Origin of the sequence: Sphingomonas larreae (assembly GCF_051400595.1) — a bacterium.
In the GTDB taxonomy this organism is placed as follows: Bacteria; Pseudomonadota; Alphaproteobacteria; order Sphingomonadales; family Sphingomonadaceae; genus Sphingomonas.
The window spans coordinates 226,624-284,007 of the sequence record NZ_JBLFFI010000004.1 but is presented as its reverse complement, the minus strand read 5'-3'; the positions used below and the strand labels follow the sequence as shown (position 1 = coordinate 284,007).

At 68.8% G+C, this 57,384-nt stretch carries 46 protein-coding genes, 2 tRNA genes and 1 pseudogene (1 of these 49 only partly in view); 37 read left to right on the top strand and 12 right to left on the bottom strand.

What is annotated here, in order from left to right; translation table 11 throughout:
- The 3 genes from ACMGDM_RS15850 to ACMGDM_RS15840 form a co-directional block, all read left to right on the top strand.
- Positions 1-166 carry the end of a hypothetical protein gene (locus ACMGDM_RS15850; RefSeq protein ID WP_436805075.1) on the top strand. It extends 1,172 nt beyond the left edge of the window, so the window shows 166 of its 1,338 coding nt (coding positions 1,173-1,338); the start codon falls outside the window, past its left edge; its stop codon occupies positions 164-166.
- 393 nt (positions 167-559) lie between these two features.
- Complete coding sequence (locus ACMGDM_RS15845) at positions 560-1,621, top strand: alpha/beta hydrolase family protein (protein WP_436805074.1); 1,062 nt, start codon at positions 560-562, stop codon at positions 1,619-1,621.
- A gap of 406 nt (positions 1,622-2,027) precedes the next feature.
- Positions 2,028-2,101: transfer RNA gene (locus ACMGDM_RS15840), tRNA-Gly, on the top strand.
- A gap of 142 nt (positions 2,102-2,243) precedes the next feature.
- On the opposite strand, the gene ACMGDM_RS15835 is transcribed toward ACMGDM_RS15840, so the two are convergent.
- Together ACMGDM_RS15835 and ACMGDM_RS15830 are read right to left on the bottom strand one after the other, a co-directional pair.
- On the bottom strand, positions 2,244-2,777 hold the full coding sequence (locus tag ACMGDM_RS15835) for a hypothetical protein (protein ID WP_436805073.1): 534 nt from the start codon (positions 2,775-2,777) through the stop codon (positions 2,244-2,246).
- Between the two features lie 17 nt (positions 2,778-2,794).
- Entirely contained in the window at positions 2,795-3,064 is a 270-nt protein-coding gene (locus ACMGDM_RS15830; RefSeq protein WP_436805072.1) for a GlsB/YeaQ/YmgE family stress response membrane protein, read from the bottom strand.
- Positions 3,065-3,227: 163 nt separating this feature from the next.
- Between ACMGDM_RS15830 and ACMGDM_RS15825 the strand changes: the two genes are divergently transcribed.
- The 21 genes from ACMGDM_RS15825 to ACMGDM_RS15725 all read left to right on the top strand — a co-directional run bounded on the left by ACMGDM_RS15825 (position 3,228) and on the right by ACMGDM_RS15725 (position 23,083).
- On the top strand, positions 3,228-4,739 hold the full coding sequence (locus ACMGDM_RS15825; protein WP_436805071.1) for a PAS domain S-box protein: 1,512 nt from the start codon (positions 3,228-3,230) through the stop codon (positions 4,737-4,739).
- 144 nt (positions 4,740-4,883) lie between these two features.
- Positions 4,884-6,440 carry a hypothetical protein gene (locus ACMGDM_RS15820; RefSeq protein WP_436805070.1) on the top strand — a complete coding sequence of 519 codons (1,557 nt, stop codon included), beginning with the start codon at positions 4,884-4,886 and terminating at the stop codon, positions 6,438-6,440.
- Complete coding sequence (locus tag ACMGDM_RS15815; protein ID WP_436805069.1) at positions 6,437-7,756, top strand: DNA-packaging protein; 1,320 nt, start codon at positions 6,437-6,439, stop codon at positions 7,754-7,756. The genes ACMGDM_RS15820 and ACMGDM_RS15815 overlap by 4 nt, the downstream gene beginning before the upstream one ends.
- 85 nt (positions 7,757-7,841) lie before the next feature.
- Positions 7,842-8,252: a low affinity iron permease family protein gene (locus tag ACMGDM_RS15810; RefSeq protein ID WP_436805178.1), complete on the top strand. Its 411-nt coding sequence runs from the start codon at positions 7,842-7,844 to the stop codon at positions 8,250-8,252.
- 218 nt (positions 8,253-8,470) lie between these two features.
- Positions 8,471-9,559, top strand: coding sequence for a phage portal protein (locus ACMGDM_RS15805; protein WP_436805068.1), 1,089 nt, complete (start codon positions 8,471-8,473; stop codon positions 9,557-9,559).
- Positions 9,556-9,888 carry a DUF6127 family protein gene (locus ACMGDM_RS15800; RefSeq protein WP_436805067.1) on the top strand — a complete coding sequence of 111 codons (333 nt, stop codon included), beginning with the start codon at positions 9,556-9,558 and terminating at the stop codon, positions 9,886-9,888. The genes ACMGDM_RS15805 and ACMGDM_RS15800 overlap by 4 nt, the downstream gene beginning before the upstream one ends.
- Entirely contained in the window at positions 9,885-10,253 is a 369-nt protein-coding gene (locus ACMGDM_RS15795) for an HK97 family phage prohead protease (RefSeq protein WP_436805066.1), read from the top strand. The genes ACMGDM_RS15800 and ACMGDM_RS15795 overlap by 4 nt, the downstream gene beginning before the upstream one ends.
- A gap of 417 nt (positions 10,254-10,670) precedes the next feature.
- Positions 10,671-11,675, top strand: a complete 1,005-nt coding sequence (locus ACMGDM_RS15790) for a phage major capsid protein (protein ID WP_436805065.1) — start codon at positions 10,671-10,673, stop codon at positions 11,673-11,675.
- A gap of 313 nt (positions 11,676-11,988) precedes the next feature.
- Complete coding sequence (locus ACMGDM_RS15785) at positions 11,989-12,504, top strand: head-tail connector protein (protein ID WP_436805064.1); 516 nt, start codon at positions 11,989-11,991, stop codon at positions 12,502-12,504.
- Positions 12,501-12,689, top strand: a complete 189-nt coding sequence (locus ACMGDM_RS15780; protein ID WP_436805063.1) for a hypothetical protein — start codon at positions 12,501-12,503, stop codon at positions 12,687-12,689. The genes ACMGDM_RS15785 and ACMGDM_RS15780 overlap by 4 nt, the downstream gene beginning before the upstream one ends.
- Positions 12,686-13,102 (top strand): tail completion protein gp17, encoded by a 417-nt coding sequence (gene gp17 / locus ACMGDM_RS15775; RefSeq protein ID WP_436805062.1) that lies wholly within the window; start codon positions 12,686-12,688, stop codon positions 13,100-13,102. Before ACMGDM_RS15780 ends, gp17 begins: the two co-directional genes overlap by 4 nt.
- Before the next feature lie 328 nt (positions 13,103-13,430).
- Positions 13,431-13,832, top strand: coding sequence for a phage tail tube protein (locus tag ACMGDM_RS15770; protein WP_436805061.1), 402 nt, complete (start codon positions 13,431-13,433; stop codon positions 13,830-13,832).
- Positions 13,829-14,158 (top strand): gene transfer agent family protein, encoded by a 330-nt coding sequence (locus ACMGDM_RS15765; RefSeq protein ID WP_436805060.1) that lies wholly within the window; start codon positions 13,829-13,831, stop codon positions 14,156-14,158. The genes ACMGDM_RS15770 and ACMGDM_RS15765 overlap by 4 nt, the downstream gene beginning before the upstream one ends.
- Complete coding sequence (locus ACMGDM_RS15760) at positions 14,155-14,355, top strand: phage tail assembly chaperone (protein WP_436805059.1); 201 nt, start codon at positions 14,155-14,157, stop codon at positions 14,353-14,355. The genes ACMGDM_RS15765 and ACMGDM_RS15760 overlap by 4 nt, the downstream gene beginning before the upstream one ends.
- Positions 14,348-14,902, top strand: a complete 555-nt coding sequence (locus tag ACMGDM_RS15755) for a tail tape measure protein (RefSeq protein ID WP_436805058.1) — start codon at positions 14,348-14,350, stop codon at positions 14,900-14,902. The genes ACMGDM_RS15760 and ACMGDM_RS15755 overlap by 8 nt, the downstream gene beginning before the upstream one ends.
- Positions 14,902-17,169 (top strand): phage distal tail protein, Rcc01695 family, encoded by a 2,268-nt coding sequence (locus tag ACMGDM_RS15750; protein WP_436805057.1) that lies wholly within the window; start codon positions 14,902-14,904, stop codon positions 17,167-17,169. Before ACMGDM_RS15755 ends, ACMGDM_RS15750 begins: the two co-directional genes overlap by 1 nt.
- Positions 17,166-17,969 (top strand): phage/gene transfer agent baseplate hub protein, encoded by an 804-nt coding sequence (locus ACMGDM_RS15745; RefSeq protein ID WP_436805056.1) that lies wholly within the window; start codon positions 17,166-17,168, stop codon positions 17,967-17,969. Before ACMGDM_RS15750 ends, ACMGDM_RS15745 begins: the two co-directional genes overlap by 4 nt.
- A gap of 347 nt (positions 17,970-18,316) precedes the next feature.
- A complete protein-coding gene (locus ACMGDM_RS15740) occupies positions 18,317-18,769 on the top strand; it encodes a peptidoglycan endopeptidase (RefSeq protein WP_436805055.1) in 453 nt (150 codons plus the stop codon).
- A gap of 348 nt (positions 18,770-19,117) precedes the next feature.
- Positions 19,118-21,208, top strand: coding sequence for a GTA baseplate fiber-binding domain-containing protein (locus ACMGDM_RS15735; RefSeq protein WP_436805054.1), 2,091 nt, complete (start codon positions 19,118-19,120; stop codon positions 21,206-21,208).
- Between the two features lie 118 nt (positions 21,209-21,326).
- Positions 21,327-21,830: a DUF2793 domain-containing protein gene (locus tag ACMGDM_RS15730; RefSeq protein WP_436805053.1), complete on the top strand. Its 504-nt coding sequence runs from the start codon at positions 21,327-21,329 to the stop codon at positions 21,828-21,830.
- A 131-nt stretch (positions 21,831-21,961) separates the two neighbouring features.
- A complete protein-coding gene (locus ACMGDM_RS15725) occupies positions 21,962-23,083 on the top strand; it encodes an OmpA family protein (protein WP_436805052.1) in 1,122 nt (373 codons plus the stop codon).
- Positions 23,084-23,668: 585 nt separating this feature from the next.
- Here ACMGDM_RS15725 and ACMGDM_RS15720 read toward each other — a convergent pair.
- Complete coding sequence (locus tag ACMGDM_RS15720; RefSeq protein WP_436805051.1) at positions 23,669-25,816, bottom strand: TonB-dependent siderophore receptor; 2,148 nt, start codon at positions 25,814-25,816, stop codon at positions 23,669-23,671.
- Between the two features lie 112 nt (positions 25,817-25,928).
- Positions 25,929-26,675: a CAF17-like 4Fe-4S cluster assembly/insertion protein YgfZ gene (ygfZ, locus tag ACMGDM_RS15715; RefSeq protein WP_436805050.1), complete on the bottom strand. Its 747-nt coding sequence runs from the start codon at positions 26,673-26,675 to the stop codon at positions 25,929-25,931.
- A gap of 55 nt (positions 26,676-26,730) precedes the next feature.
- On the opposite strand from ygfZ, the gene ACMGDM_RS15710 reads away from it, so the two are divergent.
- The 3 genes from ACMGDM_RS15710 to ACMGDM_RS15700 all read left to right on the top strand — a co-directional run bounded on the left by ACMGDM_RS15710 (position 26,731) and on the right by ACMGDM_RS15700 (position 29,641).
- Entirely contained in the window at positions 26,731-28,065 is a 1,335-nt protein-coding gene (locus ACMGDM_RS15710; RefSeq protein ID WP_436805049.1) for a dihydroorotase, read from the top strand.
- A gap of 254 nt (positions 28,066-28,319) precedes the next feature.
- Positions 28,320-28,784: a MarR family winged helix-turn-helix transcriptional regulator gene (locus ACMGDM_RS15705; protein ID WP_436805048.1), complete on the top strand. Its 465-nt coding sequence runs from the start codon at positions 28,320-28,322 to the stop codon at positions 28,782-28,784.
- Positions 28,781-29,641, top strand: a complete 861-nt coding sequence (locus ACMGDM_RS15700) for an SDR family oxidoreductase (RefSeq protein WP_436805047.1) — start codon at positions 28,781-28,783, stop codon at positions 29,639-29,641. Before ACMGDM_RS15705 ends, ACMGDM_RS15700 begins: the two co-directional genes overlap by 4 nt.
- 147 nt (positions 29,642-29,788) lie before the next feature.
- Here the strand turns inward: ACMGDM_RS15700 and ACMGDM_RS15695 are convergent, their stop codons facing one another.
- Positions 29,789-30,547, bottom strand: coding sequence for a DUF1134 domain-containing protein (locus tag ACMGDM_RS15695; RefSeq protein ID WP_436805177.1), 759 nt, complete (start codon positions 30,545-30,547; stop codon positions 29,789-29,791).
- Positions 30,548-30,715: 168 nt separating this feature from the next.
- Between ACMGDM_RS15695 and ACMGDM_RS15690 the strand changes: the two genes are divergently transcribed.
- Positions 30,716-30,805, top strand: a tRNA-Ser gene (locus tag ACMGDM_RS15690).
- 311 nt (positions 30,806-31,116) lie between these two features.
- Positions 31,117-31,413: pseudogene (locus tag ACMGDM_RS15685) on the top strand (DDE-type integrase/transposase/recombinase); the annotation flags it as partial.
- A gap of 256 nt (positions 31,414-31,669) precedes the next feature.
- Here ACMGDM_RS15685 and ACMGDM_RS15680 read toward each other — a convergent pair.
- A complete protein-coding gene (locus ACMGDM_RS15680; RefSeq protein ID WP_436805046.1) occupies positions 31,670-33,931 on the bottom strand; it encodes a TonB-dependent receptor in 2,262 nt (753 codons plus the stop codon).
- Positions 33,932-34,136: 205 nt separating this feature from the next.
- On the opposite strand from ACMGDM_RS15680, the gene ACMGDM_RS15675 reads away from it, so the two are divergent.
- On the top strand, positions 34,137-35,660 hold the full coding sequence (locus ACMGDM_RS15675) for an alkaline phosphatase D family protein (RefSeq protein WP_436805045.1): 1,524 nt from the start codon (positions 34,137-34,139) through the stop codon (positions 35,658-35,660).
- A 476-nt stretch (positions 35,661-36,136) separates the two neighbouring features.
- Here the strand turns inward: ACMGDM_RS15675 and ACMGDM_RS15670 are convergent, their stop codons facing one another.
- Positions 36,137-37,258, bottom strand: coding sequence for a carbohydrate porin (locus ACMGDM_RS15670; RefSeq protein WP_436805044.1), 1,122 nt, complete (start codon positions 37,256-37,258; stop codon positions 36,137-36,139).
- Between the two features lie 175 nt (positions 37,259-37,433).
- On the opposite strand from ACMGDM_RS15670, the gene ACMGDM_RS15665 reads away from it, so the two are divergent.
- From ACMGDM_RS15665 to ACMGDM_RS15650, 4 genes are all read left to right on the top strand, one after another.
- Positions 37,434-39,314 carry a methyl-accepting chemotaxis protein gene (locus ACMGDM_RS15665; RefSeq protein WP_436805043.1) on the top strand — a complete coding sequence of 627 codons (1,881 nt, stop codon included), beginning with the start codon at positions 37,434-37,436 and terminating at the stop codon, positions 39,312-39,314.
- Between the two features lie 52 nt (positions 39,315-39,366).
- Entirely contained in the window at positions 39,367-39,591 is a 225-nt protein-coding gene (locus ACMGDM_RS15660; RefSeq protein WP_436805042.1) for a hypothetical protein, read from the top strand.
- Between the two features lie 1,254 nt (positions 39,592-40,845).
- Positions 40,846-43,143: a TonB-dependent receptor gene (locus ACMGDM_RS15655; RefSeq protein WP_436805041.1), complete on the top strand. Its 2,298-nt coding sequence runs from the start codon at positions 40,846-40,848 to the stop codon at positions 43,141-43,143.
- Positions 43,143-45,035, top strand: coding sequence for a methyl-accepting chemotaxis protein (locus ACMGDM_RS15650; RefSeq protein ID WP_436805040.1), 1,893 nt, complete (start codon positions 43,143-43,145; stop codon positions 45,033-45,035). The genes ACMGDM_RS15655 and ACMGDM_RS15650 overlap by 1 nt, the downstream gene beginning before the upstream one ends.
- A gap of 447 nt (positions 45,036-45,482) precedes the next feature.
- Here ACMGDM_RS15650 and ACMGDM_RS15645 read toward each other — a convergent pair whose 3' ends face one another.
- The 4 genes from ACMGDM_RS15645 to ACMGDM_RS15630 form a co-directional block, all read right to left on the bottom strand.
- A complete protein-coding gene (locus ACMGDM_RS15645; protein ID WP_436805039.1) occupies positions 45,483-45,680 on the bottom strand; it encodes a hypothetical protein in 198 nt (65 codons plus the stop codon).
- 25 nt (positions 45,681-45,705) lie between these two features.
- A complete protein-coding gene (locus ACMGDM_RS15640) occupies positions 45,706-45,864 on the bottom strand; it encodes a hypothetical protein (protein ID WP_183946334.1) in 159 nt (52 codons plus the stop codon).
- A gap of 733 nt (positions 45,865-46,597) precedes the next feature.
- Positions 46,598-47,125 carry a DUF937 domain-containing protein gene (locus ACMGDM_RS15635; protein WP_436805038.1) on the bottom strand — a complete coding sequence of 176 codons (528 nt, stop codon included), beginning with the start codon at positions 47,123-47,125 and terminating at the stop codon, positions 46,598-46,600.
- Positions 47,126-47,189: 64 nt separating this feature from the next.
- Positions 47,190-48,479, bottom strand: coding sequence for an esterase-like activity of phytase family protein (locus ACMGDM_RS15630; protein ID WP_436805037.1), 1,290 nt, complete (start codon positions 48,477-48,479; stop codon positions 47,190-47,192).
- Positions 48,480-48,860: 381 nt separating this feature from the next.
- Between ACMGDM_RS15630 and ACMGDM_RS15625 the strand changes: the two genes are divergently transcribed.
- Together ACMGDM_RS15625 and ACMGDM_RS15620 are read left to right on the top strand one after the other, a co-directional pair.
- Entirely contained in the window at positions 48,861-51,731 is a 2,871-nt protein-coding gene (locus tag ACMGDM_RS15625) for a TonB-dependent receptor (RefSeq protein WP_436805036.1), read from the top strand.
- Positions 51,732-51,751: 20 nt separating this feature from the next.
- A complete protein-coding gene (locus ACMGDM_RS15620; protein ID WP_436805035.1) occupies positions 51,752-53,614 on the top strand; it encodes a glycoside hydrolase family 36 protein in 1,863 nt (620 codons plus the stop codon).
- Between the two features lie 213 nt (positions 53,615-53,827).
- Here the strand turns inward: ACMGDM_RS15620 and ACMGDM_RS15615 are convergent, their stop codons facing one another.
- The gene (locus tag ACMGDM_RS15615) at positions 53,828-56,065 is read right to left on the bottom strand and encodes a TonB-dependent siderophore receptor (protein WP_436805034.1); all 2,238 of its coding nucleotides are present in this window, start codon (positions 56,063-56,065) and stop codon (positions 53,828-53,830) included.
- 89 nt (positions 56,066-56,154) lie between these two features.
- Between ACMGDM_RS15615 and ACMGDM_RS15610 the strand changes: the two genes are divergently transcribed.
- Positions 56,155-56,784, top strand: coding sequence for a DUF4198 domain-containing protein (locus ACMGDM_RS15610; RefSeq protein WP_436805033.1), 630 nt, complete (start codon positions 56,155-56,157; stop codon positions 56,782-56,784).
- The last annotated feature ends 600 nt before the right edge of the window (positions 56,785-57,384 follow it).

The following is a 57,384-nucleotide window of genomic DNA, read 5'->3' as shown; positions in this document are numbered from 1 at the left end:
GAGCGGTCGTCGCGACTTTGCGATGATCATCGCGATGCTGGGCATCGGGATGGCGTCGAACGTCATCGAGAGCGTGTTCCCGATGATGGTGCTCGGGCTCGCCATGGCGCGGAAGCCGTCGCGGGTAGCGCGACCGGTCAAGCGCCGACGGTCGCGCGCCGAGTGACGCCGCCGCCGCCCGCGGGGCGGCGCACCGCCGCGGCGCGACGGGCCGGCGTATCCGACGCGGCGCTGCCGCCGCAGCCCCGATGAGCGCGCGCGCCGCCATGGCCGGCGCGCGCGGTCGCGTCGGCGGGAGGCCGGGTCACCGTTCGCCGGCGATGCGCCGACGGGAGAGGCGGACAGGGCCTGCTCTACGCTGCTGAGCGGAACGGTCCGACCGCCCGCGTCACCGACCATCTCGGGCAAGTGGGCGATGGCGAGGCCGGGAGGCGGCGGCCGCGCCGCTCACGTCTTGTGAAGCGGCACTGGAGCGGGCCGTCGTTGACGATCGGGCAACCTGTTGTCGCCTAAGTAGACGCGCTTGGCGCTCATCGGGGGATGAGACAGGGGGGTCTCGATGGCTAGTGGGTTTGCGGCGGCGGTCGCAGCTTCGGGCGTGCGTCAGCGCGCGCGGGCGACGTCTCGGCGGGGGGCGGGTCTGGCGCTCGGCGCCCTGGTCGCGGGCGGCGTGATCGGCGCGGTGGTCGAGGAGCGGCTGCCCGGATACCGCAAGCGGCTGGAACTCGCCTGGATCGACGCCACGGGGCCGGGAACGATCGAGATCGCCGCTCATGGCGCGGCGCGGGCGCAGAAGGCGCGCTTCGCCGGCGCCATCCGGCCGGCCCCGCTCGTGATCGATCTTCACCAGTGGAGCGAGGATCAGCGCGGCACGCTTGGCGACGACACGCGGCTCGACAAGCTGGTGACCGGGCGCGGCTGGAACTACATCCGCCCCGCGCTGGCCGGGCCCAACAACACGCCCTCGGCCTGCTGCTCGCCCGCGGTGATCGACGGGATCAAGGCGGCGATCGCCTATGCCGTCCGCCATGGCAGGGTGGACCAGCGCGCGATCTATATCGTCGGCGAGTCCGGGGGCGCCTATACCGCGCTGTGCGGCGCGATGAGCGGCGCGCTGCCGATCCGCGCTTATTACGCCTGGGTGCCGATCACCGACTTGACCGGGTGGCACAGCGTCCACCGCGACGATCATTATGGCGACGACGTGATGAGGTGCACCGCGTCACGCGGCGCGCTGGACGTGGCCGCGGCGCGAAAGCGCTCGCCGCTGTTCATGCCGCTGCCGCGGACGCTGCCCGCGCTGCATATCTTCCATGGCATTCGCGACGGCATGACCACCTCGGTCTCGCCCGAGCATTCGATCCGCTACTTCAACCGGGTCGCCGCCGAGCGCAGGTTCCCGTCCGCCGTGGTCGAGCCGGACGTCGAGCGGCAGGTCGTCTATGCGCGGACCGGTCCGGACGAGGGCACCGGCGGCACGATCGGCGGCCGCGCGATCCACCTCTTCCGCAAGGCGGGCAACACCAGCCTGACGATCTTCGAGGGCAAGCACGAGGGGCTGATGAAGCCGACTGTCAAGGCCATTGAGGCTGATTGGGCCACCGTGAGAGCGGGCCGCTGAATCAACTGCTCGATTGTCCGTCGGTGCTGGATCGAGGGCACCGCTGGATCCGAGCTGCGATCAAAAGCCTGGCGGGGGTGATGAAGGGGAAGCCGCATCACCGACGACTGGAATTCCGCCACGCGCGGCTGGCCAGGCCGCAACGTCCCGCGCCTATGGTCGAGGCGGTGTATCATTACAATGGCAACGTTCTCAATGGAAGAACCTAGGTTAAGAGCGCGCCGAGGTTTGGAGCGGGGTCGTGCCAGTATCGGACTCGTTGAGGCCGGCTTGAAAACCGGAGTCGCCGTTGCCAAAGGCGCCCGATTGACCGCCCTTTGGAGCTGCGCTATCGCCTGTAGCTGCGAAACAGGATTGCAAGACATTCCTGCGCTGCCTTGAGAAAAGTACGCTTTTCTGCAGGTTTGCGGGTATAGCACAATGGTAGTGCAGCAGCCTTCCAAGCTGAATACACGGGTTCGATTCCCGTTACCCGCTCCACCGCTTTCCATCGACCAACCGCATGGCCGCGACGGCACTCGCCAGGCCGGCGCACCCCTCGCCTGACGTCGAAAATGCCGCGCGGCCGGAGCAGCGCGAACGCCCCTCCGACCGCGCGGGCCGTACCGCCGCGGCGCTGCGCCTACAGCGTCGCGGTGCGGGCGCGGCCGGCGTTGTGGCCGCCGTTGCGGTACAGGATGTCCGTCACCTCGGCGGACGACACCGCCCCGCTGTCGCCATAGACCGAGACCAGCACGCCCCCGTCGCCCAGCCGGCTGCCGTAATAATCGGCGTCGTCGCGATCGATGCCGTGCTTCATCAACGTCTCGTTGAGCGTGCCCGCAGCCGCGCCCGCCACGGCGCCGATCGCCATCGCGCCCGGCACCGCGGAGGCCGCGATCGCCCCCGCCGCCACCAGCGGGCCGACGCCGGGGATCGCCAGCGCCGCAACGCCGAGCCCGGCGCCGAGCGCGCCGCCGCCGAGGATGCCCCGCGCCACGCTGCCATGGTCCTCGTCGGTCACCTCACCGGCGACGTCGCGCGTGGTGGTCACGCTGCCGCGCTGCGTCACCACCGAGAGCGCGCCGTCGTGCACGCCCGCGGCGCGGAGCTCGGCGACGGCGCGCTGCGCCTCCGCCTGCGTATCGAACAGGGCCGAAGCCGTCTGGGTCGTCATGTCGTTCACTCCCGGGTTCAGCGGACCGCACCGCGGCGAAACAGGTTGATGATCGCGAGCAGTACGATCGCGCCGATCAGCGACACCACCACCGACTGCACGCTGATCTCGCCGCTGGTGATCGGCGCGCCGCCGATCAGCGGGGAGATGAGGAAGCCGGCGAGCAGCGCGCCGACGATGCCGACGACGACGTTGAGGAAGATGCCCTGCTGGCCGTCGGTGCGCATGATCAGGCTGGCGACCCAGCCGATCACGCCGCCGACGATGAGGAGTATGATGAGGCCCATGACCGATCCTTCCGCTTGATTGACGATGGCCGGTGAAACGGGGGACGGCGGCGCTATGTTCAATTCCGCGCGACGGTGGCGCGATGCCGCGCTAGTGCATCCCTACCAGTCCGCCTGGTAGTCCGCAGCGGAACGGCGCGCGCCCGTGCCGGGTTGAGCGCTGATGTCCGACACGCCCTCCCGCCCTCCGGCCGCCGCCCCGCCGCAACCGACGCTGCGCCACCTCGAGCAGCTGATGGCGCAGCTGCTCGACGGCGTGATCCTGCTCGACGCCACCGGGGTGATCGTCAGCGCCAACGCCGCCGCGCTGGGGATGCATGGCGTCTCCAGCGTCGCCGAGCTGGGCGACACCGCGGAGGAGTATGCGCGGCGCTTCACGCTGTGGGACGCGGACCATCGCGCGCTGCCGCGGCGCGCCTATCCGATCTTCCGCATGCTCGCCGGAGAGAGCCTGCCCGACCTCGTCGTCGAGGTCGCGCCCGCGGGCGAGGCGGAGGCGCGCTGGGTCCATCAGACGCGCGACGCCATCATGGACGTCGACGGCGGCGAGCCCGATTATCTCGCGCTCGTGCTCAGCGACGTCTCCGCCCGGCACGACGCCGAGGAGCGCTTCGCCGCGATGTTCCGCGCCAATCCCGCGCCCGCGCTGATCGTGCGTCAGCGCGACCTGCGCGTGCTGCGCGCCAACCGCGGCTTCCGCGCGCTGACCGGGTTCGACGACGCGGCGCTGGACGGGCGCTCCCTGTTCGCGCTCGACCTGCTCGACGGGCTGGCCGATCCCGCGCGGGTGCGCCAGCAGATGGAGGCGGGGGTGGCGATCGCGCAGACCGAGGCGGAGCTGCGCGTCGCCGACGGTGCGCGCCGGCTGGTGCTGTTCGCCGGCCAGCCGATCGACGTGACGCAGGAGGACGCGATGCTGCTCACCTTCGCCGACCTCGAGCCGCGCCGCGCCGCCGAGCGCGCGCTGGCCGCGAGCGAGCGCGAGCTTCACGCGGTGTTCGAGATGGCGCCGGTGGCGATGGCGATCACCGCGGGCGCGGACCACCGCCTCGTCGCGGTGAACGCCGCCGCGCGCGCGCTCACCGGCAGCGCGGTCGACGGCGAGCTCGACGCGAACGGGGACGCTGCGGCAGGCGCGGGTGAGGACGTGGCGGCGTTGGGGGCATGGGCGGCGGCGGACGAGCGCGCCGCGATCGAGCGCGACCTTGCGCGCGACGGCGCGGTGCGCGCGCGGGCGGCGCGGCTGGTCGCGCACGACGGCCGCGTGATCGACGCGCTGGTCGCGGCGGAGACGATCCACGTTCGCGGCGAGAAACGCGTGCTGTGGGTCTATGAGGACGTGACCGAGCGGCGCCGCAGCGAGGCGGAGCTGGGCGACGCGATCGACGCGGTGCTCAAGGACGCGAGCTGGCTGAGCCGCTCGATCCTCGACCGGCTCGCGACGCTGCGCCGCCCCGCGCCGCACGCCGAGCCGAGCGCGCTCAGCCCGCGCGAGCGCGAGATCCTCGACCTGATCTGCGACGATCTCGACGATGCCGCGATCGCGGCCCGCCTGTCGATCGCGCGCAACACGGTGCGCAACCATGTCGCCAGCATCTACGCCAAGATCGGCACCAACCGCCGCAGCGGCGCGGTGGTGTGGGGGCGTGAGCGCGGCATGGGGTCGCGGGATTGAGGAGGCGCGCACCGATCGCACTTGACAGCGCGACGCTGTTTGCGTACAAAACAGGAACATCGAGATGGTGTGAGTCGGGCCGGGCGGGTCGGGAGTGTTGCTCCTGCCGCGCCGGCCCGTTCGCGTTTCAGCGGGAGATCGGCGATGCGGGACCAGCGCTCGGGCGGGGCGGGAACGCGTGCGCGCGCGGCGCGCGGCGGCGATGCTGCGTCTCTGGCCGCGCCTTCGGCCACTGCCGCGGGCGTGGGTGGCGGCGACATCGCGGGCGCCGGGGCGCGCGCCGGTGAGGTCGCGGCGGATGGCGCCCCCTCCGGTCGCGGCGCCACCCTTTCCCCTGCCGCCGACGACATCGCGCCGCCGATCTCCGCCACCGTCATCGCGGGCCCACGCGCCGCGGCGCGGCTCGACGCCGCCGCCCGCGCGCGCTTCCTCGACCAGCTCGCGATGCTGGGCTGCCCGGCGCGCGCCGCTGCGGCGATCGGGGTCGCGCCGGTGGCGGCCTATGCGCTGCGGCGGCGCAGCGCGCGCTTCGCCGTGGCATGGCGCGAGGCGCTGGCGATCGGTTATGAGCGGCTCGAGGCGGAGACGCTGCGGCGGCTGCTCGACGGCGCCGTGCTCGATCTCGCCGGCGCGCTCGCGCTGCTCGACCGGCACCGTGCTGCGCCTGCCACGCCTGCGGCGTCCGCGACGGCATCACCCGCGCCGCGCCGCGCGACGCGTGGCCGCGCCGCGCTCAGCCCCGCGGGCGCCGAGCTGGTGCGGCGGTTGCAGCTCCACGCCGGCGTGGCGACCGGGGTGCGGCGGACGCCGGTGTCCGCCGCCGCGGCCCGCGAGGTCGACGCGCTGGAGCAGGCCGCCGCCCGCGCGTGGGACGGGGAAAGCGCCGATGCGCCCGCCGTACCGACGCCGCTGGCGCATCCGGTCGAGCACGCGGGCGCGCGATGTCGAGCCGATAGCCCGCGCGACCATGCGCTCGCCGCGGGGGACGACGCGCGCGACCTCACGCCCGCCGCGCGCGGGCAGGGGAGCGTCGGCGATGGCGCCGACGGCACGCGCGCATGGCTCGACGAGACGGACCCCGCGGCGGTCACCGCGCTGCCGCCGAACGTCGTCGCAGACGGGAACACTGACGGCGGGACGGACGGCCTGCCCACCCAAGAACACGGGCGCGCGTGTCGCGCGGACGACCCCGACACCGCACGCATCGCTCACGCGTCCGCGGGCATCGCCGCCAGCTTGAGTGTTGGCGGCTCGCCGGCCGGCACGCTCGCTGATCCAGCCTGGCCCGCTCCCGCTCCCGCACCGGCGGCGGCACGGTGTGCGGATGGCGTCGCCCCCGGCTCGGCTGACGCCGTGTCATTCGACGAACGCGGCGCCGACCGGGACGCGCGCGCCGGCGCCGCAGCGGGACGCGCGAGCACCCAGGCGCTCGGCGATGGTGGCGCTCCGGTCGCCACGCCAGGCCATGCTGCGCGGCGCGAGGCGGCACGGGCCGGCGCGATGCCGAGCGAGGAGGATCTGCGCGACCCCGTCGATCACTTCGCCGCATCGGTGTGGGGCGCCGGGGCCGGTCGCGCCGCGCCTGATCGCCCGCGCGACCTTCCCCTCACCGACGCGCCGCGCGCCGATCGCTGCGACCCGCCGCCCGGCCTTCCACCGCTCCGCCCGGCGATTGCGCGCCAGCCGCGGGTGTGGGCATGACGCGCGCGCGCATCCCGCCGCTCACCTGCTCGCTGCGTGTGCTGCGGGACCATGTTCCGGCGCAGGCGGCGCCGGTCGCCGCCGCGCTCGACGAGGCGACGCTGCGCCGCTTGCTCGACGACTGGGCGAGCTGGGCGCATCCCGGCCAGCTCGCGCCGCATGGCGACTGGCGCGTGTGGCTGATCCAGGCCGGGCGCGGCTTCGGCAAGACCCGCGCCGGCGCCGAATGGGTCTGCGCGATGGCGCGGGCGCAGCCGCGCGCGCGGATCGCGCTGGTCGGCGCGACTCTGGATGACGCGCACCAGGTGATGGTGGAGGGGCCGAGCGGCGTGCTCGCGGTGGCGCGCGCCGGCGAGCCGGTGGTGTGGCGCGCCACCGCGGGCGAACTGCGCTTCGCCGGGGGTGCGGTGGCGCACGTCTATTCCGCCGCCGCGCCCGAAACGCTGCGCGGCCCCGAGCATCAGTTCGCCTGGGCCGATGAGCTCGGCAAGTGGCGCGGCGCGGCGGCGTGGGACAATCTGATGCTGGGGCTGCGGCTCGGCGCCGCGCCGCGCGCGCTGGTGACGACCACGCCGCGCCCCACCGCGCTGCTGCGCCGCGTCGCCGCCGCGCCCGACACGCGCGTGGCGCGCGGGCGCACCAGCGACAACCCGCATCTGCCCGCCGCCTTCGTCGCGGCGGTGGAGCAGGCCTATGGCGGCACCCGTCTCGGCCGGCAGGAGCTCGACGGCGAGCTGGTCGAGGAGGTCGCGGGCGCCTTGTGGCCGCGCGCGCTGATCGAGCGCCAGCGCGCCGCGACGCTGCCCGCGCTGGTGCGCGTGGTGGTCGGGGTCGATCCGCCCGCGGGGAGCGACGGCGACGCGTGCGGCATCGTCGCTGCCGCGCTGGGGCGCGACGGCCATGGCTATGTGCTCGAGGACGCCAGCGTCACGCAGGCGAGCCCGGAGCGCTGGGCGCGTGCGGTGGCGGCCTGTGCCGCGCGCCACGCCGCCGAGCGCGTGGTGGCGGAGGCCAACCAGGGCGGCGCGATGGTGGCGCAGGTGCTGCGTGCGGCGGAGGCGGCGTTGCCGCTGCGGCTGGTCCACGCCACCCGCGGCAAGGCGGCGCGCGCCGAGCCGGTGGCGGCGCTCTACGAGGCCGGGCGGGTGTGGCACGCGCGTGCCTTTCCCGCGCTGGAGGATGAGCTCGCCGGGCTGGTCGCGGGCGGCGGCTATGAGGGGCCGGGCCGCTCGCCCGACCGCGCCGACGCCTGCGTCTGGGCGCTCACCGCGCTGTTGCTGGAGGGCGCGGGTGCGGTGCGCGTGCGCGTGGTGTGAGCGGCGCCGCCAGGCGGGCATCGGCGGCGCGCGGTTGATGCACGCTGTAGCCGCGCCGCGCGCGCGGTGGCAGGATGCGCGCATGATGGAGCGTTTCTTCGCCGCGCTTGCGAACCGGATCGCGTCCGCCTCGGGCCAGCCGGCGACCTTCGCGCTCGCGCTGGTGATGATCCTGTGCTGGGCGGTGACCGGGCCGATCTTCGGCTGGTCCGACACGTGGCAGCTGATCATCAACACCGGCACGTCGCTGATCACCTTCCTGATGGTGTTCGTGATCCAGAACTCGCAGAACCGCGACGCCGCCGCGGTGCAGGCCAAGCTGGACGAGATCATCCGCGCGCTCGACCAGGCGCGCGGCGAGTTCATCGGCATCGAGCATATGACCGACCGCCAGATCGAGGCGATCCGCGCCGCGCTGGAGAAAGAGGCGGGGCACGAGCCGGGCAAGGTCGGCACGGTGGACGACAGCGTGGAGACCTTGCTCGAGCGGCGGTGAGGCCGCTTCCTGCTGAGGTTTGGGGTGATCTGCCGACACGGCGTCGCCGACGACGGACCCGGCCCTGACCCCACGCTGCAACCGAGGTGACGGGGGGCTTCATTCACCCTCGCTTGCAGGGAGGGGAATGATCTCCCCGCGACGGGAGGAGCAAGCCCGAAAGGCCGCCCCGATCGCTGCGCGACAGATCCACATTCCTTCACCGGAGGACACGATTCATGGCCTGGTTCCGCAAGACTGCGCCCGCCCCCGCGGCGGCGCGGCCACCGCTCGCGCGCGCGTCGGGCATCGCCGCACCGTTGCCGCCCGCGACCTGGCCGCAGGGCTACGAGGCGCAGGTGCGCGCCGGCTATTGCGGCAATGCGATCGCGCAGCGCGCGGTGCGGCTGGTGGCGGAGAGTGTCGCTTCGGCGCCGCTCGACTGCGCCGACGATGCGTTGCGCGCGCTGGTCGCCGCGCCCGGGCTGCTCGAGGCGGTGGCGGCGCAGCTGCTGCTCCACGGCAATGCCTTCGTCCAGCTGCTGCGTGACGGCGACGGCGCCCCCGCCGAGCTGTTCGCGCTGCGCCCCGAGCGGGTCAGCGTCGAGCTCGGCGCGGACGGCTGGCCCGCCGCCTATCTGTACCGCGTCGCCGCGCGCGCCACCCGGCTCGCGCCCGAGGCGGTGATCCACCTGCGCCGCTTCCATCCGCTCGACGACCATTACGGGCTGGGCTGCCTCGCCGCCGCGGCGCCCGCGGTGGCGATCCACAATGCCGCCGCGGCGTGGAGCAAGGCGTTGCTCGACAATGCGGCGCGGCCTTCGGGCGCGCTGGTGTATGACGCGCGCGACGGCAGCGTGCTTTCGCCTGACCAGTTCCGCCGGCTGCGCGACGAGATGGACGCGGGTTTCGCCGGCGCCGCCAATGCCGGGCGGCCGCTGCTGCTGGAGGGCGGGCTGACCTGGCAGCCGCTCAGCCTCTCTCCCGCGGACATGGACTTCGCCGGCACCAAGGCGGCGGCGGCGCGCGAGATCGCGCTGGCGTTCGGCGTGCCGCCGATGCTGCTCGGGCTGCCCGGTGACTCGACCCATGCCAATTACGCCGAGGCCAATCGCGCCTTGTGGCGGCTGACCGTGCTGCCGCTCGCCGAGGCGATCCTCGCTGGCCTGCGCGCCGGGCTGGCGCGCTGGTGCGGCGAGGCAGTGCTGCGCGTCGACCTCGATCGCGTCCCCGCGCTGGCGGAGGACCGCGAGCGGCTGTGGCGGATGGCGGCGGCGGCGGATTTTCTCTCGCCCGAGGAGAAGCGCGCCATGGTGGACTGGCAATGACCGCGCCCGCGGACACGGGCGAGGCCGCGCTGCTGGCGCGGCTGCTCGCGCAGCTCGCCGCCGAGGGTGCCGACCCGGCGACCTCGCGCGCGGTGGCGGAGCAGGCGGTGGAGCTCGGCGCGGCGCGCGCGCTCACCCGGCTCGGGCTGGCGGACGCGGGCGCGGCGGGAGACGTCGCCGCGCTGCGCGAGCTGCTGCAGACGTGGCGCGCGGCGAAGCGCTCGGCGTGGCGCGCGCTGTTCGGCTGGGTGACGCGGATGCTCGGCACGCTGCTGCTGCTCGGGCTGGCGCTGCGGCTCGGGATCGATCTGGGCGGCGACGCGCGATGAGGTGCGGGGGCTATGCCGCTGTGTGGGACCGCGTCGACGGCGCGGGCGACGTGCTGCGCGCGGGCGTGTTCGGCGCGGTGCCCGCGGTGCCGCTGCTGTGCCAGCATCGGGGCGCGCCGGTGGGCGCGCTGCTGCGCGTCGCGGACGACGCGCGCGGACTATGCGTGGAGGCGCGGGTCGACGACGCCGCGGTGGCGCGTGCGGTGCGCAGCGGCGCGCTGCCGGGCTTTTCGGTGGCCTATCGGGCGCGATGCGTGCGCCAGGGCGTCCACCGCGCGATCCACGCCGCCGAGCTGGTGGAGGTGAGCCTGGTGGCGGTGCCGATGCAGCGCGCGGCGTTGGTCGACTGGTGGACCGACGGCTGAGGCGGCGCGCCTGGATTGGTGGGCGCGCGACGGCATCGGGGCGCCGCCACGTCGCGGCGCGTGGGAGTGCCGATCCTTTCAGGCGCATCCGTGCTCTCGCGAACGCGGAAGCCCAGAGCGGCAGGCGGCGCCGTTGGTGGCTCTGGGCTCCCGCGTTCGCCGGAGCACGCCGACAATTTCAGATGAGGTGAACCAGCCTTCAGGTCGATGATCACCCGGAGGCGCGGAAACGCGGAGACGCGGAGCGGGTGAGTCCCGCACGGCTGCGGTGCTCCTCCGGTGGCGTGCGGTGCGGGAGCGTTGCCGCGCGCGCCGCCGCTCCGCGCGCTCATCTTCTTTCTTCGATCCTCCCCGTGCCGAGGACGATCGCGCGGCCCGCGCCTCACCTCACAGACTTCAACCAAGAAGGAGACCGACATGACCGACACGATCGAGGCGCGTCCGCTGCTCGAGGGCGCGCGCGGCGACGGCGACGCCGCTTTCGCGCGCTACGTGCGCAGCGGCGCGACGCTGGAGACCAAGGCGTTCACCGGCACCACCGGCGAGAGCGGCGGGGTGGCGATCCCGAGCGAGCTCGACGCGACGATCGACGCGCAGCTGGTCAGCCTCAGCCCGATCCGCGCGATCGCCAACGTGGTCCAGGTCGGCAGCGCGGGCTATCGCAAGCTGATCACCAGCGGCGGCACGCCCTCGGGCTGGGCGGGCGAGACCGACCCGCGCCCGGTCACCGCCACGCCGACCTTCCACGAGCTGGTCCCGCCCGGCGGCGAGCTCTACGCCAACCCCAGCGCGAGCCAGGCGATGCTCGACGACGCGCTGTTCGACGCCGAGGCATGGCTCGCCGGCGAGATCGCGACCGAGTTCGCCAAGGCGGAGGGCGCGGCGTTCGTCAACGGCAGCGGCGCGGGGCGGCCGCGCGGCTTCCTCCAGGCGCCGCTCGCCGCCGCCGAGGACGGCAAGCGCGCGTTCGGCACGCTGCAATATGTCGCGGCGGGCGCGGCCGGCGACTTCGCGGGCGATCCGGCGGACCGGCTGATCGATCTCGTCAGCGCGCTGCGCCCGCCCTATCGCCAGGGCGCCTGCTTCGTGATGAACGCGGGCACCGCGGCGCGCGTGCGCAAGGTGAAGACGCGCGACGGCCAGTTCCTGTGGCAGCCCGGGCTGGTCGCGGGGCAGCCGACCACGCTGCTGGGCTATCCCGTGGTGGAGGCGGCCGACATGCCCGACGTGGCCGCCGACGCGCTGGCGCTGGCGTTCGGCAACTTCCGGCTCGGCTATCTGATCGCGGATCGCGGCGAGACCGCGGTGCTGCGCGACCCGTACAGCAACAAGCCGTTCGTCACCTTCTACGCGACCCGCCGCGTGGCCGGCTGCGTGGCCGACAGCGACGCGATCAAGCTGCTGAAGTTCGCGGAGAAGTAAGGCGGGGTAAGAGACGCCGGCGACTTGAGGTTCGGGGGGGGGGGGCACGGACCCGCCCCCGACCTCTCCCTTCCAGCGACCGTTGCCTTATCGACGCGGCGCCACCCCGGATCTTCATCCCGGCCTTGAGCGAAAATCCATGGTTCCGCAAAAACGACGGCGAGAGTGCGCGCGGCGCGATGGATTTCGGGTCGAGCCCGGGATGACGAGAGTTCCGCGACGATCGCTTCCGGGGCGGGGAGTGGCGGCCTTGCTCCCCGCCTGAGAACGGCGACGCACGGCCGCCTTTTCCGCCAGCAACAGGAGACACATCATGCCGATCCTCAGCGGCGCGCCCGGTACGGTCGTGCTGGGCGCGGCCGATTGCGCCGCCGCGCTCGCCGCGCTGCGCGCCGAACTGCGCGCCGCCGCCACCGACGATGACGCGCTCGCGGTCGCGCTGATCGAAACCGCGCTGGCCGCCGCCGAGCTGTTCCTCGGCGAGGTGCTGATCGCGCGCCAGCTCGTCGCGGCGTTGCCCGCGGCCGAGCGCTGGCAGCCGCTCCCCGCGCGCCCGGTGCGCCATCTCGACGCGCCCGCCGCGGCGCAGGTCGACCTCGACGCCGATGGCACCGGCTGGGTCCGCACCGACGTGCCCGCGCTGGTGAGCTTCACCGCGGGCGTGGCGAGCGACTGGGGCGCGCTGCCGCCCGGGCTGCGCCACGGCGTCGTGCTGCTCGCTGCCTATCTCTTCGCGGACCGCGGCGGCGCCACCCCGCTGCCCGCCGCGGTCTCCGCTCTGTGGCGCCCGCACCGTCGCGTGCGGCTGGCGCAGGAGGCGCGCGCGTGAGCGGCGCGGTGGAGCGGATCGCGGCGCGGCGGGTCGATCGCGTCACGGCGCGGGTGGCGGCGCGGCTGCGCATGCTGCTGCCGGGTGCGCGCGTCACGATCCGCGATGCGCGGGTCATGGTGAGCGGGCGCGGCGTCGTGCGGCGCTGGCTCGCCGACCCGCGGCTCGGCTGGTGGCGCGCATGACGGCGGCGCGGGAGGGCGCGCCGGTCGACGCGAGCGCGAGCGAAACGCTACGCGCCGCGGTGCTGGCGGCGCTGCGCGACATCGGCGTGACGCGCGTGTTCGACGGCGCGGCGCCGCGCGCGGCGGTGCCGTTCGCGCTGCTGCGCGAGCTCGTCGCGACCGACTGGGGCAGCAAGACCCATGCCGGGCGCGAGCTGCGCGTCGGCGTGACGATCCGCGACGAGGGTCTGAGCGGTGCGCGCGCCGAGCGGCTCGGCGCGGCGGCGGAGGCGGCGCTGCTCGCGCTGCCCGCGGCGCTCGGCGCGTGGCAGGTGGTGAGCGCCGCACCGGCGCGGTTCGCGCTGGTGGCGGAGCCGCCCGCGCGCTGGGCCGCGCTGATCGACGTGCGCGTGCGGATGCTGGCGCTGGGGTGAGGGAGTGTCTCTCCTTCGCGGGGATGGGTCGAAAGCCCTCTCCCTCGCTGGGGATCGTTGCAGAATTCCTTTGCGTGCTCCTGCGCAGGCAGGAGCCCAGGGGCCGCATATACCGCACGATGTTGTTCTGCTTGGCCCTGGCTTCCGGCGTTCGCCGGGACACGGTCACCCAACCCGCGGGTTGAGCAAGTTCGCCACGAATCCTCTTCGGGGGGAGGCTTGCGCGACCACGCTGCCGCCCTGCCTCTCTGTCGCAACCCGACGCTCGGTGTCGTCCATCCCGCGTCTGACGACACCAACCCCATCACAACCCCGAAGGAGAACCGACATGGCAGCGGAGAGAGGCAGCGCGTTCCTGCTCAAGGTGGCGGACGGCGCCGGCGGCTATCGCACGGTCGCGGGACTGCGCACGACGCAGCTCAGCGTGAACGGCGAAGCGGTGGCGATCACCAACAAGGATTCGGGCGGCTGGCGCGAACTGCTGTCGGGCGCGGGGGTGCGCTCGGTCAGCGTCGCCGCGGCGGGGATCTTCACCGGCTCGGCCGCGGAGACGCGCGTGCGCGCCTGCGCGCTCGCCGGCACGCTCGACGATTACCGGCTCACCTTCGAAAGCGGCGAGGCGCTGGGCGGGCGCTTCCTCGTCACCAAGCTGGACTATGCCGGCGACTATAACGGCGAGCGCAGCTACACGCTGGCGCTGGAGAGCTCCGGCACGGTGGTGGCGGCATGAGCGCGCCCGCCGATCCGGCGCGCGCCAATCCCGCGAGGGGCGAGGCGGCGTTGCGCGTCGCCGGCGAGACGCTGGTGCTGCGCCCAAGCTTCGCGGCGCTGGTCGCGGCCGAGCAGGAGCTGGGGCCGCTGTTCGCGCTGGTCGAGCGCGCCGCGGCGGGGCAGCTCACGCTCGCCGAGCTGGTCGCCTTGTTCTGGCACTGCCGCCGCGACGCGCCGCCCGCGCTCACGCGCGACGCACTCGGCGAGGCGCTGGTGGCGGGCGGTGTCGCCGCCGCCACGCCCGCGCTCCACGCGCTGCTGCGCCAGGTGCTCGCCGGCCGATGAGTGACGCCACCTTCGCGGCCGCGGCGACGCGGCTGGCGGGGCTGGCCGCGCTCGCGCTCGGCTGGCGCCCCGACGATTTCTGGCGCGCCACCCCGGCCGAGCTCGTCGCGCTGGGCGACGCGCTCGCGCCCGATGCGGTCGCGCCGCCCGACGCGGTGCTGCGCCACCGCCTGCAGGAGATGTTCCCCGATGGATGAGGAGATCGAGCAACTGGTGATCGGTGTGCGCGCCGACACCGCCGCGTTCGCGCGCGACCTGGACGCGATGCGCGCGCAGATCGAGGGGCCGTTCGCCGCGGGCGCGGCGCGCGCCGGACGCGGCGTCGAGGCGGCGCTGCTCCAGGCGGTGCGCCACGGCAAGCTCGGCTTCGACGAGCTGCGCGGCGTTGCGCTCAAGGCGATGGACGAGATCGCGCGCGCGGCGCTGCGTGACGGCGTTGCGAGCGTCACCGGCGGTGGCGGCACGACCGGGCTGATCGCGGGGTTGCTCGGCGGGCTGCTCGGATTGCCGTCACGCGGCGCCGGGCGAATGACGCGCACCGCGCTGCCGGACGGCGGCGGGATGGGCTGGCCCGCGCCGGCGTGGCCCTCCATCGATACCGCCACGCGGTCCGCCGCGCCGGCGCGCGCGGTGCATGTCGCGATCTCGCTTAATGGCGCGGGGGGCGACGCGCCGCGCGCGCTCGAGCGCTCGGCGCGGCAGGTGGCGCGCGCGGTGCGGGCCGCGCTGGAGGAGGCCGAGTAATGCCGTTCTGGCTGGCGCGTGCTCGCGAGGAACAGGCGGCGGATGTGCTCACGCGCTTCGACCCGCGCTTCTGGACGGTCAATTTCCCGCGCCCGATGATGGCGGCGGCGACCAACCCCGCGGCGGACGTGCTGCGCGTCGACGCGGTATTCTACCGCCGCGACGATCTTGCCGGGATCATCTGGGAGAGCGTCGACCGCCACGACCATCCGCTGCTCGGCTATGACACCGACCGCGATTATCGCGCCTGCACGCTGCGCTTCCGCTGGCGCTCGGCGGGGGTGCGCGCGCTCGACCGGATCGACGGGCCGACGCTCACGATTGAGGGACGTGACGCCGCCGGTCTGCCGCGCGCCTGGTACGTGCGGCTGTGGAACTATGCGCAGGGCACGCCCGAGGACGCCGTGGTGACGCTGGACTTCGCCACGCTCGACGCCGGCTTCGCGCTGCCGGCGGACCGCGATCCCGTCTGGGCGGGCGACATCGACCGGCTGTTCGTCTCGCTGGTCGCGCCCGGTTACGACCGCAGCGCGGCTGCGCTCGACGCACCCGCCGAGGGCTGGGTCGAGCTCAGCGAGATTCGCGTCGACGGCGCGGGCGCGGTGCTGGCGATCGGCGACGTGGTGCTGCCCGCGCACGACCTGCGTGTCGCCAGCGGCTATGACGATCATTACCATCTCACCCCGGCGCGGCTGCTGCGCAACGCGCTCCAGCTCGGCTATCGCGGTGCGATCGACCATTATGTCGGGATGAGCCATTATTTCCGGCTCGAGCGGGCCGGCGAGCGCTGGCTCGTCAGCCGGCGTGGCGGCACGCTCAACGGCGCTTGCGCGGCGTGGCACGCCGATGCTGCGCGTCGCGCCGCGCAGCTCGGCTATGAATGGATCTGGTCGCTGTCGTACGAGCTGCTCGACCAGCATTGCTGGGACGATTGGAAGCAGCGCGCTGCGGACGGCACCCCGGCGCTGACCGGCTGGGACCCGCCCTCCACCTTGCTGTCGCCGACCCATGCGGGGGCGATGGAGTATCTTCACGCGGTGGCGCGCGCGTTCGTCGCGATCGGCGCGACGGCGGGGCTGGCGCCGCGTTTCCAGGTGGGCGAGCCGTGGTGGTGGATCACCGCGGACGCGCGCCCGTGCCTGTACGACGACAGCGCGCGCGCCGCGCTCCAGCCGGTCGCGGTGCCGTCGCTGCGCGTGCCGCCTGACGCCGCCCAGGGCGAGACGCTCGACCGCGCCGCCGCCGCGCTGGCGCGCTCCACCGCGGCGCTGGTGGCGGCGGTGCGTCGCGACTGGCCGGGCTGCGTGACCTATCTGCTGATCTATCTGCCGACGCTGCTCGACGCCGCCATGCCGGGCGCGCGCCGGCTCAACCTGCCGCGCGACTGGGCCGCGCCCGCGTTCGACGTGCTCCAGCTCGAGGATTACGACTGGGTCACCGCCGGCGACACGTCGGCGAGCGCGCGCGGCGCCGCGCTGGCGACCGCGCTGCTCGGCTATCCCGCGGAGCGGCAGGAATATCTCGCCGGCTTCGTGCTGCGCGCGGCGGATCGGGCGCAATGGACGCCGATCCTCGCCGCGGCGGGAGCGGCGCGGGGGCGCGGGGTGGCGGCGCGCTATCTTTGGGCGCTGCCGCAGGTGCTGCGCGACGGGCTGGTCTATTGGCAGGGGGAGGATGAGATGGACGCGTTCGACGACGTGCTGTTTCCGCTCGCGCTCGGGCGCGAGGCGGAGGTGGCGCCGGGCTTCTCCACCGCAGTGACGGTGAGCGCGGGCGGCTATGAGACGCGCTGCGTCGACTGGGCCGAGGCGCGGACGCGCTACGACGTCGGCCCTGGCGTGCGCAGCGAGGCGGACATTGCGACGCTGCTCGCGTTCTTCCGCGCGCGGCAGGGGCCGGCGCGCGGCTTCCGGCTGCGCGATCCGTTCGACGCGGCGGCACGCGACGAGGCGCTCGGCAGCGGCGACGGCCGCACGCGGCGCTTCGCGCTGGTGAAACATTATGGCGCGGCGACGCGGCGGATCACGCGCCCGGTGGCGGGGAGCGTGCGCGTCGCGGTGGCGGGCGCGGCCACCGCCGCCTTCACGCTGGAGCCGTTCGGCATGGTCGTGCTCGACGACGCGCCCGCATCCGGCGCGGCGGTGACCGCGTCGTTCGACTTCGACGTGCCGGTGCGCTTCGCCGAGGATCGGCTGAGCGTCGCCCGCGCTACCTATCTGGCGGGCAGCGCGCATAGCGTGCCGCTGGTGGAGCTGCGCGAGGCATGAGCGACCGGGTGCTGGCGCTGGCCTTGTGCTGGCGGATCGAGCGGCGCGACGGCGTGACGCTGGCGCTTACCGCGCACGACCGCGACCTCGCGGTGGACGGAATGGTGTATCGCGCCGCGCCGGGGATGACGCCCTCCGCGGTGGCGCTCAGCAGCGGTGTCGACGCGGACACGATGGAGGCCGCGGGCGCGTTCACCGCGGCGGCGATCACCGCGCGCGACCTCGCCGACGGGCGCTGGGACGGCGCGCGCGTGATCTGTTTCGCGCTCGACTGGAGCGACCCCGAAGCGGTGCCGCAGCCGCTCGGCACCGGGCGGATCGGCGCCGTGACCGAGCGCGACCATGATTTCACCGCCGAGCTGGTCGGCGAACAGGCGCGGCTCGACCGCCCCGCGGTGGAGACCAGCTCGCCGACCTGCCGCGCCGCGCTGGGCGACGCGCGTTGCCGCGTGATGATGGCGGGGCGGCGCCGCTTCGCGCGCGTCGTCGCGGTGGCGGGGGATGTGGTGACGCTCGACGCGGACCAGCCGGCGGCCGATGCGTATGGCGGTGGTCGCGTGCGCTGGTTCGACGGCGCGAACACCGGGCTGGCGAGCGCGGTGGCGCGGTCGGACGGCGCGACGCTGACGCTGGCGGAGACCCCGGCGCACGCGGTGGCGGCGGGCACGCTGGTGGAGCTGGTCGAGGGCTGCGACAAGCGGCTCGCGACCTGCGCGGCGCGGTTCGGCAATGCGGTGAACTTCCGCGGCGAGCCGTTCGTGCCCGGCACCGACCTGCTGACGCGCTATCCGGCGGGGTGAGGCGCACGATGGTGGCGGGCGCTGCCTCGCCCGGCGTTCCGCGACCGCGACCTCGTGCTCCCACCGTCGCGGGAGCCCGGGCGCGCTTTCCTCGCCCGCGGTTATCTCGCGGGCCTCTGGGTTCCCGCGTTCGCAAGAGTTACGCGTAATCACCTCGTCATCCCGGACTCGACCGGAGATCTATCGTGCCGCGTACGCCTCGGCCGGCGTCTTTGCGTCACCATGGATTCCGGCTCAGGGCCGGGATGACGACGTGCAAGAGCGGCGCAGAAGTCTCGCGAACGCGGCATCACGGCGGAGCGATCGTGGGCGACGAAGCCAGCAAGAGGTTTTCCACGCGGGGTGACATGATGACGACGTGCGAGCCAACTCGGGAGCCGATCGCGGCACCGGCGGGGGCGCGCGTGCTCGCCGGCGCGCGGCTGACGCTGGGCGTGCGGTTCCGTGCGCAGGGACGCGATCCCGCACTCGGGCTCGACTGCGTCGGCGTGGTGGCGACCGCGCTGTCTCGGGCGGGTGCGGCAGTGGGGGCGCTGCCGGGCGGTTATCGGCTGCGCTGCGGCGTGCTGCCGGCGCTGACGCTGCCGCCCGAGCTGCGCGCGTGCGACGGCACGATGCCGGGTGACGTGCTGCTGCTGCGCGTGTCGCCGGCGCAGCTCCACCTCGCGGTGCGCAGCGAACGCGGCCTGATCCACGCGGACGCCGCCGCAGGGCGCGTGGTCGAGCGCCCCGGCGAACCGCCCTGGCCGCTGGTGATGGCGTGGCGCTGGGCGGGAGGGGAGCGCCCGAGCGAAAGGTAGCGCGACACGTTACCCTCACCGTTTCAGGTCTGCCAAGCGCCGGGGGCATGATCGACCCGGTACGGGAGGGAGGCGCGCAGCGCCGGAAGGGCGAGGGTGGCTTCGCAGGAGGGCGTGACGTCCGCCCGTCTACCCCCTCGAAGGTCCGCCGATCATCCGTTCCATCTCCCGCCTACCTCCTCTCAGGAGATCGTTGCGCGATTCCCGCTGGGCTCCTGCGGAGGCAGGAGCCCAGGGTCGCACGCGCCACAAGGCGCTGTCCTGCTCGGCTCCGGCTTTCGCCAGAACACGGTCACCACACGTGCAGCTTGGGCCATCTCGCAACGATACCTTCCGACGGAGCTCCTCATGGCCACGCTCATCCTCTCCACCGTCGGCCGCGCAATCGGCGGGCCGATCGGGGGCGCGATCGGCGGTCTCGTCGGTCACCAGCTCGACCGCGCGCTGTTCGCGCCGCGCCGGCGCGAGGGCCCGCGCCTCACCGACCTGCGCGTGCCCACCGCGACTTATGCCGCGCCGCTGCCGCTGCTGTTCGGCACCACGCGCGTCAGCGGCAGCGTGATCTGGTCGACCGAGCCGACCGCGACGCACCATGCCGCGCACGGCAAGAGCGGCGCCGCCGCGACCGGCTATGCCGCCTCGTTCGCGGTCGCGCTGTCGGCGCGGGCGATCCTCGACGTCGCGCGGGTCTGGGCGGACGGGCGGCTGCTGCGCGGCGCCGCGGGCGACTGGAAGAGCGCCACCGGCTTTCGCCTCCATCGCGGCACCGAGGACCAGCTCGCCGATCCGCTGATCGCGGCGCTCGAGCCGGACGCCCCGGCGTTCCGCGGGCTGGCCTATGCGGTGTTCGAGCAGTTCCACCTCGCCGACTTCGGCAATCGCCTGCCGGCGCTGTCATTCGAGGTGATAGCCGACGCCGCGCCGGTGCGCGTCGGCACGATCGCGCGCGCGATCGGCGCCGGTGCGGTGGTGGGCGAGGGGCCGGACGATCCGGTCGACGGCTATGCCGCGGCGGGCGACAGTGTCGCGGGCGCGCTCGCGCCGCTCGCCACCTTGTGCGGCGGCTGGTTCGTCGCCGCCGCGCGCGGAGTGGCGCTCGCCAACCGCTGCGGCGATGCGCTGCCGTGTGACGATGCGATCGCGCGCGAGACGCTGCGCCGCCCGGTCGAGACCGTCCCGCGCGCGGTGACGGTGGCGCATTATGACGCGGCGCGCGACTATCAGCTCGGTGCGCAGCACGCACGGCGCGACGGCGCGGGCTGGCGCGAGGAGACGGTGGAACTGCCCGCGGTGGTGACCGCGCCGCGCGCCGCCGCACTGGCGCGCGACACGCTGCGCCGCGCCGACCGTGCGCGCACCACGCGCAAGCTGACGCTCGACGCGCGCGCCATCGCGGTGCGCCCCGGCATGGCGGTGCGGCTCGCGGGCGAGGCGGCGGCGTGGCGGGTGACGCATGCGCGGTTCGAGCAGCATGCGGTGACGCTCGAGCTCGCCGCGCCCGACGAGGGTTCCGCCGGCGAGGCGCCCGCGGATCCCGGCAACGCGCGGCGCGCCCCCGACGTGCCGGTCGGCACCACGCTGCTCACGCTCGCCGAGCTGCCGCCGCTCGACGATGCGCTTGCCGCGGGCGAGCAGCTCGCGGTGTTCGCCGCCGGCAGCGCGCCGGGGTGGCGCCGCGCCGCGCTGCTGTGGAGCGGCGACGGCGGCGCGAGCTGGGACGCGGCGGGGGACACCGCGCCCGCGGCGGTGCTGGGGACGCTGGCCGCGCCGCTCGCCCGCGCGCCCGCGACGCTGGTCGACCGCGGCGGTGCGATCGAGCTGCTGCTCGCGCATGATGAGATGACGCTTGAGGCGGCGACGCCCGCCGCGATCGACCGCGGTGCGAACCTCGCGCTGGTCGGCGAAGAGCTGGTGCAGTTCGCCGAGGCGCACCAGATCGCGCCGCGGCGCTGGCGCCTCGCCACGCTGTTGCGCGCGCGCCGCGGCACGGCGGCGGCAGCCCATGCGGCGGGCGCGCGCTTCGTGCTGGTCGATCGCACGCGGCTGGTCACGCTGGCGCTGCCCGGTCTGCGCGCGGGTGACCGCGTGACCGTGCTCGCGGCGGGGGTGGGCGACAGCGCGGCGGTGACGGCCACCGTGACGCTCGACGGCAGCGCGCTTGCGCCGCCCGCGCCGGTGCATCTGTGCGCAGCGCGGGCGTCAGACGGCGGAACCTGGCTCCGCTGGGTCCGCCGTAGCCGCTACGGCTGGCGCTGGGACGACGGCGCGGTGGCGCTCGGCGAGGAGCGCGAGACCTACGTCGTCACGCTCGACGACACGCGCCGGCTGGTCACCGACGTGCCGCGGCTGCTGCTGCCGGCGGGGCACGAGGTGCGTCGCGTGGCGGTTCGGCAACAGGGCACGCGGGCGCTGTCGCGCGCGGCGGAACTGACGCTGTGACGGGGCGGCGGGGCAGCCCTTTCCCGTCGGGAGAGAGGACTTGTCACCCTGTTCCAACGACCGCCACGCCCCTCGCGGCGCCGCGCGACACCATGACCAACACAACAGGAGCGACCCGATGAGCGACGACACCACCGCGCGGCTGGCGCTGCCGCTGCTGGTGACCGGCCAAGCGCAGAAGGAGGAGACCCACAATGAGGCGCTCGCGCTGATCGACTGCGTCCTCGGCGGTGCGGTGGAGGAGGTCGGGGTCGAGGAGCCGCCGGCCGCGCCCGGGCCGGGGCAATGCTGGATCGTCGGCGCCGCGCCGCACGGCGCCTGGGCGGGACACGCCGGCGCGCTGGCGGGCTGGACCGCGAGCGGCTGGCGCTTCGTTGCGCCGCGCGAGGGACTGTGGCTGTGGGACCGCGCGCGCCAGCAGCCGGTCGGCTACACCGCGGCGGGTTGGGAGCGCGGCGTGATGCGCGCTGCCGCGGTGATGATCGCGGGCGAGCAGGTGCTGGGCGCGCGTGCGCCCGCGATCGCCGATCCGGGGCAGGAGGGCGACGGTGACGCAGCGGCGCGCGCCTGCCTGGCGCAAGTGTTGACGGCGCTTCGCTCCCATGGACTTATCGCGCGCTGACCCAACCTCACATGATGAAGGTGCTGTGGCAATTGCGCAACAGGCCCGACGATTTGTCAGCTTGTTCGGAAACCAACTAGCCGATAGTGAGTTTGCGCTGTCCGTAGTGACACCATGGAAAGGGGATTATGATGCGTAAGCTAGCCATGATCATGGCGCTTGCCTCCACCGCCCTCGCCACGCCCGCGCTCGCGCGCGACAAGGCGTGGTATGTCGGCGTTGAGGGCGGCGCGATGATCGTCGAGGATATCGATTGGGATATCCGCGGCGCCACGACCGCGCTGAACGGCACCGGCACGACCGACTCGAAGTACGGTTGGGATGTCGACGGCATCGTCGGCTATGACTTCGGTGCGTTCCGCCTCGAGACCGAGGTCGGTTATCGTCGCGCGTCGGTCGACAGCTTCCGGACCACCGCGGCCGTGCCGATCAGCGGCACCGCGACGGTTCCGGCCGGCACGTTCGACAACATGGGCGGCCGTACCTCGGCGCTGAGCTTCATGGTCAACGGCCTGCTCGACTTCGGCGAGGACGACGGCCTGCAGGGCTTCGTCGGCGGTGGTGCCGGTGTGGCGCGGGTCCAGGCCCGTCTCGAGCCGACCAGCTCGTACACGCTGCTCGACGACTCGGACACGGTGTTCGCCTGGCAGGCGCTCGCGGGTATCCGCGCGCCGCTGACCGAGAACATCGACGTGTCGCTGAAGTATCGCTTCTTCAACGCCGACAACGTCAAGCTGTTCGACGCGCGTGGCAGCAACTATGACGGCCGCTTCCGGTCGCACAGCCTGCTCGGCGGCGTGACCTACAACTTCGGCGCTCCGGAGGAGGCTGCTCCGCCGCCGCCGCCGCCGCCGCCGCCGCCGCCTCCGCCCCCGCCGCCGCCGCCGCCGCCCGAGGTGGTCTGCTCGCCGGGTCCGTTCATCGTGTTCTTCGAGTGGGACAAGTCGGACATCACCCCGGAGGCCGCGTCGATCCTCGACAACGCCGTCACCCAGTATCAGAACTGCCAGAACGCGCAGGTCATGCTGGCGGGTCACGCCGACCGTTCGGGTGCGGCCAAGTACAACGTGGGGCTGTCGCAGCGCCGCGCGGACTCGGTCAAGGCGTACCTGACCTCGAAGGCGATCCCGGAGAACGTGATCAGCACCGAGGCGTTCGGCGAGAGCCGCCCGCGCGTCGACACCGCCGACGGTGTCCGCGAGGTGCAGAACCGCCGCGTGGAGATCACCTACGGTCCGGGTGCGGGCCAGTAAGGTCGATCGCTACGGCGAACGAGAAGGGGAGGTCGGCGCGAGCCGGTCTCCCTTTTTTGTTGGGGTTGACGGAGCGGGCGCGCCGCCGGCGCGTGCAGCCGATGGCCGTACGGCGCGGGGGTTAGGACGCGCAGCGCGCGGGCGGGCAGCATTGGCCAGTCGGGAAGGGGCGTTGCCGCCAGCACCCTGTCTCGCGGGAGCGCCACCTCTCCGCCCATCCCCCGAAGGCATGTCGCTGCCACAACTCTTCGGTCATCCCGGACTTGTTCCGATCGACCGTGCGGCGAACTCTAAAGCGATGCGTCTGCGGAGGCGTGGATCCCGGACCCGGTCCGGGATGACGGAAGGTGAGGAGCGTTCCGAGGCGTCGCAGGGGAACCCAGAAGAGAGGTGAATGCGCTTATCTCATGCGCTCCACAATCAGGCACGACGTTGCTTCGCAGGATCTGGAACCGAGCCCTGTAGTTCCGCACAAGCGACGCCATGCTTGCGCGGCACAACGGAGCCCGGGCCAAGCCCTAATCGGCCGTGACGAGGTGACGAGACCCCGGCATGGACGCAGGTCTCTCATGTGGGACCTCGAAGTCACCAGCGTCGGCGGAGCTCCGCGAAGACGCTGCGCGGGGCGCCGGGGAAATTGCCCGCCTCCTCGCTGAACCCCGAACTGGCATAGACCGTATCGAGCAGGTTCTGCGCGCGCAGCATCAGCTCGGTCCGGCCGAATTGTCGGGTGAGCGTCGCGTCAAGCGTGGCATAGGCGCGCACCGGCTGGCCCGAGAGATTGAGCCGCGGCCAAACATAATCGGCGCCAAGCGCGACCGCGCCGTCGAGCGCGGCAATCTGGTAGCGCGTCCATACGCCCAGCGTGTGCCGCGGCGCGTTGGCGAAGCGCGTGCCGATCGCATTGGTCATCGCCTGGCCCGCCACGCTCCCGGTCACGCGCGCGTCGTTATAGGCATAGTCGAGCAGCAGCAGCCAGTCGCGCGTCAGATCGGCGGTGAGGTCGATCTCGCCGCCGCGGCTGGTCACCGCGCCGATCGGCCGCAGCTGATCCTGTCCGTCCACCCGCGGCAGCGTGGGGTCGACCTGGAGCGTGTTGCGGCGGACGATCCGGTACAGCGCCGCGCTGGCTTGGACGCGGCCGTGCCACGCCCGCGTCTTCGCGCCCGTCTCCCATTGCGCGCCCGTGACCGGCGCGAACGGGCCACCCACCGTGCCCGCCTGACTGGCACTGGGCTGCGGCTCGAAGCTGTTCGACCAGCTGGCGTACAGGCCGAGGTCATCGCCCCGGCGATAGAGCGCTCCGGCGCGATAGGTCAGCCGCGCGTCGCCGTAGCGGGAGCGGCGCGCGGACTGCCCGGTGGTGGCGGTGGCGAGCGCGTCGGCGAACCGATCGTAGCGCACGCCGCCGACCAGCTCGACGCCGGGCAGCAGCGTGACGCGATCGTGCAGATAGCCGCCGGCGCGCCGGCTGCGTGCCGCGGTGAGTGCGAACGGCAGCCGCGCCGCGGCGGCACCGTCACCGCTGGTGGTGCCGTAGCGCGGCCGCGACAGGCTTAGCGGCGCGACATTGCGGCGCAGGATGCGCGATCGGAAGTCATTGCGTTCGCGATAGCTGTCCGCTCCCGCCTGTAGCGCCTGGTCGAGGCCCAGCACCGTCAGCGTTGTCGCCACGTTGGTGGTGAACGACAGCGCCTCGACGCGACGGCGCTGGTCGCGGAACTCGCGCGCGACCAGATCGGGGTGCGCCGCAAGCAGCCCGATCGGCTCGTGATAATGCTGCGTCTCGGTCGAACCGATCGCGCGGACCGCGGCGTCGATGTGCAGCGCGGCGTTTGCGGCGGTGGCGTAGCGCGCCTGATAGGCGTGCGCGTCGAGCATCAGGGCGTCGTCCGGCTCGGCGGCGTTCCAGCGCCGATCCGCAAGGAAGCGACCGCGGGCATCGACCGGCACGCCGCGCAGCCGCTCGCCGAGGCGGTGGTGGTCATACACGGTGGCCTGGAGCGTCAGCGCGCCGTCACCGTCGGGGCGGAGGGTGAGTCCGCCGTCGCCGATCGCGGCGCGCTCGCGCTGGTTGAAGCGGAAGGGCGCGACCGTCTCGACGAAGCCGCCGAGCCGGTACAGCATATGGTGGTCACGGTCGACCGCGCCGCTCGCCTCGGACGAGAGGCCGGCGCGACGGTGGTCGCCGATCGTCGCCACGCTGCGCAGCGACGGGGTGTCCTGCGGCTGTTTCGAGACGTAGTTGATCACGCCCCCCGGGGCACCCGGGCCGAAGAACAGCCCCGCCGGTCCCTTGAGCACCTCGACGCGGCTGATCGTGAACAGCTGCGGTACCGAGAAGCCGATGAAAGGGTTGCCGCGCTGCCCGTCGAAGAACGTTTGGTCCTGGCGGAAACCGCGGAAGGTGACGCCGCCATAGCTGAACGGCGTCACCCCCGAGAGGGTGCGGTAGAGGTCGGTGACGTCGCGCGCGCCCAGATCCGCGATCAGCGCTCTGTCGATCATCTGCACCGATTGCGGGATGTCGAGCGGATCGTCGCTGCCTTTGCCCACGCTGGTCCGGTCGGTGCGATAAAGCCGCTCGGCGCGGTGGGTGACGATGATGTCGTCGCGCGCGGTCGCGTCGGCGGTCGATGCGGGCGTCGCAGCGACCGACTGCGCGGCGGCGGGGCGTGCCGCCGCGCCGGCAAAAGACGCCGCGACCAACGCGATCCACCCAGTCCGTAGCATCACCCCATCCCCAAGCTGCGAGTGAGTCGCAGCTAGGCGGGTCGGGGTGGGGCGCACAATCACGCACGACGCGCAATCACCGCCCCGGGTCAGCGGCTCGCGCCGCGGCGCCTCAGGCGTCCGCCGTCAGCGCCGCCTCCAGCCAGGCCGGACGCAGCGCGTCGCCGAGCGCCTCGACACGGCGCAGCGTCACCATCCATCCGAGGTCCGGATAGGTGGCGCGCGCTTTCGCTTCGTCAGCGGCGAGCGGCGCCACCACCAGCCGGCGGTTGACCTTGCTGCGATGGTGCATCCGCGCAGTATTTTCTTGGCCGACGTAGCAGCCCTTGGCGAAGCTCACCCCGCCGAGCTCGCGCGCGTTGCACTCGAGCCAGAGCGTCTCGGCGTCACCGAGCTCGCCGCGCCCCTCCGCCACGCCAAGCGACAGCCGATGCGCGCGCCATGCCGCGTCCGCCGTGCTCGCCCGGTCGTCCGTGGGCGCGAGCCAGCGCCAGCCCAGCGCCGCGAGTCGCGGGTCGGGCACGGCGGCGCGCTCCGTGGGGGCGGCGCGCGACCAATGCACCGCCAGCGCCTCCTCGGGCGCGATCGTGATGGCGCGGCGCAGCCGGTACATTGTCAACCGCCGCGCCAGCGCCTCACGCCCGTCGCGCTCGACGTCGAGCAGCACGTCGTCTCCGTCGGCCCAGACGATGAGATCGAACAGCGCCTTGCCCTGCGGCGACAGCAGCCCCGCCCAGCACGGCAGCGCGCCCGCCATGTCGTTGCTGAGCAGCCCCTGGAGGAAGCCGCGCGGGTCATCGCCCGCCAGCCGCAGCAGCGCGCGCTCGGCGAGCAGGGTGGCCGGTCTGGTATCGCTCATGCCGGCAAGGTAGGGAGGCGGCGCATAAGGTGAAAGTGCCGGAAAGGGCGACACGATGGCGAGCTATGATCTGCTGCTGACCGGCGGCACCGTCCATACCCCCGGTGGCCCGGTGGCGGCCGACATCGGCGTGACCGGCGGGCGCATCGTCGCGATCGGCGCGAGCGGCGACGCGGGGCGACGGATCGACTGCACCGGGCTCGACATCCTGCCCGGCGTGATCGACACCCAGGTGCATTTCCGCGAGCCCGGACTGGAGCATAAGGAGGATCTCGCGAGCGGCAGCGAGGCCGCGGTGCGCGGCGGCGTTGTCGCGGTGTTCGAGATGCCCAACACCAAGCCCAACACCGACTCGGCCGAGGCGATCGCCGACAAACTGGCGCGCGCGCAGGGCCGGATGTGGTGCGACCACGCCTTCTACGTCGGCGCCACCAATCATAATGCGCGCGAGCTGGCGGAGCTGGAGCGGCTGCCCGGCACCGCCGGCGTCAAGATCTTCATGGGCGCCTCGACCGGCGACCTTCTGGTGAGCGAGGATGCGCGGCTGGCCGAGGTGCTGGCGCACGGCGTTCGCCGCGTCGCGATCCATGCCGAGGACGAGGACCGGATGAACGCGCGCGCCGGCGAGCGCGTCACCGGCAATGCGTCGTCACACCCGGTGTGGCGCGACGACGAGAGCGCGATGCTGGCGACGACGCGGATCTTGCGGCTGGCGCGCGCGGCGCGGCGACGCATCCACGTGCTCCATGTGACGACGCCGGCGGAGCTCGAGCTGCTCGGGCGCAACAAGGACATCGCGACCTGCGAGGTGACGCCGCAGCATCTCACGCTGGCGGGCGAGGAGGCCTATCCGCGGCTCGGCACGCTGGCGCAGATGAACCCGCCGATCCGCTCCGGCGCGCATCGCGACGGACTGTGGCACTGGCTCAACCAGGGCGTGCCCGACGTGATCGGCTCCGACCACGCGCCGCACACGCTGGAGGAGAAGGGCAAGGAATATCCCGCGAGCCCGAGCGGCATGCCCGGCGTGCAGACGCTGCTGCCGTTGCTGCTCGACCATGCCGCCAACGGGCGGCTGTCGCTCCAGCGCGTGATCGAGCTGACCAGCGCAGGCGCGCAGCGCATCTTCGGGCTGGTCGGCAAGGGTCGGATCGCGCGCGGCTATGATGCCGACTTCACGGTGGTGGACCTGCGCAAGCGCTGGACGATCGAGGACCGGTGGCTGGCATCGCGCGCGGGCTGGTCGCCGTTCACGGGAATGGAGCTGACCGGCAAGCCGATCGGCACGATCATCCGCGGCGAGGTGGCGATGTGGGAGGACGAGCTCGGCGCCGCGCCGCAGGGGCAGCCGCTGCGCTTCGAGGCGACGCAATTTCCGGGCGGCAAGTAAGGGACGCGCGTAATGGGGGCGCTGCGTGATGCCAGCATCGCGGCGCCTTACATCGCTGACAAGGGGGGCGCACCTTCGCCAGCGTGAACAGCGGCGATGCTGGTTAGCGGTGACCGTCTCTGGCCGCGCCGCATCCCATTGACTCCATCTTCCTCCGCTCGCCGGAACCGCTTGCCCGATCGAGTGTTTGACAGCACGTTGTCGATTTGTCAGCAGGCTGTCCGATGCCGGGTGAGACGACGAACGTACGCGCGTTGGCGTTCGCGATCTTCGCGGCCAATGGGCGGCTGGTCAGCGCGGGAAACGACCTCGTCGCGCATCTCGGCCTCACCAGCGCTTGGTGGCAGGTGCTCGCGGCCTTGCGCTATGCCGCCGCTCCGCTTCCCACCGCGTCAATCGCGCGCAACATGGGCCTGGCCCGGCAAGGGGTTCAGCGCATCGTCGACGTCCTCGCCGAGCGTGGACTGGTCGAGTTCAAGGCGAACCCGCATCACCGCCGCGCCAAATTGGTGGTGCTGACCGAGGCCGGCCTGCTGGCGGTCGCCGCCGCCGAACAGGTCGTCGCTCCGCTCGATCAGGCCATCGTCGACCGGATCGGCGCGGATCGCCTCCGCGACGCGGTCAGGACGCTGGACGAGATGATCGACGTCATTTCGCAGCATGTCGACGCGCACGCCGATCCCTCTCCCCCTCAAACGTCAGAGGATGTGCCATCATGATCCTGGTGTCTGGAGCGACCGGCGGTATCGGCGGCGAACTATGCCGGCTGCTTGGTGACGCCGGCGTGCGGTTCCGCGCGCTGTGCCGCAAGCCATCGCAGGTAGAGACGTTTCGACGCAACGGCATGGACGCCGCGCTGGGTGATTTCGACCGGCCGGAGACATTGCCGGCGGCGATGCAGGGCTGCGACACGATGTTCCTGATCACGCCGCCCACCCCTGGACAGGTCAGCCAGGAGACCGGCGCGATTGACGCGGCCAAACGCGCCGGCATCGGAAGGATCGTGAAGATCTCGGCATCCGACAGCAACGTGCGGTCGCCGGTGCCCTGGGCGAGATCGCACGCGCTGATCGATCATCATCTGCGCGGGTCCGGTATCGGCTGGACGATCCTGAAGCCCACCGCCTTCATGCAGAACTTCCTGTGGTTCAAGGACCCGATCGCCAAGGGCTTCTTGCCGCAGGTCGCGGGCAGAGGATCGGTTTCCTGGGTGGATACGCGTGACGTCGCACGCGTCGCCGCCACCGTCCTGACGCAGCATGGCCATGAGAAAGCGACCTACTTTCTCACCGGGCCGGAAACGTTCGACATGAAGACGGCGGCGCTGCGGCTGTCGCAGGTACTGGACCGCAAGGTTCGGTATCTCGATCTGCCGGCGCCGGTGTTTCGCGCGATCCTTCGCCTGACCGGCAACTCGCGCTGGATGGCCGGCGGTCTCGTCGTGCAGTTCGACGATGTCGTGGCGGGACATCACGATATCGATCCGACCTTCGAGGTCGAGCGCCTCACCGGCACGCCCCCGCACGATTTCACCACGTTCCTTCGCGATCATCGCGCGCGTTTCACGCGCTCTTGACCGCAGCGCCGGTCGGGTCTGGCGCGCCTCGCAAGGCCGCCAGCGCGATCCGCTGCGCCGGCGGCCGTCACGCGACGACGGCTCCGCACCCTCGCCAGATGCTCCCCGGGCGACGCGCAGGCAGCGGACGCGCCCGCGCTCACCCGATCAGAACGGCAGCCATTTCGCGGTTTCGGTGAACTTCATGTAACCGACGTTGACGCCCGCGCGCCAACCCACTCCGAGCCGCACCGGGATCAGCACGACATTGCCCTTGCGCAGATAGGTCGCGGCGAAGCCGCCGACGAAGTACAGCCGCCCTTCGGCACCGGGGAAGCGCGTGAACAGATCGTGCGTGTCGTAGAGATTGTAGACCAGCACGAACACCTTGTTGGCGTCGCCGCCGACGTCGAAGCCGACCGACGGGCCGGTCCAATACACCGGACGTTGACCCTCGACCTTGTGCGTCATGATGCCCGAGCCGTAGCGCAGCCCGACCACGAACGCCCCCGACGCCTCGCGTCCGGCGATATAGGCGTTGGGCTCGCCCTGGTCCTTGAGGATCTTCTCGATGATTTGCGCGAAGCCCTCCGCACCCTTGCCGAACACGCCCTCGCCGGCGGCGATAAGATCGTCGCGCTTGTACGTCTCCGCCGCATTGGTGGTGGCGTTGGCGCGGGCGTCGCCGGCCGTGGGGGCAGGCGCGGGCGTCGTCGCGGGAGGCGGGGTCTCGGCAGGCGGCAACGGTTCGTCGTCGCGCTGCTGCGGCTCGGGCGCGCGTGGGGTGCGCACCGCGGGCTGGCCGCCGACATCATTGTCGATCGCGGCATTGGGGTCGATCGTGCGCACCTGCGCCGCGCTCGCGCCCGGTACGGCGAGCACCAGCCCCGCCACCATCATCGCGCCCCACGCGCCGCGCGCCATCATCCGCATCATCGTCATTCCCCACACCGGTGCCACAGCATAGCGACAGCACGCCTGTCGGGGCAATGAACGCCGCGGCGACCCGACTCCGCGACGCGCTACGACGATTCCGCGCGCAGCCCGGTTGATCGCGCCGCAGACGCTCGCTATAGCCGCGCCTCACGCCGGCCCGGAGACGTGGGTGAGTGGCTGAAACCAACGCTTTGCTAAAGCGTCATACGGGAAACCGTATCGAGGGTTCGAATCCCTCCGTCTCCGCCACCCAGTCTCAGATATTCGATCTCTCCTGCGGAGCAGGCCCAGAGTAGCGCAGTTCTGCGCCTCTTCACGGACCTTTGCGTCTGCGGAGAGCCGAAGGGCGCTGAAGATTTCTTGATCCACGCCGAGATTCTCCGCTTCTCGGGGGCCTAGTACCGAGTCGATATGACCGCCCGATTTGGACTCGCTGTCGCCACGCTGAGCGCCAGTTCGCTTACGGGAGGCGCTTTTGCGCAGTTCGCTGATAGGGGCACTTTCACAGGGATTTTTTCCCTGCTTCAGGGTTCGGGCGCGGTTCCAAGCAGCCGGCGACGCTCGGAGCGCCGGGCTTTTTCCGCTCCTACGGCGCTGCACTTACGGAGCTTGGCAGCCGCGAGAAGCAGGAGGTCGGTCGCTGGGCCAACAGCCGGAACGAGAACTCGCACCTACCGTTCAGGCGACGAGAGCGGGCGATGCTGCGGTCTCGGCAGATGCGAACGTTGCAGAAGTTTGCCTCGGTCCACGCCAACGTTCACAACCACTTCAATCACGAACGCCACCTCGTCGATCGCCAGACCTACAAGCAGCGCCGCTCCGCGGCGCTGGCAGAGTGGCAGGCGCTCGCCAGCTGACCCGCCGCGCCACGAAGGCCGGATTGCATCGTGTAGAGACGAGTTCGCGTCAGACTGACAGCACCCTCCTGACCCCAAGGCGAGACGTGGGAGCATGATGGTTCTGCTCGAAGTCATGACGTTTTGCTGGATCATCACGGTCGGTGTGACGTCAGAGCTGAGCGTGTATCCTTTGTTGTCCCGGAGAGCATCAGCACGGGGGACCTGACAACGGTTAGGCTGCCGATCGCAAAAGCGATCGTCTCAGCAGTCCATATCAGAAGCGTCGACGGACCGTTCCAAAAACCTGCCGCGGCGAACCAGCTTGCAACGTGTTGTTGAGCGACGACGCCGTGTTGAAGAATTGCCCCGAACCGAGCGCGGCGATGTAGCGCTCGTCCGTCAGGTTGACGGCGTTCACCTGGATTTCGACGCCGGCAAAGGTGCTGTTGGCCGGGAAGCGGTAGCCGATCGCGGCGTCAAACAACGTGTAGCCGCCCACGGTGACGTCGCCCGTGTAGGTGACGTTGCGCCTAGAGGTGTAGGCGCCGGCCACGTTCCCGAAGAACATGCCGTCGTCGTAGTTGATCTCGCCCTTCGCCAGGTGCGCCGGCGTGTCGACGGTGCGGACGCCCTTGGTCGCCACGAAGGCGGTGCCGTTGATCGTGTCGTCGTCGTACGTGCTGTCGTTGTACGAATAGGAGGCGATCAGCGCGAGCGGTTGAGCCAGCTGATAGGTCGCACCCACCTCAACGCCGCGGCTCGTCACGCTACCGACGTTCTGCAGAATGCTGGGATTACCCAGGATGTTCGCGCCGCTGAAGGCGGCGAGCAGCCGGTTCTTGAACTTGACGTCATAGCCGGCCACTACGCCGCGCAATCGGCCCAAGTCGAAGCGCCATCCGCCCTCGATCGTGCGCGACGTCTCCGGCTTCAGCGTGTCGCGGATCGCTTCGAAGCCAGCCTGGGTGGTACCGAACGGCCCGCGGAATGAGCTGATGAAGGCGCGCATGTTCTCGGCGTAATTGGCGAAGAGCTCCTGCCGGCCGATCCGGTAGGTCGCGCCGACCTGCGGCTGGAACCAGTCCTTGGCGGCGATCCGTCCGTTGATGAACGGCGTGCCGAACGTCGTCGTGATGCCGTTGGACACGCGCGTGCCCTTGAACCCGCCAGCCACGGTCAGTGCGTCGAGGATCTGCCAGCTGTCGCTCACGAAATATTGATTGGTCACGGTCGTGAGATCGGTCAGGAAATCGCTCCTGAACGCGTCGGTGAGGAAGGCAGTCACGTCGGGACGGTTCGTGAGGCTCGCCGCGTAATAGTTGCGATCGGTGCTCGCGCGATTGTCCTCGTGCCAGAAGCCGAGCTGGATCGTGTGCGCGCCCAACCGTGCGGACGCCTTCGCGATGCCGCCGTCGCGCTTGATCCCGTACTCCGTGGTGCGAACAGAGAGGGGGAAGCCGTCGGGCGAGAACACCGCGGGGGTGTAGATGCCGCCGCTGCCCTTGTCATAGTGGTGATAATAGGTCGCCGTCGCGTCGAGCCAATCGGAGACCGGCACGTCGAGGGTCAGTGCGCCAAGCCAGTCGCGACGAATGCCGCCGCTGTCGTAGTAGGTGTCGTTGACGTTGGTGTAGGGCGCGGGAAAGGCCGTTCCCGCGGCAGGGAAGGGCAACGCGCGATTGGCCGCCCGCGCCGTCTGGTTGGCGCTTACCTGCGACAGCAGGATAGCGGTGGCATAGTCTGGCCGGAGGAAATCTAGGTCGTAGCCGATGCTAGTGAGGGTCGCGGGCGAGAGATCGGCATAGTTACGCTCCTTGTGGAGCGAGTAGTTGAGCCAGCCCGTCAGCGACGCGCTGCCGATAGCCTGGACGATCTTGCCGTTCACCTTGGTGTCCGACTGGCTGCCGAAGCCCTTCCACTTGATCGCGTCATGGACAACGCCCGAGATCGACAGCTTCGTACCGGTCGGCAGCTCGCCGCTGTCTAGCCGGCCGTAGAGGTGCACGGTGTCGTACATGCCGTACGTCAGCGCTACCTCGCCGCTCGGCACCTCTGACGGTGTGCGCGACACGAACTCCAGGTTGCCACCGAGATTGCTGGTGGACGCGATGCCGAGCGAGCCCGCCCCCTGAGACACGTCGACCCGCGCGATGTTTTCAGCCGCGATGGCGCGGCTGACGTGCAGGCCGTTGTGGCCGTTGTAGAACATGTCACCCAGGGGGACGCCGTCGAGCGTGTATCCCATCTGGCTCTGGTTGAAGCCGCGCACAGAGAGGCGGGTGCCGAGTTCGTAGCTGCCGAACGGGTCCGAGCTCTGCAGCGCGACGCCTGGCAGGCGCGCAACCGCCTTCAGCGGCGAACTGCCTGGCGGGAGGATCCCGATCGCCTTGCGGGATACCGTCTGCTCCTGACGCACCTTGCCGTTGCCGTAGACGACGATTTCGTCGTCATGGTCTGCTGCACTCGCCGTCGGAGCATCGATGGCAGTGCCAACGGGATCGGCGGTCTGCGCCGAAGCATTTGCGGAAATGGCCATTATGGCGCTCGCCGAGGCGAGAAGAAATGTTTTCGGATCCATCTGGGTCCTAACTGTCCATGTCAGGGGTATTGCCGCTCTGGCAGCGTTCGTTGGCGTCTCGACTAGGAGCGGTTCGGGTCGCATCGATGACGGGGACGCTACGGAACTATGACAATCGCGTCCGTTGTCACGGGTCGGTCACGGTCCACGCTTAGGTCACGGCATGATTGGAGAAAACTTCGACTGGCATCGACGTGCCGTGCTCGGCGCGATGACTGCGTTGGCGGCGACGCCTGCAATCGCCGTCGATAACGGTGCCCGTGGCGACGTCGATCCGTTCGCGCTAGGGGTCGCTAGCGGCGATCCGGATGTCGACGGCTTCGTGCTTTGGACGCGTCTGGTCGGAGCACTTGCAGAGCCGTTGAGGGCAGGCGCTGTTGCAATCCGGTACGAGGTCGCAACAGATCCTGCCTTCCGGCAGATCGTGCGCGCCGGCCGCGGCGCCGCCCGTCCGGAGCGCGGACATGCGGTACACGTCGAGATCGTCGGGGTGCCTGCCGGAAGGCCTTACTGGTATCGCTTCCATGCCTTGGGCGCTACGAGCCCGATCGGGCGCGCGGCGACGGTACCGCGCACAGCGGATCGTTTGCGGCTGGCGGTCACGTCCTGCCAGCACTGGGAGCAGGCGCGGTTCGGCGTCTACCGGGACATCGTCGCGTCGGAACCTGACCTAGTGCTGCAACTGGGCGATTACATCTACGAGCAAAGCTACCCTGACCTGCCGACCGTCCGCTCGTTCAACGGGCCCGAGCCGCGGGATCTCGCCGGCTATCGGCAGCGTCACGCGCTTTACAAGACCGATCCGGATCTCAAGCTCGCGCATCGCGCGTGCCCCTGGATCGTGAGCTGGGACGATCATGAGGTGCTCAACGACTATGCCAACCTGGCCAATCGCGAGGGCCTGCCGCCGCAGCTCTTCGCGCCGCGGCGAGCAGCGGCGTACCAGGCATACTTCGAGCACATGCCGATCCGCCCGAGCCTTTGGAGAGGGCGTGCCACGCCGCGGCTATACCGCTCGGTGGATTGGGCTGATCTGGCCTCCCTGTCGGTGCTGGACACCCGGCAGTACCGGAGCTCGCCGCCCTGCGCTGCGCCGAGCATGGCACGAAACGTGCGGCTGGACGCCTGCAGCGAGGCAGCCGCGCCCTTCCGCACCATTATGGGACGAGCGCAGGAACGTTGGCTATCCGCCCGGCTCCATCGAGAGAGCCGTCCTTGGTCGCTCGTCGCCCAACAGGTATTCTTTGCACCACTGTGGCTGGACGGAAGTCGCCAGTCTACCTTCAGCGATCAGTGGGATGGCTTCGCTGCCAATCGAGACCGCGTCCTGGCCGAGTTGCGTCACCCAGCGGTCCACAATCCGTTGGTGCTGAGCGGCGACGTGCACTCCTTCTGGATCAATGATCTCGCTACGTCTGATGGCGTGCCGGTTGGAAGCGAAATCGTAACCTCAGCGCTTGGCGCCGCATCGCCGCCACCTGGACGGTTTGGGGACGTTGCACGCAACAATTCCCATGTGCGCTTCCACGATATCCAGCATGCTGGATGGGTGAGGCTTGACGTCGACCATCAGTCGCTGCGCGCCGATATGCGGATGGTCTCTGACCGTACAGTTGCCAGTAGTGAGGTGCGAACATGCGCAAATTTCGTTCTCGAGGCAGGATCCCGGGAATTCATAAGAGCCTGATTTTCGGTGAACGGAAAATTCTATAGTTCTGTAGGCGGTTGACCAGGTCTCGGCAGTCATCTTGTTCGTCGTTACACGTCCGACTGAGGTCGCGAAGGTCATCAGGCAGGTAATCGTGCAGCCAGCGAGCGCCCGTCAGGAACACCTGATCGTCAGCGTTAGCCGTGGTAGCAGGCGAACTTGGCAACGAGCTGAAATTTAACTGGTTGTTGATAAAGCGCTCGGTTCAGGCTTGCTGAGTGTCTACGGTCGATCAGCAGCTCGTCAGAGCAAGAAGGCGGTCGCCAAGCGGCCTGGCGCGAATGTGCAATCCGCGTCGCCGAAAGGCCGGGCCGATCATCAGCAATCGACCGTAGACCAGCACGTTCTACGTTTCATAGATTTACGAAGCTTGCTTGATCGCGATCAGCTGGATAACTTTCGGTCAAGACTGCTGCCAGGTTCAGCTTTCGGCAAGCGAAATTCAGCCCTCAGTACTAGCGAGCGCTCCCGAAGCCGATCGAGCATCTGAGACCGATAACAATCGCATCGCGCACGTATGGATCAGCGCCAGGATGGATAACGTATTGAACGTCTGGCTGAAGCACGATCCCGTCTGCAACCTCATCGGAAAACGTCAGCTCTATAATTGTTTCACTCGAAAGCAACATGTCATCGCCCACACCGGCGCTCAGTCGGTAATCCTTGGCAAGCCGGCCCTTGGCGGCCCCAAGGGCGACCGTCGCCTTTGGGCGGCCCAACACGGCGCGATCCAGTCGGGCTCCTACTTGCCAGCCACCTGTGAAGGGTGTTGTCACTCCGTCTGCGAGGCCCGCTCTGAGGAATGGCGTTAAAGAGGCCGATTCACTATCGCCAAAGACGGGGTACTCGGCGAGCATGTATGCTCCTTGTGAGAAGCTCGAGCCCGCGCCAGGAGAAGCAACGATCGGCTGCTTCTTCGTGTAACGCCATCCGCCAATCGCGAATTTGCCGGATCCAGTGACCCCAGCTTCTGCGATAAATAACAGCCCTGCTCTACCGCTCACGTCGATACCGTTCGCGTCCCCGATTGTGCCGGCCTCTGCATTCACAACAGCACCCTGGACGTAGTACGATGATCGCGCGAGACGAAGCCGCGCGGCGAGCGCTGTGGACGGGAAGGTGGATGGTCCGTTTGGTCCGCTCGCTGATAATTCTGAACCCATGCCAAATGGCGAGGCCACGAAGATCGTTGCTGCGTCGTTCGAGTAGAACTCGCTATTGAGGTCGTACAAGCCCGCGCGCAGCGATACGGACCCGAAACCGCGCTCTAACCACGCTTCATAAAGCCTTACGCCGGCGTCGCTCACCTCGATGTTATCGACACCCTGAATGGAACTCGCAAGTTCGTTAGGGCGTCCACCATGATTCTTCAGCAGATCGACGTGGGCCTCCAACGCGGTCAAACCAAGTTGGCGGTCAAGGTCCAAATCGAGCGTCAGATTGAGGTTGTCGAGAACACGCATACCCCGACCCGCTCCGCCATCGGCGATACCGATCACATCAACGGTGTAGCCGACGCCTAGTTGCAGCGGCGCCACCTCCTGTGCCGCTACGCACGGAGCGAAGGCAAAGGTCATCGCGGCGCAAAGAGATGTTCGTATGATCATGCTATAGCCTCGCTGGCTCGATAGCAGCGAGTCGTAAAGCAACCGTTCCTGATCTACGTCACGGCAAACTCTGTGATCCTCTCGTGTTTGCCAAGGAACACTATCTTAACCGGTGTTCTCCATCAGTGCACCATCGGTGTAGTGCGTGGATCAGATCGTGAAGAACCTTAGCATCGGCAAAAAGCTTCTCGGCGGCTTTGGAGCGTGCCTTCTGCTCCTGGGTCTCATTGCGGCGCTCGCGCTGTACTCGCAGGCGCAGCTTGCTGGCTCGCTCAACGAGATCGGCCGAGATCGCTTGCCGAAGGTCAACATGATCGCTGACCTCGACGGTCTGGTGTCGGATTACCGAGCTGCTCAGGGTGCAGTAGCAATCGCTCAAGCGCCTGCTGATGTCGCCAAGGCAGCTGCCGAGGTCACGAACGTCCACGAAGCAATCGAGGCGCGTCACGACGCACTGCAAAAGCTCCTTAGTCACTTCGATGCTATCGCATCACTTAAGACGTGGAAGGGCAAATGGGACGCCTTCGCTGCCGACGGCGATCGCATGGCTGCCCTCGCCGCTGCACGCCAGGACGCAGCCGCTGAGCAACTTTATAGCGGACAAAATGCGCGTGAGTATGAGCAGCTGACTACGGCTACGGCAGCCGTCAAGGATGTTCAGAGCAAGCTCGTTGAGGCTCGCATCGTTGCCGGAGAGAAGCTGGCCCAGGACGCTAAATTAACGATGTTTGGCTGCATCGCCGCTGCGGTGGTACTGGTTCTTGCGTCACTTGCTGTGCTCACGCGCGCCATAGCAAGACCGATCGGCTCGGTCACTGAAGTACTGGTTGCATTGGCGAACGGCCGATCCGACGTTCAGGTTGCCACCGATGATCGTCGCGATGAGGTCGGCGCGTTGAACCAGGCCACGGTCGGCCTACGTAACCAACTTGCGGCTGCCGAACGTGCCAAGCAGGAGCAGACTACACTGATCGTCAGCAGCGTTGGTAGCGGGCTCGACGCGCTCGCGCGCGGTGACCTCACGGCACGGATCGAGGCCGAGCTGACCGGTCCGTTTGCCAAGCTGAAGGACGACTTCAACAACGCGATGCAGTCGGTTGCGGGCACGCTCACCGCGGTCAACGCCAGTGCCGAGGGGATCACCAACGGTGCCGGCGACATCCGCCAGGCGTCCGATGACCTTTCGCGCCGTACGGAGCAGCAGGCCGCCAGCCTCGAGGAAACCGCGGCGGCCATGCACGAGATCACGACCACGGTGCGTGAAACTTCGGCTAACGCGACCCGCGCCAATGCGGTCGTGCTTGAAGCGCGTCAGGACGCCGAACAATCAGCGGACGTCGTCCGCCGTGCCGTCGAGGCGATGAACGGAATCGAGCGCTCGTCCAACGAGATCAGCGAGATCATCGCGGTGATCGACGGGATCGCATTCCAGACCAACCTGCTTGCGCTGAACGCGGGGGTCGAGGCGGCGCGCGCGGGCGACGCGGGCAAGGGCTTCGCCGTGGTCGCCTCCGAGGTGCGCGCACTGGCGCAGCGCTCTGCCGACGCGGCCAAGGACGTGAAGAGCAAGATCACCTCCTCGACCGAGCAGGTCGACGCAGGTGTCGAGCTTGTGGCGCAGGCCGGCGAGGCGCTCACCCGCATTACCGGTCGGATCGGCGAGATCAGCACGCTTGTCTCAGACATCGCATCGGCCGCCGAGCAGCAGGCGACGGGGCTGCAGCAGGTCAACACCGCGGTCAGCGAGATGGACGGCGTGACCCAGCAGAACGCCGCGATGGTGGAGGAGGCCACCGCCGCGGCGCGCAGCCTGGCGGAGGAGACCGAGAACATGTCGCGGCAGGTCAGCCGTTTCCGGCTGAGCGATCGTGCCGCTCCCGCATCCGGTGCGCGGCAGGAGGCGGCATCGTCGCCGGTTCACCAGCTTCAGGCACGCGCCGCGCATGCGGGTGCCCGGATCGCCGTTGGCGCACGTGCGAACCGAACGAGTGCCGCTGTAGCGCAGGACGATTGGTCATCGTTCTGAAGCGTCAAGCATCTAATCTGATTTGATCTGAGGTAATTTGCGGAGCCTTACCATGCCTCGCGACGTGCGCCGTAACCATCAGGAACTTGCGTCATGCCAGAGCCAGTTTCGAGCCATGTTTTCGGCCAGGCCGAATGACCTCGCAGAGCTTCTTCAGGCGCGTGTCTTTTTCTCGCATTTACTTCGCCGCTTCCTTGCGGAACAAGAGGGCATGCTACGCGACATGCTGATCAAGAGCTACACAGATCAGCAAGGGATCAATTACGCTCTTTTGTAGGCCACTATAGCGCGCACGTTCGAAAGTGGCCGCCTGCTACCATCCGCGCTAACTGGCAGGGCTATGTTAAGGATGCATATGCTTCAGACGAAATGCTTTCTTCACTAATCGCATGGGAAAAGCGGCAGCTTCTGCCCTTTATGGCGCGAGCTTGCGCCGCCTGAGGCGAAACCAGCCTTTGAAGGGCTCACGGGACCTATCGAAGGCTTTTAAATCAGCTGTTAGGCAGCACGATAGCTTTATTTCGAGGAAGTCGTTTAGTCGCTCTGTCACCACCCACAAGCCTGAAACCTTATCATGTCTCGTCAGCTCATCACATTTCAGCTCGGCGATCAACATCTGTGCGTCATACCGAGGACATGCAGCCGCTGCCCGACATGGGCGACGCGGCCGCGGCGCAGTTCCTCGCGGCCTCGCGACAATCGATCAGCGGCTGATCCTGGTGCTCGCGCTCGAGCGGCTTGTGGAACGCAGCGTAATGGCCGACCCCGCCTAGAACTAATCGCGTAGACCGGCCTTCCGCGTTCGGCCACAGCGAGCTGAATTGCCGTCTCGCGGGATGGGCGAGAGCGCTACTGGCGCAGCGGGTCCGCCCGCAACGCCGAGAGGTCAGCGCACTGCGCTGCTTGGAGGACTACACGCGGTTCCCGCTACCATAAGCGGTGTCAACTGTACCTAGCGCTAACAGAATCTTTTTAACTGGCGCGAGCAGCTATCGCGCTCGGCCTTCGCGAAAGCCGACGGTCTGTTAACCTGCCAATCTCGGCCATTCACCCAGGTCGCCAGGCCGGACTCACCTCGAATGTCATAGATTGGCAGGTCGGCTTCGGCGTTGGCCGGCTCATTCCGGCTCGGCCTGATGCGTCGCTTGCCATTAACATCGCGAAGGAGCGGCTCACAGATGAGTGCCGGAGCGACGCGACATCCGACGCATGGTGCTGCGCAGTGCGAAGGCGACCATCAAGGCCACCTCGGTTGGACGCAGCATTAGGTAAAATTTAGTGGTTGTCGTACGTCGGCGCTCTGCCATGCTCGCAAGCAATTAGCTACCGAACCTCGCGGCGCCAGTTCGCGTGCCAATGGCTGATTACGATCGCTACGAGGTTAACCGATCTACAAACAAATTCCGGCTACCCGCGGATCCTCGGCAAATGAGGGTTGCTCGCTTTGTTCATTGGATCGCTTTGGCTTGCCGGCGCCTTGTCGTTGCCTCTGGTTGCAAGCGAGCTTCCCGCTGCGCCGCTCGCTACTTCGATGGCTACGTCTGCAGAACTCCCGCAGGAGGGGCTTGCAGACGACATTTTGGTTACAGCCACCCGGCGGGAGACAGTCGCTTCTCGTGTGCCTGCGAGCATCAGCGTGTTGAGCCGCGATGGGATGGACGAACGCGGCATACGCTCGATCGCCGACGTTGCCCGACTTACTTCTGGCGTCCGCTTCAACCCCGCGAACGGCAGCATCAGCGTCAGGGGCATCGAAGCCGGGCGCGGCGGTGCCGGCACCACCGGGATCTACATCGACGACACGCCTATCCAGCTCCGCGGTCTCGGCTTCAATCCGGACGAGGCCATGCCCGCGATCTTCGACCTTGATCGCGTGGAGGTATTGCGGGGCCCGCAGGGCACATTGTTCGGAGCCGGCTCTCAAGGCGGTACCGTTCGCTTCATCACGCCGCAGCCATCGCTAAGCACCTCCTCCGGCTACGCTCGCGCGGAGCTCAACTCGATTGAGCACGGCGGGCTTGGCTGGGAATTAGGAGCTGCAGCGAGCACCCCGCTGGTCGCGGAGCAGCTGGGGCTAAGGTTGTCGCTGTGGCATCGTCGTGATGGCGGCTACATCGACCACGTCGATACAGCGTCCAACCAGATCGACGATCGGGACATCAACGCCGGCGATGTTACCGTATCGCGTGTCGCGCTGCTCTGGGCGCCGCTCGGATCGCTACGTGTCAGTCCGTCGTTGCTGTTTCAGCGTCGACAGACTGCCGCTTGGAACTCATACTTTGCCGGTCTGTCGCGGCCTGACGCTGGGGCGTTCCGCAGCAGTTCACCGGAATATCGCGGCGGGCGGGACGAATACGTGCTGCCCTCGCTCAACGTGCGGCAGGAAGTCAGCTGGGGTGCGCTCGTCGCCAACCTCTCTTACTTCAATCGTCGGAATCTTACCGGGTATGACGGCACCGTCTACAACCTGTCCTACCTGCAGCACCGGGATATCTACCCGGGCCCCTATGACGAGAACGCAGTTTACCCGTTCCTGCTCGAGCGCGGCATCAATCCGGCACTGCCCCACTTTCTAAGCCCCTCTCGCGTCATCAACAGGCAGCGCAACGTGACCGCGGAGCTACGCGCGCAGGCGTCGCCCGGCGGGCGGCTCGATTGGGTTGCAGGTGTCTTCTATCAGCGCGCCAAGACACGGAGTTTCGAAGCGATTGAGGAGCGCGACAATCAGGTCTTCTACCGAGACGTTTTCGGCCAGAGCGCAGAAGAGCTGTTCGGCTACTCGAACGTCGGCAATGATAGCTACGTAAAGAACGTAGACGCGGACGAGACGCAGCTCGCCGGCTTCGCCGACGTGCGCTACCGGGTCGCCGAACGGCTGACCATCTCCGCCGGCGCTCGAGCCGCTCATACCACCTTTACATTCCGGAGTTCGGAGGCGGGAAATTTCACGGCCGAGCCGCTGCTGAGCCGAGGCCGGGCCGCGCAAACGCCAGTGACGCCGCGCCTCGGCGTCGATTATGTCTTGGGCAGGCGCGGGCTGCTCTATGCCAATCTAGCAACTGGGTTTCGTGCCGGCGGGGCCAACGCGCCGGTAAACCCTATCGCATGCCGCGTCGACCTGGACTCACTTGGCACTGATCGCGCGCCCATGACTTATGGCGCGGATCGCGTGCGCACCGCTGAGATCGGTGTGAAAGGAAGCGCTTTCGGCGAAGGCCTCCGGTTCGACGTCGCCGCTTATCAGAACCGTTGGAACGGCATTCAGCAGAATGTCTATCTGGCTGGCTGCGGCGTGCAGTTTATCGCCAACCTCGGTCGCGCGCGCACCCGCGGAGTAGACCTGCAGGCGACAGTCCGCCCCGCGCGAGGCCTGCTCATTGATGCTACCATCGGCGTAACGGAGGCACGCTTCGCCGAGACGGTCAGCGTCGGCCCGCTCGTGACGACCGTTCGCGCGGGCGACGCCATTGAAGGACCGCCGTGGACCGCGTCCCTTGGTAGCCGATACGACTTCACCATCGCGGCACGGCAGCATTATGTTCGCCTGGATCTTCAGCGCTTGGCCCGTCTGCGGCGCGCCACGCCGGAGCGCAATCCACTGAACGAGACAAGCTACGTGCCCGGTAGCAGCGCACCGGACGCCATCCTGAACATAAGCGCGCGAGCCGGACTTCGCCTTGGGTCGACCGAAATCTCGCTTTTCGCCGACAACCTTCTGAATCGCGCTTCTCGAACCAGCAGCGCGCCGGTGGACGCTGAAGCACGCCTTGTAGTGGCTTCGTCCGTCCGACCGCGCGTGATGGGCCTCACATTGATGACACAGCGTTGATGACCATGTCGAACTCCGAGACCAAAGCGACGAGCGAGGATCGGGCGCAAGCGCGTTCAGCTCGCGCCATCCCGCCTGCAATCTGGCGTGTGCTGGTGCTGGTGCTCCTCGCAGTAATCGGTTGCGCCGTTTTGCTCGCCAGCCTGTCACTCCGGATCAATGATCTGTCCGCCTCCGAGCGGCAGCGCATGATGCGCGGCGCATTCGCACGTGAGGGAGCCACGCTGCTTCCCATGATCCTCGATTACACCCATTGGGACGACGCTGTCCGCAACCTCTACGGCACCGTCGACCCGGACTGGGCGAGATCGAACATCGGCGGGGCGTATACGAACTTCATCGTCGATCGTGAAGGTCGCACTCTGTACGGAGCCGAGCCCTCGCGCAGGCAAGTGAAGATGGAGACCGTCGCTGAGCCCGTGCGCGTCGCGATGCTCGCGCGACTGCCAAAGACGCCGCTCGCAGCGCTGAAATTTCGCCCCTTCTGGGTCGCCGGCCTTTACCAAGGCAAGCCAGCGATCTTCGCGGCGAGCCCCATTGTGCCCGGCACGGAGCGTCAGGCGATGCCAGACGACGTGCACTATGGCATCATCGTCAAGCCCATCGACACAGCGATGCTCCGGCATTGGAGCGCTGCCTATTCGGTGTCGAACGTTCATTGGGCATGGACTGGCCGCGATGCAGAGAACGAGCTTGCCGTACGCGACGCCGCAGGACGTACGATCGGCTATGTGGCCTGGGATCCGATTCGCCCTGGTTTCGCTGCGATTACGGACCTGCTGCCGGTTGTGTTGGCCTGCACGGCCGCTTTCCTGTTGATTGCGGGGTTGCTCGCTCGACAGATCCTGCGGTCCGAGGAGCAACTTGAAGAGCGTACGGCGGCCGCGCTTGGTGCCGCCACCAAAGAGCTTGCGGCGCGGCGAGACGCTGAGCAGATGCGAGCGGAGGCAGAGGCAGCCCTCACTCAGGCAGAAGCCGCACGCCGACAGGCAGAGCGGATGACCGTGCAACAGCGCGAGGACGAACGTCGGCACCGCTACCAACTGCAAACCGCCTCCCACGAGGTGGCAGTGCGATTGCAGGATAGCATCGGCGTTCTCACCTCAACCTTGCTTCAGCGTGCAGACGAATTGGAGCGGAGCGCCCAGCGCACGCTCGCCGCCGTCAGCGCTCAGAAGGAGCAAGCGCAGGCGGCGCGGGGTACGAGTGAAATGGCCATGGAGGCAATGTCGAGCATCGGCGAGCGGGTCGGCGAGGTCCTCAAAACATCGACCCTGATACAGACAGCTGCCCATGATACCAGCGCGGCCAGCGCGCGGGCGGATGCGGAAGCTCGTTCTGCCGCTGATGCAAGCAGTGTGCTACAGAACAATGTTCGTTCGATCGGGGCTGCCAGCGATCTGATCGGAGAGATCGCGCGGCGAACAAACCTGTTAGCGCTCAACGCCACGATCGAGGCCGCGCGCGCAGGCGAGAGCGGTCGTGGCTTTGCCGTGGTGGCGAACGAAGTCAAGTCGCTCGCAATCGAGTCCGGCCAGCGCGCTAGCGACATCCTACGCAAGATCGGCGAAGTGGAGGTGGCTGCAACGCATAGCACATCGCTAGCCGCCACGCTGCACGCACTGCTCCAGGACGTCACTCAGGCGGCGGCGACGAATGCCGTCACTGCAGATCAGCAGCGGATTACTGCCGCCAGCATCCTCGATACCAGCAAGGCTGTCGGCGAGGAGGCGCGCGCCGCCTTCTCGGCTGTAAACGAGATCGTACGGGGACTGGACCTTGTGTCCGAGAACGCCTCCGGCACGCAGCAGGTTGGTACAGCGATTCGGCGTGAGGCCGTGGCGCTCCGAGCGGAACTGGACCGGGTGATCCTCCACCTTCGTGCCGTTTGAGCGCGCCTCACAAAGACCCATGGTCTACAACTTGCTGGTGAAGAGCCGCCATTTTTTGAGCTGAGCGGAACCGCGGTTCGACCGGAGGGCTCCATCCGATCACTCAGGGCCACCTGGCCGCCGTCCAACTCCGGACGTTGGTTCATCGCGATCGAACCTTCCAAGCGTCTCGCGCCGCTGTCCGGCTGGCTTGGTTGGGAGGTAAGAAGACAGTCAGCTTTCCTCCCAACTCGGACACAAGCGCTATGCCGGGAACGGGCCGGCAGCTGGTGATCAGTCTGCTTGAGGTATAGCCAACCAGCATCCGCTCAGTCGTTCAATTGCGCCTAATTCCGGTCGCCCCCATCCTGCCTGATTAAGCGTCCGCTTCAGGGTAGCCGCAGAGCGATTGTGAATGGCTGATTGCTGGGTCTCAGGCGATTAGCTGATCCTGCCGGAAAAGGGCATTCACCGCTCGCCCGGCCAAACGCCGGGAACAGGGTCACGATGCCCATTCACGAGCCCGTTACCCGTGGCCGTGTGCTTGCCCTCTGCATCGCTACGGATCAGGTCACGCTCGACCTCACGGTCGTTGGCGTCGGCACCAGCCTGACGATTGGCTGCATCCAGCCGGGCCTTGAGCAAGGGCATCTCGGACTTCTTCATGGATCAGCCCCTCGTGGTCGCGTGCCTATCCTCGCCGAGTGCCCAGCTCGAGCTGGCGTGCGAGCTCCTCGTGGTTGATCGACAGGATGCCGGCGGGTGCCGGCGAGCGCTTGGCGTCGTAGTTGGCGGTAGCAATCGGGCTGTGTCGGCGAGGCTGCATCGGGTCGTTGAACGTCTTGAACATCGCTGTCCGTCTACACGATCCCCCGGGCAGGCGCCACCACATCACCTATCCAGGAGCGCTGTCCGGCCTAGTTTCTGTGTGGTGAACCCTCGGGCTGAAGCCAAGCGAGCGCGCGATCTACGCTCTTGTCCTCCTCAACCACCCTTCGCACCAACTTTGGCGTATCCATCGGCAGGCGGATCGCGCAAGGCGTTTGCGATAGTAGCTCGAGCAAGTTGGTGGTGACGATCTCGCCGCTCCGGCGCGCTCGCCGGTAGGCTCTTAGTGCCTGGTCCATGGACCCGCCTACGCGCCGCCACAGGTTGATGCACAGCAAGGCCCATCCAGAGCGGATTGTACCGCGCGTCGTCGCAAATCAAAGCTGCGAGCTGCTCGGCTGCCATAAAGCGGGATTCGGCGATCAGCGTGATCGGCGCGGATCACGTCATCTGCACGCTTCGAATCCGCCTCTCCGCTTGCCTCTCACAGCAAGCCAGCCGACTGTTCTGCAGCACGCCTATAGGACCGGGGCACCCAGGTGGACGAGCGGCCGGAGTTGGGAGACGGGCGGGAGCCCTTGGGTGACCGCTTCTGGGTCAGCTGTCAGAACAACTCGCGGACCAGGCAGCTACCTTGGCAGTTCACCCAAAAGCCGCTCAGTGACCAATGCTTTTTTCAGTCGTACGACATGATCATCGGTGAGCCTGCCTTGGTGGAAGCCGCTGCATGTCACAGGCATTGCGAATAGCCAGCTTCATTGGCGACCGCCGAGTATCGAACCGAGCATATCCCCTAGGCCTCCGCCCGCCACGTCGCCATTAGGCCTGGTGCCACCAAATCCGGTGCCGCCAAGCCCACCGAGAACCGTGCCGAGGATGCCGCCAAGGCCACCCTGTTGCCCGCCGGAGCGACCCGCCATGTGACCGGCGACCAGCATCGCCAGGATCGGCAGCATTTGATTGAGAAGGGCGGGGTCGAGCCCACTGCTTTGCGCCGCATGCCCCGCCACCTGGCGGCTGACATTCTTTGACCCGAAGATGCCCCCGAGTAGTTGGTTGCCCCGAGCGATCTCGGTGGGTTCGCTGCCCATGACGTTGTGCGCCAGCCCAGCGCCGCCGAGTGCATCGACGTGCGCGTCTAGCCCGGCCGCATTGTCTCCCATTCCAGCCAGAACCGACGGCAGCAATGCTTCGGCACCACGCCGGGCTTGCTCGGGGGGAACCCCCAACTGGCTGGCAAGTGCTTCGATGCCGCCGCTAGGCAGCAGGTCGTTGAGGTTCATCTCGAACTCCTTGTCCTGATAACGTCAACGGCTGCCGACGCGCTTGGGTTCTCGCAGCAAGGCATCAGGTCTTCGTACTCAGCGGTGTCGTCAGACGTGCGCGCCAGAACTGCGTCGCCGCACCCGCCACGCCGAAATCATTGTCGCTGACGAGCAGCAGTTCGGCGGGGGAAAGCAGCGCCATGCCTTCCAGGTCCGCGCCGAGTTCCGGGAAATCGTCGCTGGTGAACACCAGCGTCTTGCCAAGAACCGGAAACGTCGGCTCCTCCGCAGCGCTGAGCTCCTCCAGCGTCGGGCGCGATGTCACGTCCAGGTGCGCGTCCGCCAGCACCGCGTTCGGCTCCAACACGCACCGGTAGATCTTGGTGGTCGCCGATCCCCGTTCCAGCACCAGCAGCGTGTCGGGCCCGATCCACAGCAGTTCGCTGACCTTGATGTCGCTGCGTTCGAACGCGCCCAAGGCACAATCGCGGGCGAAGCTGTGGGGATGGTCGAGCGGGTAGGCATATTGTGCCGCGACACGGCCCGTGGCGGCGTCCATGCGCCACAGGCGCACGTGGCGACCCTGCACGTGCGCATGTTCGTCGGGATGCGCAAGCGGGCTTTGGAAGGCGAGAAACAGCCAGCGTTCGTCCGACGAGATTGTCAGCGCCTCGAAGCCGCGATTGAGCTGGCGCTTCGCTGCGATCGCGGGCAGGCCGGCCGAGGCGTCGGTCGGCGATGATGCGGCCGGTGATCGGGGAAGCAGTCGCCGGACGACTGTTCCATCGGCGTCAAGCCGGACCAGCGACGGCCCGAACTCGTCGCCTATCCAGAAGCCGCCGTCCGACAAGGCGACCAGCCCCTCGGTATCCAGCCCATCCGGGTCAGGTGCGATGGGCATGCCGGATAGATCGAATACCGGCTCGGCCAGCAGGTCTTCGCTGCCCGGATTGGCAAGCCCCGACACCGGATGCCCGGTGATGGTGGTGAGGGACATCGCGCGAACCAGGGTTATCACGTCGCCCTCCACTCGCAGTTCGGCGAGCGTCGGTCCGATGTCGAGGCGGGGCATGATCTTAGCCCCGGGAACGTCACGCAGCGGTGCCAGCTGATCCAGCCCGTACTGGCCGATGATGTCCCGTACCTTGATGTTTGGTCCGCGATCTCCGATTGCCCAGACATGCCCGGGCGGGTCGCCTGCGCGCGTCGCCAGGCCCGAGCCGACGCCGTATCGCAAGGTCATGATGCCGCGTGGCAGCACCAGCGTGTCGATTACCGGGTCTTCCCAGGCAAGTCGCTCGAGAACTACCTCGGGAATGTCGGCTCTCCTGTCGATGCCTCGGTTATCTGAACAATGCGTCGGGCGCTTCATCGGCCACTGGTTCTGCCATCGACATGAATGAACGGCAGGAGACGGCGAGTAGGGGAGGCGGCATGAACGTCTGATTGTGGGTCTTTCACATCGGGTAAGACGTTCCCTTTCGCGCTCTTTGTCAACAAGCCGCGGATACAGCTGATGAAGCCGTTCGCGTAGGCTGAGCCAGCGTCCTCATCTGAGCTAACGGGCCATGCACAAGGTCTTCTATCGCTGGAGACGGCCGTCGAGTCGACGAAACTTACAATGTTGACGAAAGCAGCACTGATCCGATCGTCGTCTCAGAATAGCGCTTGCTCAAGGCTGCCAAGACTGGTTACCACATAGATCATAACAATTGGTCGGCGCAGATCGGCCTTCACACCGGGGAGGATTGAAATGAAGGTTTCAGTCAAGGCAGCGCTGCTCGCCAGCGGGATGATCGTCGCGTCGCCAGGCTCAGCGCAGGATATACCGCAGACCGCGCAGCCTGCGGCGGGGGCGCCCGTCACCAGTCCGCCCGGCACGGAGCAGGAGCCGACGCCGGTCGCGGCGCAGGTCGGACCGGGTGAGAGCGACGCCGCCGACGAGATCGTCGTCACCGGCATCCGCGGCAGCCTCGCCTCGTCGGCGCGGATCAAGCGCGACGCGCAGCAGATCGTCGACACCATCTCGGCCGAGGACGTCGGCAAGTTCCCCGACGCCAATATCGCGGAATCGCTCCAGCGCATCACCGGCGTCGCGATCGACCGCTCGGGCGGCGAGGGCCAGTTCATCACGGTGCGCGGCCTCGGGCCCGAGTTCAACACCGTGCTCGTCAACGGCCGCGTGATGGCGACCGACAATCCCGGCCGCGAGTTCTCGTTCGACGTGCTGTCGTCGAACATGATCCAGCGCACTGACGTGTTCAAGTCGAGCGTGCCCGAGCTGCAGGAAGGCGGCATCGGCGCCACGGTCAACGTCATCACGGCGCGTCCGCTCGACGGCCGCAGCGGCTTCCACGTCGCCGCCTCGGCGGGCGGCATCTACGACACGCTGCGGGAGAAGCTCAGCCCCGATTTCTCCGCGGTGACCTCGCTGACCAACGAGGCCAAGACGCTCGGCATCGTGCTGTCGGGCTCCTATACCGACCGGCGCAGCCAGCTCGACTATATCCAGACCGACGGCTGGCTGTTCGGACCGCAGAACATCGTCAACGGCAGCGCGACCTCGACCGGGCTGACGACGGGCGCGCTGGGCAACACCGGCGCGACCGTCAATGTGCCGCAGAACCTCGCCTTCGCGCGCCAGCTCGACCGGCGCCGCCGGATCAACCTGGCCGGCGCGGTGCAGGCGCAGGTGACCGACCAGCTGCTGCTCACCGTCGACGGCATCTACTCGAAGTTCGACGTGTTCACGCACCGGAATATCTTCGCCAACTTCTACTCGGCGCCCTATATCGGCCTGGAGCTCGACGACACCGCCTCGGCGATCGGCTTCAACCGACCCGGGCAGCAGTTCCTCGCTGCCAATCCGCTGCTAGCATCTCGCGTGTCGCTCTCGCAGAACGACAATATCGTCAACAACAACGACCGTCGCACCGAGACCTACCAGGTCGGCGGCAACCTCAAGTGGAACCCGACCGAGGACGTCGAGGTGCGGCTCGACGCATCGCGGACGCGCGCGACGCAGCGCAATCCCACCCAGTTCGTCGTCGTCGGCTCGCTCGCGCAGACCAGTCCGCGGTTCGACCTCAACGTCGGTGACGACGTCCCCACCGCCTCCAATTTCGGCAACATCACCGATCCTTCGCTGATGCGCGCGCACTTCACCGGCATCGATGCCAACCGCGTGCGCGACACCAGCTCGGAATATCACATCGACACCGACTATAAGATCCACGACAGCGTGCTGCGCTCTGTCCGGATCGGCATGGCCTATTCGGATCGCACCAAGATCCGCCGCTTCTTCAGCAATTCCGACGGCAATTGCGCCTATTGCGGCTACGACATCCCGGTCGACCAGTCGCTGTTGTCCCCCTACAAGCTCGACAATTTTCTCAAGGGCGTTTCCGGCGCGCAGAACGCGCCCGGCCAGTTCTTCACCTACGACACCGACGCGGTGATCGCCTTCCTCTCCGATCCCGCCAATCTCGCCCGCGCACGCCAGGGCCGGACCGCGGCGGAGCAGGCCGCCGAGGCCGCGCGCCTGCTGGCGCTGCCGGGCGGCCCCTACGGCGTGCGAGAGAATGTCGGCAGCACCGCCAACGTCAACGAGCGGCTGCTCGCCGGCTATATCGCCATGTCCTTCGGCGGCGAACGCTGGAGCGCCAACGCCGGTGTCCGCGTGGTGCGGACTCAGACCGTGTCGCGCGGCTTCGCGCAGCCGGTGATCAACATCACCAACACGCGCGGCGACGACACTTTGGTCTTCACCTATGGCGAGTCGACGCCGGTCTCGATCCGCAACAGCTACGTCAACGCGCTGCCGTCCGCGAACGTCAAGTTCAACGTCACCGACAAGTTCATCGCGCGCGCGGCTTTTTCGCAGACCGTCACGCGGCCGACGCTAACCGATCTCGGCGTCGACAATTCCTACGGCGGCCGGGTATCGGTGCCGCAGTCGAGCGGCGGCAACCCGACGCTGGAGCCGTTCAAGTCGACCAACTACGACGTCTCGCTCGAATATTACTTCAACTCGATAAGCTATCTGAGCGCCGGCGCCTTCTACAAGGACCTCAGCAACTTCCTCGAGCTGCAGACGCTGCCGGTCGAGCGCTTCGGCCGCACCTTCCAGGACACGCGGACGCGCAACGGCCAGACCGGCTGGATCCGCGGCATCGAGGTCGGCGGGCAATATTCGCTCGACTTCCTGCCCGGTCCTCTGTCCGGCTTCGGCCTCGCGGGCAATTACACCTATGTCGAGAGCAAAGCCGAGCGTGACGCGTCGCTGGCCGACTATGAGTGCGGCTACAACGGCCTGTCACCGCACTCGGCGAACGGCAGCGTGTTCTACGAAAAGTACGGCATCTCGGCGCGCGGCTCGTACAATTGGCGGTCCGAATACCTGCGCTCCTGCCGCTCGGACCAGGGGCGGCCGCGCAATCGGTCGAGCTACGGCCAGTTCGACTTCAACGTCGGCTACGATATCACGCCAAACGTCCAGATCTACGTCCAGGGCGTCAACGTCACCAACCAGCGGATCCACGAATGGTCCGCGATCGAGGAGCGCTTCCTGCTGCTCCAGGAGACCGGCGCGCGCTACAATTTCGGCGCGCGGCTGAAATTCTGACCGCGGCCGGGGAGGGCGACGTGAGGAAGGTGGCGCTCGCCGGCGCGCTGGCCGGCTGCCTCCTGGCAGCGTCCACGATGGCGCAGGCGCGTCCGCCCGCGGCGATGGAGACGCGCCGCAGCGTCACCATCGCCGGGCTCGAGCTGACGGTCGCCGGCACGCTCGACGGCTTCGCGCTCGAGGTGCACGCCGAGCCGATCGCGCCCGGCGTGGCGCGCGCGGTGCTGACGCTGACGCGCGCCACGCCCGCGCCCCCGCCGCGGCTGACGATCCGCTGGTCGCAGCCGTCGGTCGACATGGCGGGGATGTGGACCCCCGACGCGAGCCTGGGCCGGACGATCGTGCCCGATTTCGCGTCGACGCGGCTGCGCTCGACGCTCACCGCCGCGGCGCCGGTGCTGGCGCTCTACGGGCGCGGCGAGCAGAATCGGCTCACCGTCGCCGTCGAGGAGGCCGTGACGCCGGTGCTGCTCGCGGCCAGGGTGCGCGAGGAGGACGTACGCGTCTACGGCAGCGTCGAGCTGTTCAGCGAGCGCCACGCGCCGCTGACGCGCTACACCACCAGCCTGCGCCTCGACACGCGCGCGATCCCCGTCGCGGACGCGCTCGGCGACGTCGCGGCCTGGTGGTCGCGCCAGCCCGGCAAGGTGCCCGTGCCGGCGCCCCCCGGCGCGCGCGAGCCGCTCGACTCGACCTGGTACAGTTATCACCAGGCGGTCGACGAGGCGACGGTGCTGGCCGAGGCCGAGGCGGCGGCGCGGCACGGCTTCACGGTGATGATCGTCGACGACGGTTGGCAGACCGGCGACACCAACCGCGGCTACGCGCATGCCGGCGACTGGCGCCCGGAGCGGCTGCGACGCATGCGCGTCGTCACCGACGCGCTGCACGCGCGCGGGATGAAGGGGATGCTGTGGTTCTCGGTGCCGCTGGTCGGCGACGACGCCGCGGTGCTGCCGCGCTTCCGCGGCAAGATCCTGCGGCGCTGGGCCGAGCAGCGCACCAATGTGCTCGACCCGCGCTACCCCGAAGTGCGCGCCTATCTGGTCGAGACCTTCCGCCACGCGGTGCGCGACTGGGGTTGGGACGGGCTCAAGCTCGACTTCATCGACATGTTTAGCAGCGACGAGGCGACCGTGCTCGACCGTTCGGACGGGCGCGACATCGCCTCGGTCTACGAGGCGGTCAACCGGCTGATGATGGACGTCATGACCGCGCTACGGGCGGTCCGCCCCGATGTCTTGATCGAGTTCCGCCAGCCCTATAGCGGCCCGGTGATCCGGACCTTCGGCAACATGCTGCGGGCCTCGGACGCGCCGAACGAGTCGATCCTCAACCGCCAGCGCATTGTCGACTTGCGGCTGCTCGCCGGCGCCACCCCGGTCCACGCCGACCCGATCGTGTGGCACCCCGAGGAGCCCAGCTCCGCCGCCGCGCTCCAGCTGCTCGACACGCTGTTCGCGGTGCCGCAGGTATCGATGCGGCTCGACACGCTGACGCCCGCGCATGCCGCGATGCTGACGCACTATCTCGCTTACTGGCGCGCCAATCGCGCCGTGCTGCTCGACGGGCGTCTCCGTCCCGAAGGGATCAACGCGCAATATGAGCTCGTCCGCGCGACGACCACGGACAAGCAGATCGTCGCCGCTTATGCTGATCGCACCATCGTGCTGGATCAGCCGGCACGCGGGATCGACCTCGTCAACGCCACCGCGGCGTCGCGGCTGGTGGTGGAGGTGACGCGCAATCTCGGCCGCTACGAGGCGCGCGCCACCGATGCGGAAGGGCGAGCGGTGTCGCGCACGCTGATCGACCTGACGCGCGGCGCGCATGTCGTCGCGGTACCGCCGGCAGGCATCGTCGCTCTGGTGCGTCGACCGTGAGCGGCGCATTGCCTCGAGTGAGAAGCGTCAGTGATGAGGCTGAACGAGTGTCCGAAATCAGGAAGCGGTCAAGACCTCACGAGTGACTGCTTTTGGGTCTAAGGATTAAGAACCGCAGTGCACCTTCACCTCCATCGAACCCGGCCAGCCGTAAGGGGAAGCCGGGTCGCTGGGTCTCCATTGCTCATGCACAAGGAGCACGATGGGAACTGGTTAGAAGGCTACCCGCAAGCTCCCGATCACGCGTCGAGGCTCTCCATAGAAGCCACCCGGGCCGCCGAAGGCGAAGCGGACGTTGCGGTAATAGCCCTGATCCAGCAGGTTGGTGGCGTTGACGCTGAGCGTCGCGCGTTCGGTCAGCGCATAGCGCAACAGGGCATCTATCGTGGCATAGCCGCCCTGCGAGACGGTGCCGGGTACCAGCACCGGTGCGCCTGCTGCGGTGAAGCGGCCCGAGGGAACGTTGCCGCGATCGAAGATGCGCGACTGCGCGGTCACCCCGCCGCCGATCGTCAACCGTCCGCCGTGCAGCCGATAGGTCGTGTAGACGCGGCCAAGATGCAGCGGGAAGAACGGGTTGACGTGCAGGCCGGTGGGATCCTCGCTTCGCGCATAGGTGTAGCTGCCGTTGAGCGACCATCCCGGCAGCGGCTCGCCCGCCAGCTCGAGTTCGCCGCCCCAGGTCTTCACCCCTGAAATTGAGATCGACGGGGTCAGGTTGCCCGGCAGCGAGTTGGGTATCCCGTTCGGATCGGTCTGAGTGAGATTGTCCTGCTTGATGTGGAAACCCGCGGCCGAGACGGTGAAGGCCGGTCCGAACGGCGAGAGCTTCACTCCCGCCTCATAGTTGGCGCCAGTGGTCGGCGGCAGAATCTCGTTGGCGGCGTTGCGCGCGGATACCGGCGAGAAGACGCTGGCATAGCTGGCATACAGCGAGACCGCCGGGGTCAGGTCGGCGACGACCCCGCCGTAGGGTGTCCACCTTCTGACCTGCTGGACGTTGCTGGGCCCATCCGGCAGCGGTGCGCCGGTGGCGCTGAAGTTGTCGCGATCGGCGCGGTAATCCGTGTAGCGCCCACCCGCGATCACCTTGAGCCAATCCGCCGGGTTGAGCCGCACCACGCCGTAGCCGCCGGTCTGGCGAAGCGTCTGCGAGAAATCGGGAAGGGAAGAGCGGATGATTGGTGGAGGAGCGAAGTTCGGCTGCCACGGGTCAATGTCGGGCGTGGCGGTCGTCGGATAGCCGACCGGAGCATCGCCGAAGCGCGAGCGGTTGACCAGGAAGTCGCGCTGGAAGTGGTTAGCCCCCGCAACCACCTCGTGCTCCCGCCCGAAGAGCCGTACCTTGCCCGCCACGTAGCCATCGAGCGCGTCCTCGTTCTGGTCGACCTCGCCGTAGAAGCTGAACGGCGCGGCCAGCCCAGTACCGTCGCGATTGGGGAAGCCATTGGGAATGTTGAACAGCCGGCTGTCGTTATCGCCGCGACGCCCATTGTAGCTCACCCGCACCACCCAGTTGTGGCCGATGTCCTGCTCGGCCGACGCGAACACCGTGGTGGTTTCACGGCGCCAGTAGGTCCAGCGTGCCGTGCCTGTGAAGGAGCGCGGGAAGTCGGTCGCGCTGCCGTCACTGTAGAGCAGCGGGACCGAGCCCCAACCGGCGCCCTCCGAATTGGTACGCAGGTAATCGGCGCCGACGCGTAACCGGGTGTGCGGCGTGACGTCCCACTCGATTGTACCGTACAGCACCGGGATGCGGTCGTGTTGCAGGTCTATGTACGATCCGCGATCGGTATAGGCAGCGGCGACACGCACGCGCACCGAACCGTCCGTCGTCACCGGCCCGCCGACGTCCGCTTCCAGCCGATAGGTCGAGAAACTGCCTCCCTGCATGTTGAAGTAGCCGCGAAACTCCGAAGGAGCGCGCTTGCGGATCAGGTTCACCGTCGCGGATGGGTCTCCCACGCCGGTGACCAGTCCGGCCGCGCCGCGGATCACCTCGACGCGGTCGTAGATCGCCATGTCGCCGACCGCGGAATTCTCATAGCCGCTCACCTGATAGATCGTCGGCACGCCGTCGTTCTGGAAGTTGCGCACGGCGAAGCCGCGCACGTTGAAGTTGGTGCGATTGCTGTCGGTCGAGCTGATCGTCACGCCCGGGGTCTGCGCCAGCACCTCGGTAATCGAGGTCAGGTTGAAATCCTCAATCCGCTGGCGGTCGACGACCGTGACTGACTGCGGCGTCTCGCGCAGAGTCAGCGGCAGCTTGGTCGAAGTAGTCGGGCGCTGGTCCTTCTCGCCAGTAACGACAATGTCCTGGTCCTGGTCGGGAGCAAGGTCGGCGGCGTCGAGCGCACCGTTGGAGGTAGCCGCCACCGCGGCGAGCGCGAGCGCATACAGACTGGAACCGGCGAGCACCGACACGAACCCCTTCTTGTTATTGGAATTCATTCGCATTAACGAAGGTGCGTTAGGGCGTAAAGCATATTTGCGAGCAGGTCGCAGCAACATGTGCGCCGTATCGTTCGAGGAGACAGGACATGATGAAGCTGGTTATCGCCGCTACGCTGCTCGGGACCTCGACGCTCGCGGCCGCACACGAGGTCTGGATCGAGCGGGATGGCGACGCACCCGCGCGGATCTACCTGGGGGAACCAGCTGAGCCGATCCCGGCTGGCGGCGATCCAGAGTTCTCCAAGCTTCGCGCGCCGCACCTGGTGCCGGCATCGCGTTTGTCGCTGGTCCGCAAGACCGACCACCTCGAAGCGGTAGTGCCAACCGGCGACGTGCGGGCGTGGGATGGCAACGTGTTTGCACCATGGGGCCCGGCGGCGCGACGCGAAGCGGTGGTCTACTACGCGCGCGCGGGGCGCGCCGAGCCTGGTGCGATACTTCCCTTCGAGATTGCGCCGGCCTCTGGCGCTGCCAATACGTTCGTCTTGATGCGCGACGGCCGGCCGCAAGCCGCAACCGAGGTGACGCTGGTTACCCCCGCGCGCGCCAAGCAGACGCTTCGCACTGACGGGCAGGGAAGGGTGGGCGTGCCGGTCGCTGGTAAGGGCCGCTACCTTCTCAGCGCTGCCGCGCGCGACGAGGGTGAGCGCAACCACGACGGACAGACGATCCACGTGCTCCACCACGTCACTACCACCACTTTCGTCGCGGACTAGGTTCCTTCTAGGCTCAGCAGCGGGCCAAGAACCTGCGCTAAGGGGAAAAAAGGCGGTCGAATTGAACGGATCGGCTTGGTCACCCTAACTGTCTGCGTTGGGGATCGACAGACGACTTGGTGTTGCGCTGCGCGTATAACCTGCCGGCGGTAAGTCGGTCGTCGCGTGCTCTCCTCAACCGTTGATCCGCGGTTGATGACAGCCTCTATGAAAGACGCTGGTTCGCTCCTGGTAGCGGATACTTCAACCCTGAGGCTCGAGATGTGCTAGCGTCTCGAGCCTCAGAATTTAAGCGCCGACGCTGCTAGGCGCCGGCCCCCGTCACTCACTCGCCCTTGCGAGCAACCTCGGTGATGTTGAGCACCAAGGTGGCGAACGTGATGCAGAGCAGCGCGCTGCCAGCGAGCAACTGTGCTAGCTCCTCCTCTTCTCGATCGCAGATGAAGCGCTCCGGCGCGTCTTGGCAGTACGTGATCTTGATGCGGCGGTGTGGTAACCGGAGATCCTGTGACCACGACGGCCGCTAACCATCTTCTCTTCCGCTGATGTGGCAGACGCACAACGCTTCTTGAACCGCCAGTTTCGACAGCTTCTGGCGGG

Coding starts and splice junctions, on each gene's coding strand:
- ACMGDM_RS15845 (WP_436805074.1), top strand. CDS start 560: ATGGCTAGTGGGTTTGCGGCGGCGGTCGCAGCTTCGGGCGTGCGTCAG.
- ACMGDM_RS15835 (WP_436805073.1), bottom strand. CDS start 2,777: ATGACGACCCAGACGGCTTCGGCCCTGTTCGATACGCAGGCGGAGGCG.
- ACMGDM_RS15830 (WP_436805072.1), bottom strand. CDS start 3,064: ATGGGCCTCATCATACTCCTCATCGTCGGCGGCGTGATCGGCTGGGTC.
- ACMGDM_RS15825 (WP_436805071.1), top strand. CDS start 3,228: ATGTCCGACACGCCCTCCCGCCCTCCGGCCGCCGCCCCGCCGCAACCG.
- ACMGDM_RS15820 (WP_436805070.1), top strand. CDS start 4,884: ATGCGGGACCAGCGCTCGGGCGGGGCGGGAACGCGTGCGCGCGCGGCG.
- ACMGDM_RS15815 (WP_436805069.1), top strand. CDS start 6,437: ATGACGCGCGCGCGCATCCCGCCGCTCACCTGCTCGCTGCGTGTGCTG.
- ACMGDM_RS15810 (WP_436805178.1), top strand. CDS start 7,842: ATGGAGCGTTTCTTCGCCGCGCTTGCGAACCGGATCGCGTCCGCCTCG.
- ACMGDM_RS15805 (WP_436805068.1), top strand. CDS start 8,471: ATGGCCTGGTTCCGCAAGACTGCGCCCGCCCCCGCGGCGGCGCGGCCA.
- ACMGDM_RS15800 (WP_436805067.1), top strand. CDS start 9,556: ATGACCGCGCCCGCGGACACGGGCGAGGCCGCGCTGCTGGCGCGGCTG.
- ACMGDM_RS15795 (WP_436805066.1), top strand. CDS start 9,885: ATGAGGTGCGGGGGCTATGCCGCTGTGTGGGACCGCGTCGACGGCGCG.
- ACMGDM_RS15790 (WP_436805065.1), top strand. CDS start 10,671: ATGACCGACACGATCGAGGCGCGTCCGCTGCTCGAGGGCGCGCGCGGC.
- ACMGDM_RS15785 (WP_436805064.1), top strand. CDS start 11,989: ATGCCGATCCTCAGCGGCGCGCCCGGTACGGTCGTGCTGGGCGCGGCC.
- gp17 (WP_436805062.1), top strand. CDS start 12,686: ATGACGGCGGCGCGGGAGGGCGCGCCGGTCGACGCGAGCGCGAGCGAA.
- ACMGDM_RS15770 (WP_436805061.1), top strand. CDS start 13,431: ATGGCAGCGGAGAGAGGCAGCGCGTTCCTGCTCAAGGTGGCGGACGGC.
- ACMGDM_RS15765 (WP_436805060.1), top strand. CDS start 13,829: ATGAGCGCGCCCGCCGATCCGGCGCGCGCCAATCCCGCGAGGGGCGAG.
- ACMGDM_RS15760 (WP_436805059.1), top strand. CDS start 14,155: ATGAGTGACGCCACCTTCGCGGCCGCGGCGACGCGGCTGGCGGGGCTG.
- ACMGDM_RS15755 (WP_436805058.1), top strand. CDS start 14,348: ATGGATGAGGAGATCGAGCAACTGGTGATCGGTGTGCGCGCCGACACC.
- ACMGDM_RS15750 (WP_436805057.1), top strand. CDS start 14,902: ATGCCGTTCTGGCTGGCGCGTGCTCGCGAGGAACAGGCGGCGGATGTG.
- ACMGDM_RS15745 (WP_436805056.1), top strand. CDS start 17,166: ATGAGCGACCGGGTGCTGGCGCTGGCCTTGTGCTGGCGGATCGAGCGG.
- ACMGDM_RS15740 (WP_436805055.1), top strand. CDS start 18,317: ATGATGACGACGTGCGAGCCAACTCGGGAGCCGATCGCGGCACCGGCG.
- ACMGDM_RS15735 (WP_436805054.1), top strand. CDS start 19,118: ATGGCCACGCTCATCCTCTCCACCGTCGGCCGCGCAATCGGCGGGCCG.
- ACMGDM_RS15730 (WP_436805053.1), top strand. CDS start 21,327: ATGAGCGACGACACCACCGCGCGGCTGGCGCTGCCGCTGCTGGTGACC.
- ACMGDM_RS15725 (WP_436805052.1), top strand. CDS start 21,962: ATGCGTAAGCTAGCCATGATCATGGCGCTTGCCTCCACCGCCCTCGCC.
- ACMGDM_RS15720 (WP_436805051.1), bottom strand. CDS start 25,816: ATGCTACGGACTGGGTGGATCGCGTTGGTCGCGGCGTCTTTTGCCGGC.
- ygfZ (WP_436805050.1), bottom strand. CDS start 26,675: ATGAGCGATACCAGACCGGCCACCCTGCTCGCCGAGCGCGCGCTGCTG.
- ACMGDM_RS15710 (WP_436805049.1), top strand. CDS start 26,731: ATGGCGAGCTATGATCTGCTGCTGACCGGCGGCACCGTCCATACCCCC.
- ACMGDM_RS15700 (WP_436805047.1), top strand. CDS start 28,781: ATGATCCTGGTGTCTGGAGCGACCGGCGGTATCGGCGGCGAACTATGC.
- ACMGDM_RS15695 (WP_436805177.1), bottom strand. CDS start 30,547: ATGATGGCGCGCGGCGCGTGGGGCGCGATGATGGTGGCGGGGCTGGTG.
- ACMGDM_RS15680 (WP_436805046.1), bottom strand. CDS start 33,931: ATGGCCATTTCCGCAAATGCTTCGGCGCAGACCGCCGATCCCGTTGGC.
- ACMGDM_RS15675 (WP_436805045.1), top strand. CDS start 34,137: ATGATTGGAGAAAACTTCGACTGGCATCGACGTGCCGTGCTCGGCGCG.
- ACMGDM_RS15670 (WP_436805044.1), bottom strand. CDS start 37,258: ATGACCTTTGCCTTCGCTCCGTGCGTAGCGGCACAGGAGGTGGCGCCG.
- ACMGDM_RS15660 (WP_436805042.1), top strand. CDS start 39,367: ATGCCTCGCGACGTGCGCCGTAACCATCAGGAACTTGCGTCATGCCAG.
- ACMGDM_RS15655 (WP_436805041.1), top strand. CDS start 40,846: ATGGCTACGTCTGCAGAACTCCCGCAGGAGGGGCTTGCAGACGACATT.
- ACMGDM_RS15650 (WP_436805040.1), top strand. CDS start 43,143: ATGACCATGTCGAACTCCGAGACCAAAGCGACGAGCGAGGATCGGGCG.
- ACMGDM_RS15645 (WP_436805039.1), bottom strand. CDS start 45,680: ATGAAGAAGTCCGAGATGCCCTTGCTCAAGGCCCGGCTGGATGCAGCC.
- ACMGDM_RS15640 (WP_183946334.1), bottom strand. CDS start 45,864: ATGTTCAAGACGTTCAACGACCCGATGCAGCCTCGCCGACACAGCCCG.
- ACMGDM_RS15635 (WP_436805038.1), bottom strand. CDS start 47,125: ATGAACCTCAACGACCTGCTGCCTAGCGGCGGCATCGAAGCACTTGCC.
- ACMGDM_RS15630 (WP_436805037.1), bottom strand. CDS start 48,479: ATGAAGCGCCCGACGCATTGTTCAGATAACCGAGGCATCGACAGGAGA.
- ACMGDM_RS15625 (WP_436805036.1), top strand. CDS start 48,861: ATGAAGGTTTCAGTCAAGGCAGCGCTGCTCGCCAGCGGGATGATCGTC.
- ACMGDM_RS15615 (WP_436805034.1), bottom strand. CDS start 56,065: ATGAATTCCAATAACAAGAAGGGGTTCGTGTCGGTGCTCGCCGGTTCC.
- ACMGDM_RS15610 (WP_436805033.1), top strand. CDS start 56,155: ATGATGAAGCTGGTTATCGCCGCTACGCTGCTCGGGACCTCGACGCTC.